Here is a 57,671-nt window from a genome sequence, read left to right on the forward strand (position 1 = left end):
GCCACGCATTTCGGATTTTTAATCTGAAGCCTATGTTTGACTCTTGAGGCCAAACTCGGAATCATGTCTGACTGAATTTTGCCGTGTTTTACATCTCCAAAATTATGCGCAAGTATGATATAGTCAATTGTTTCAGGGTCAATTTTTGCATCTTCTATGGCACGTTGTGATGCCAAAAAAGCGATGTCGGAAGCAAGCAATTCGTTGTCGACATAACGACGTTCTTCTATTCCGGTAATATCTTTAAATTTTCCAATAATGACTTCTGTAGAATGAGACAAAGGCGTTCCATCTTCACTTAGAAAAACATGCTTATCAAAATCTTGGTTTGTTATTTTGATTTCTGGAATGTAACTGCCAGAACCAATTATTTTTATATTCATCTTGAAAGTTTATAGATTATGCTAATGTATTAAAAATTAATGGGCCGACAACAAAAAATGCTATGCATGCATATAATTATGATATCGTCATTTTTTTGAAAGAATATTAATGATATGCTTTTATTTTATGCTGATTTGTGTAATTTAATCTGCATAACGGTCGAAATGGATAAAGCTTTGGTTTTAATCCGTTCCGAATTTTCTCCTGAAAAGTTTTCATCAACAGTCAAATTAAAGGTAGCAAGCCATGTTTTGAAGTGTTCAGGCGTTAAATTTGACTTTTTATTGAGGTCTAAGTGAAGTTGGAGTACGTTATTTTTATAATTGCCTTTGCCAAACAAGCTCAGGTTCCAGAAATCTGTAATAATAGGAAGATGTTCTTCAAGGTTTATTTTGGCGATGTCGGTAAATAAGTAGCTTATCGTGTCGTCTTTAAGTAGTTTGCTGTAGAATTTGGACATTAACATTACTAAATCCTCACGATTTTCAATATCTTTTATCATGTTTTTTCGGAAAAGTTTAAAATTAGGTTAATATCTTGAGGATTAAAAAATAAATTATGTTTTTTTTGTAAGTAAAAATGTTATATTTGGCGCCAAAATCAACAATTAACTTAGAAAAATGAAAAAAAGTATTTTATTACTGATGTTGTTAATGACCTCCTCATTAATTTTTGCACAAACTGACAAAATCTTCAAGCACAATGGGGAAACTGTTAATGGAAAAGTAATCCGTTTGGATGAATATGTTATCGTGTTTAAATATGATGGTGAAGATGCAGAAAATTCTATTGGTAAGTATGCCATTGAAAAAATCGTTTACGGAAAAAGCGGAAGAGTAGAAGAGGTTTCTGAAAAAATTATTGTGAACTCTGAAAAAGATTGGGAAAAAGTCGTAATCCTAGAAGAGAAATCGTATATCGCTGGATTGAAAAAAGGTGAAGAAGTTAGAGGAAAAACAGGTCTAATTAACTTCCAAACAGGAAATACAGGAGATAAAAAAGCAGAGAAAAAACTAAAAATGGAAGCGGCCAAACTTGGATGTCCTTTTATTTTATTAACTGCAGACAAGACTACTGTTGGAGCTAGCTCAAATTCATTAGGTGGCTCTCAAGCTATCAAAAAAGGAGTAGCTTACAAATACTAATATAAGTTTTCTTAATAAATCAAATGCCTCGAGAAATCGGGGCATTTTTTATGCTGTAATTTTTTATGTTCAGATATAAAAAAAACCGATAGCTTTTAAAACTATCGGTTTTTATCGATCTATTTTAAGGAATTAACTTTCCATATAAGCTTCTATCGGAGCACAAGAACAAACTAAGTTTCTGTCTCCATAAGCATCATCAACTCTACGAACTGATGGCCAGAATTTATTCTCAGCAATATATTCTAATGGGAAAGCTGCGTCTTCTCTTGTGTATGGGAAATCCCAAGTGTCCGCCGTTAGCATTGCCAATGTATGAGGAGAATTTTTCAAGACGTTATTTTTGTCGTCTGCAGAAGCGTTCTCGATTTCTTTTCTGATGGAAATCATCGCATCGCAGAAACGGTCTAATTCTTCTAAGTTTTCGCTTTCTGTTGGCTCGATCATCAAAGTTCCTGCTACTGGAAAAGAAACTGTCGGAGCATGGAAGCCATAATCCATCAAACGTTTTGCGATATCTGTTACTTCAATTCCTTTTTCTTTAAACGGACGGCATTCGATAATCATTTCGTGAGCCGCACGTCCCATTTCTCCAGAATATAAAGTCGCATAATGACCGTTTAATCTTTCTTTGATATAATTGGCATTCAAAATAGCATGATGTGTTGAACTTGTCAAGCCTTCAGCACCAAGCATTGTGATGTATCCGTAAGAAATCAAGCAAACCAAAGCAGAACCCCAAGGTGCTGCAGAAATTGCCGTGATTGCGTTGTCGCCTCCTGTTGCAATTACTGGATTTGTTGGCAAGAATTCTACCAAGTGTTTTGCAACACAGATCGGCCCAACTCCAGGTCCACCGCCGCCGTGAGGAATGGCAAACGTTTTATGTAGGTTCAAGTGGCAAACATCAGCACCAATAGTGGCTGGGTTTGTCAATCCAACTTGTGCATTCATGTTGGCACCGTCCATATAAACCTGACCTCCATTTTCGTGGATGATTTTTGTCACTTCAATAATAGAAGCTTCGTAAACCCCGTGAGTCGATGGATAGGTTACCATCAAACACGCCAAGTTATCTTTATATTGAATTGCTTTTGCTCTTAAATCTTCAACGTCAATGTTTCCGTTTTCAGATGTTTTTGTTACCACAACATGCATTCCTGCCATTGTTGCCGTTGCTGGGTTTGTTCCGTGAGCCGAAGCTGGAATCAAAGCGATATTTCTGTGTGATTCGCCTCTTGACTGGTGGTACGCACGAATAACCATCAAACCTGCATATTCGCCTTGAGCACCAGAATTAGGCTGTAAAGTTGTTCCGGCAAAACCAGTCACAACGTTTAACTGCTCTTCTAATTTTTTAAGCATGATTTGGTATCCTTCCGCTTGTTCTACTGGAGCAAATGGGTGAATGTTGTTCCAATTTGCCATGCTTAGCGGCAACATTTCTGCTGCAGCGTTCAATTTCATCGTACAAGATCCTAATGAAATCATCGAGTGGTTCAAAGCCAAATCCTTTCTTTCCAGCATTTTGATGTAACGCATCAAAGCTGTTTCCGAATGGTGTTTGTTGAAAACCTCGTGTGTCAAGAAAGTGCTTGTTCTGTTTAAGCTTTCTTGGTAGTTGATTTGTGTAGCCAATTCGGTTACTTTCACGGTTTCTTTTCCTGCAGCTTCAGCAAAAATAGCCACGATCGTGTTGATATCTGCCAAGCTGGTTGTTTCGTTAAATGAAATGGAAACCGTTTCGTTATCGATATAATAGAAATTGAATTCGTTTTTCTCGGCAATCGCTTTTACTTTTTGAGCATCTGCTTTCACGACAATCGTGTCGAAGAAAGAAGTGTTCGTTTGGGTAATTCCGATTTTATTCAAGGCTTCTGCTGTAGTTACTGCCGAAGCATGAACTTTGTCAGCGATATATTCCAATCCTTTCGGACCGTGGTATACTGCATACATTCCGGCCATAACAGCCAAAAGTACTTGAGCCGTACAAATATTTGAAGTTGCTTTTTCGCGTTTGATATGCTGTTCACGAGTCTGTAACGCCATACGAAGTGCACGGTTTCCGTTCGTGTCAACAGTCACGCCGATGATTCTTCCTGGCATGCTTCTTTTGTATTCTTCTTTTGTGGCGAAATAAGCTGCGTGTGGACCGCCATAACCCATCGGAATTCCGAAACGTTGCGTTGTTCCAACAACTACATCAGCTCCTAATTCACCAGGAGAAGTTAATTTTACCAAGCTTAAGATATCAGCAGCAACGGCTACTTTTATTTCGTTTGATTTTGCTTGAGAAATAAATCCAGCGTAATCATAGACTTGTCCAAATTTACCTGGGTATTGAAGAATAGCTCCAAAGAAATCATTTCCGAAAGTAAATTCTTCATGGTTTCCGATAACTAATTCTACGCCAATTGGAGTCGAACGAGTTTGTAGGACTGATAAAGTCTGAGGCAATATTTCTTCAGAAACGAAGAATTTGTTTGCATTGTTTTTCTTTTGGTCGCGCGTTCTTACGTCGAAAAGCAATGCCATGGCTTCTGCAGCGGCAGTTCCTTCGTCAAGTAAAGAAGCGTTGGCAATTTCCATGCCTGTCAATTCGATAACAGTCGTTTGGTAATTCAACAAAGCTTCCAAACGGCCTTGTGCGATTTCAGCTTGGTACGGCGTATATGCCGTGTACCATCCTGGATTTTCAAAAACATTTCTTTGGATAGCCGCAGGAACGATAGCTGGATGATAACCCAAACCAATATATGATTTGAATACTTTATTTTTATTTCCTAATTTCTGAATGTGATTCAAATATTCATATTCAGTCATTGCTGGTTCTAAATTCAATGGCGCTTTTAGACGGATGTCATCCGGAAGCGTTTCATAAATCAACTGGTCAATTGATTCAACACCAATAGTTTTCAGCATGTGCTGCAAATCGTTTTCTCTCGGACCGATATGTCTTAAAGCAAAAGCATCTGTTTTCATATAATATTGTAGTGGGTTGTTTTTTGTGGCACAAAAGTACTTATTAATCTCAAAAATAAATCCTTTTTTAACATGGTTTTTTTAGGAAATTTTCAACGAAAATACCGTGTTGTTAACAGTTTCGTTATTTTTGCAGTATGCAGGCTATCAGACGACTATTTGATTTTTATATAAACGGAAGCATCCATGTAGCTATTGCAGTTCTGTCCCTGGTTCTGATGACCAATCACATGTTTCAAAATAGCTTTGATTTACCGATGGCCGGCTTTGCGTTTTTTGGGACAATTTTCGGATATAATTTTATCAAATACGAAGATTTTTTTCGGAATAAAAAGCCATTGCGGTTTGAATTAAAAGCGATTGCAATAGTGAGCATTATTTCGCTTTTGGCATCTATTTTTTTCTTTTTTTGTTTGGGCAGTGTTACTCAGATAACTGCCATAATCTTCTTTGGACTGACATTTTTGTATACGGTTCCCGTTTTTTCAAAGAAAAAAAATATACGGAATTGGAGCGGTGTCAAGATTTATATCGTAGCTATTTGCTGGTCTGGCGTTACCACTTTGCTGCCTTTGATGAACGCAGGAACCGAAGTCTTTTCAGATGTAATTCTCAAATGCTGCCAGCGATTTTTATTAGTCATCAGCCTAATTCTGATATTTGAAATCATCGACTTGAAAACAGATGATCCTGCTCTGAAAACCGTACCTCAAAGAATAGGAGTGGCAAAAACCAAAATCTTAGGAATACTTATACTTATTCCGCTTTATTTCTTGGAGTTTTTGAAAAGCACAATCGATATTAACCAGCTTTTTGTCAATGCTATTTTGGTTATTACGACTGCTCTTTTTATGTTGTTTGCTAATGAGAATCGTTCGAAATATTATACTTCTTTTTGGGTGGAAAGTATTCCGATTTTTTGGTTAGGGATGATTTATTTGGTTTGATTTACTATGATATTTTTTAATATGTATTTCGTTAAAGGAAATTGTCTCGTATTTAGTCATAAATTATAATATCCGATCAAATTATAAATGAACAGCCAACTATTTACAACTGCAAATAACACGAAAAGTATGTTCATGCAGTAGCTTCCAATTTTGAAAATCAATTTCTGAGGAATTTGATACATGGGATAATAGGCGATTTGAGTTGCTACTTTTCCAACCCAATATAAAGCAATCAATCCCGTTAAAGCAACAGCCAGTGCAGTTTGTTCTTGCAATTCATTTGTAAAAACAATTGCATTTAATCCAAAGCTAAAGTTCAGCCCTTGTATATATCTTCCATAAGTTTTTGCGATTTCTTGATTCAATGGTTTTAGTTTTTTGACGTCATTGTACCAATCAAAAACTTGGTGTCTTATGTAAGGATAAATAAATGCGGTAAAAATCTGGCCGACACCACTAAGGATTATCAGCCAGTTTGGAATTTGAATGTTCATAATTTATGCTTTAAAAACAATTCTTTCTGTAGTTTGTGCTTCTTTGGCTTTTCTTTTTCCTCTGAAGAAAAAATACAGGTTGAAAAATAACATTATGCCAAGGTAAATAGAAAATCCTCCAATTTTATAACTTAATGCTTCAATCAGCCCTTGATAATTGTCTTTGTATAAATCTATTTTTAAAATCATTAAGGCAAAACCAATATTTAAGAGATAAAACCCAGTTTCAAAAAGGCGGTTAGTTGCATCTGCAATCTCTTCTCTTCCTTTGAAAATGTCAAGCATAAAAATCTTTCCGTTTTTGAATAAAGTTTTAGAAACAAAGTATGTAAGAAACAAGGCAATTGGTAAATAAATAGTGTAGCCGATTAAAATTTTTGTAGTTTCCATGATGTTTGATTTTAGATGTTATTTGATTAATTTTTGAATGTAATTTGTTAATAGAAATATATTTAAATAGTGCAGAAAGGCTAAAATTCCAATGATGATTGCAGTTTTGGATGAAATAATCTCTGCCAATTGTGTTGTGTTAGAAATTGTAGACCAGCTTACCAGAGTCATGGCACAATAGCCGATATTAACGAGGTAATAACCAATTAAAAGTATTTTGTTGATTTGTTGGCATAATTCTTCATGATCGGGAATTAGATTTAAAACAAAAATATTTCCGTTCCGATAGCATATTTTTCCAACTACAATAATGATATAAATCGTTATGATTAGAAAAATAATATAACCTAAGATATTGAGGTTCATAATTTTTATTTTAAATTTTAAACTTTCAGAAAAAAATGAAACTTTTAATGAAATTTTTTTACTTCATGATTTTCATAACCAAACGGCCAATCCAATTGTCTTTAAATTCGGTTACTTTGTCAATCATATTGTCGGCTTTTAAAACAAAATCGTATAGTTTGGAGGTCTGATCTACAAAATGCTTTGTTTCTTTGGTTTCGTTTCCTTTGATAGAAGATACGTCTTTTAAGACTCTTAAGGCTGGCTTGATTTCTCTTTTGCTTCTTTCTTGTGCAATTTTTACGGCCAATTCGTCCAAGTCTTTTTCGGCTGTAAAAAACTCTTTGCGCTCGCCCGATTTGTATTCTTTGTACACAATGCCCCAATCCATCAAGGCACGGAGGTTCATGCTGGCATTTCCTCTAGAAATCAATAATTCTTCCATGATGTCTTCCATAGAAAGCGGTTCTGGAGAAACCATCAGCAGTGCATGAATTTGGGCCATCGTTTTATTAATGCCCCATTGAGAGCCTAATGCTCCCCACGTCTGAATGAATTTATTTTTTGCTTCCTTGAATTCCATAGTCCAAAGGTAAGAATATATTTTTAAACTTTCAAAAATAATTGAAAGATATTTTATTTTCTATCATTTTCAAATTAAAAAGGCTGCCAGCAGCTACTGGCAACCTTTTATTTTGTGTCAAAAAGTTATCAATGTACTTCTCGATTCAGATAGACCCATCCGGTTTTTTCTTTTCCGCTTCGGAAAGAGATATAGTAGTAATAGGTTGCTGTTGGCAACAATTTCCCATCAGAACATTGACCATGCCATTGGTTTACGTAGTTGTTCATCTCATAGACTTCCATTCCGTAACGGTTAAAGATTTTTACCCTCAAGATGTCGAGTCCGGCCAAATTCCATGTGTCGTTATCATTATCGCCATTAGGAGAAACTCCTTTCGGAATCTTGCAATAGCTTTTTTCAACAGGAATGGATATGGTTTCAGAACATCCTTCCTCATTTGTGACTACCACGGTATAAGTTCCTGACTCTAATCCGGTAATGTCTGTAGATTGCGTCGTGGCATAAAAATTATTTGGGCCAGTCCATACATAGCTAGCAGTTGACTCGTTAAAAGAATTATCGATTGCATAGGCAGAAAGCATATAGTGGTCGTCTTCACATTTTGCCTCGGCTCCTACGGAGAAAGTATCTGTGTTTTCCTCAACTTCAATTGCTTTCGAAAATGTACAGCCGTCTACATCAACAAGTACGTTATATAATCCGGGTTCGTTTACTTCAACTTCTGCAAAATTTCCTCCGATGACTTCTCCGGCTTCATTGCTCCAGAGGTAAGAAGCTTGTAATTCGTTAAAATTATCAGGAACAACTTTTAGCGAAATTTCTTGTCCGGAACAGATTCTGTTGTTTTCGTTAGCGAAATGGAATTCCGGCAATGGCGTTACAACCAATTCAAATGTTACGGGCTGCGACGGACAATTCACTAGATTGGCCGTGACAGAATAAGTTCCCGACATGGCTACGGTCGCGTTAGGAAATATTGGAGCGATGCCCGTTGCCGTAAATCCGTTAGGTCCCGACCAAACATAATGGTAAAGAATATTCGGATTCTGGATTCTCAGACTTATGGGAGCCCCGACACAAACTGGTCCTATACTATTGATAATAGGGGTAGGCAAGATATTGAGGAAATGAATCGCTATTATAGCTTCATCCTCTACGCCGCAGAAACCATTTACAACATAGCTAAAATAATAAGTAGAACCCTGTTGGGCGCCTTCTGTACTCCATACGTTGGCAGAAAGAGTTCCGACTGGAGTGATTTGTTCCCAAGTACCGTTTCGGTCTGCATTGCCTAATAGATAATCAAATAAGTTGATAGAAGGGGGAATGTCGCATATATTAACCGTATTGTCTTCTCCTGCATTTGGCTGCGTTCCTGCATTGATTTCGTAGCTCAAAGTCTGGTTCAAGCATGAATCAGGTTCTGCAGGATAGGTGACAGCTACATGATAAATACCAGAATTAGTGCTGACATTTAAAGGATTAAAGTTGAGGCTGGCATTTGTGCTCAACGTAATGTTTTCAGCGCCTTGCTTATACCATCTGTATTGCAGGTAAGGGAAATTCGGAACAGAAAGACTGCTGTTCTGTCCATCGCATAATGTGGCTGCTATAGAAAAGACAAATGGCGTTGTCACGTCATGAGTATAAGTGCTTGTGTTTTGGCATTCGTCAACTATTTGAAAGACGTATACTGCAGACTCTAAATCTGTAAATAAAGGACTGTTGCCATTTGAAAAATCAAAAGGGACGTCATTTTTTTTAATGATGCTAAAAGCATAATTTCCTTCACCTTCTACATTTAATAATACATCAGAAAGCGTGCCTGAACATGAAAAATTTAAGGCTCCCTTTATTTCAGGAAGGCTTCCTGTCTCAAATTCTTTGATTACAAATAAGCAATTGCTGCTAACGCCCACACTACCATAAATAGATGATGCAGTTAGAACTCTGAAGCGCCCTCCGATAGCTAAATTCAGATTCCAAGCATTGTTGGCAATAGTAATTGAGTTATTACCATTTGGAGTAGTGTTTTCTGGATAAGCTACATTAGTGTTTGGATGTCCCCACTGGCCGGTTACCGGATTGAATTTCTGCAACCAATACCCAAGATTTGGAAAAGAGCCATTGTTGTTAGTATGGTTGATCTTGAAATTAAACGAAGAACATCCTTCAACAATTTCAAAAGTTGTATTTCCAATGTATTCCTTAATCTGTAGCGTCAGTATATACTCGGAATTACAGGAATCTTTGATCTTGATGCGATAAGTCCCGACAGGAAGCGAGCTCATCATAAAATAGGCTCCCCGGATATTGCTAGAGACATTCATAGGACCGCTATAAGTACTTGGTACTGTTATGAACTCTGCGTCTAACAACTGCACATCCTGCGCGCCTCCAATATAGACTGAACCGAAACCAGGAGCACATCCTCCTAGATAATTAACTCTCGGAACATTGGAACTGGCGGGAGGTACCGTTATGGGTTTTGTATAAGAATTTCCACAATCATCATAAAGAATGATAGTATATTGGCCAGGGACCAGTATGCCCGAGATAAAAATAGTTCCATCTGGCTGAATATAAGCATTGACGTTATAAGGCGTAGGAAAAGCAAAATCTGAAGGAGCAATTTGTATAGTGGCAGAAACAATATCGGAGCCCAAAATTTCTCCGCTAATAGTTCCTGAAGCACCGCAAGAGCCCGTTGCTGTCACTTCGGCTGTGGTTTCATGGACAATATTTACCTCAGCGGTATCTGTTCTTCCGCAGGCATCCGTTACCCTAACCAGATAACTGCCTTCGGGAAGTATATTTGTAGTATTTCCATACGTCGGATCGCTAAAAAAAGTAGGATGCGATGGGTTATAGAGATTCGGATTAAAACCAGCTGGAGCAGAAAGAAATTGCACCGTAATCGGGTAGACGAAATTTGATGCTTTGACAGAAAATGTTTTTATGCCACAGTTGTTGATTTGCGTTTGTATGGATGCTTCATACATTTCAGTGACTTGATTACTTTCTTTTTGGAATTGATTGCCGCAGGCATCTGTAATCAATAAATTATAGCTGTAAGGTTGATCGTAATAAGGCAAGTCGGCCTCAAAAACATAAGTATTTGGGTTAGATGTAAGGTCGAATGAAGTAAAATCTTCAATTCTGTTGATAGTAAAAGTTCTTATGATCGGTGCGCCGCCGCCCGGCGGATAAATAGTATATACAATGGTAAGTGGATAATTGATGATATAGTCTGGATCGACGCTTAATACATGTCTCACTCCAACCGAGCTGCATGCAGACAATTCTGAATCTGGAACTAAATGTTCCGAAATAGCAAGCGGATTTGATATACTTTCAGGCGTCACTAAAGTATACGATCTTGTTACCGCATTGCCACAAGAATCATATACTTTGATCAGGTAATTTCCGGCTACGAGATTGGTAAAAACATTAGATGGCTGTCGCGGCTTTATAACAGGTCCTGCTATAATTTCATATCCTGTGGGATTTCCTGAAGTAACAATAACATTGATGTTCCTATTAAGGCTGCAGGGAATATCACTGTATGTCATGTTGAATTGTAATGCAGTGACCGTGCTGTTGATGACGGCATCCTGCTGCTTGCTATTGCTTTCGGTTCCCAAGGTTTGGGTAGCAATGACCCTATACGTACCTCCAACAAGACCCGACAAGGTATTTGTGCTCACTGTTGCATACGGAGAGGTTGTATTCGGCAACTTGTAAATAGTATAGATAATGTTAGCATTGGGATGAGTCCCGCTTACTGTAAAGGAAAGCATTCCGTTTCTATTACAAGTCTCATCAGTTGATGTGACAGTAAGAGTGAAATCTGGTAGCTGCCCGTAGGAGCTGATTACATTCAAGGAAAAAATTAACGCAAAGATAAAGTTCTGGTAAAGTTTTTTCATAAAAAGAAGTTAAGAAAGGTATCAAATATATGAAAAACTGTAAGAAAAATTATGGATTTCCATAATTCCAAAAGTTAAAGTATAGAATAAAAAAAGGGATTGCCTTATTTTACTGGCAATCCCAAATATTTTAAAATCAAATAATTAAAAACTAAAGCAGTCCTGCTCTTTTGAGCAGTGCGTCAGGTTTTGGCTCATTGCCTCTAAATCTCTTGTATAAAATCATTGGATGCTCCGTTCCGCCTTTAGAAAGGACATTTTCTTTGAACTTAGTAGCCACTTCTGGACTAAATATTCCCTGTTCTTTAAAATACTCAAAAGCATCCGCATCCAATACCTCAGCCCATTTGTAACTGTAATATCCAGAGGAATAGCCGCCTTGGAAAATATGTGAAAAAGCAGTACTCATAGCATTTTCTTTTACATCCGGATACAGCTTCGTCGAGGCAAACTGCTCATTTTCGAATTCCTTTACATCTTTGATAAACGTAGGGTCCTGGCCATGCCATCCCATGTCAAGCAAGCCGAAGCTCAGCTGTCTCATAGTGGCTATGCCTTCTTGGAAACTAGCGCTTTCTTTTATTTTCTGGATGTATTCCGTAGGAATAACTTCTCCGGTTTGATAATGGCGCGCGAACAAAGCTAGCGCTTCCGGCTCATAACACCAGTTTTCGAAAATCTGGCTTGGCAGCTCCACAAAGTCCCAATACACGCTGGTACCCGATAAGCTCGGATAAACTGTATCTGCAAGCATCCCATGCAAAGCATGTCCAAACTCATGGAATAAGGTAGTCACTTCATTAAAAGTCAGCAAAGAAGGTTTGGTTTCTGTAGGCTTTGTAAAATTGCATACGATAGAAACATGCGGTCTTTCGTTGACACCGCCTAAAACATATTGCGATTTGAAAGACGTCATCCATGCACCATTTCTTTTCCCTTTTCTCGGAAAGAAATCCGCATAAAAAATAGAAACGAGATTGCCAGCAACGTCTTTTACTTCATACGTTCTTACATCAGGATGGTATTTCTCGATATCATTTATTTCTACAAACGTCAGCCCATATAATCGTTCAGCCACAGTAAAAGCACCCTCCAATACATTTTCTAGTTTGAAATAAGGCTTTAGCTTTTCATCGTCCAGATTGAACAACTGCTGTTTCAGCTTTTCAGAATAGTAGGCGCCGTCCCATTTTTCCAACTGCTCAATGCCGTCTAGTTCCTTAGCAAAATTTGTCAGCTGTTTGAATTCTTTTTCGGCCGCAGGTCGTGCTTTTGCGAGCAAGTCATTAAGGAAGGTAGTTACTTTTTCAGGACTTTCTGCCATTCTTTCTTCGAGCACGAAATGCGCATGCGAAGCATAACCTAAAAGCTTGGCTCTTTCATAGCGAAGCTTGGCAATCTGCAAAACAATTTCCTGATTGTCATATTCATTTTTCTGGAAGCCTTTAGAACCGAAGGCAACTGCCATCTTCTTGCGCAGTTCCCTGTTATCTGCATACGTTACAAAGGGCACGTAACTCGGATAATCCAGCGTAAAAACCCAGCCTTCTTTTTCTTGGCTTTGGGCCAGTTCTCTTGCGGCTTCTATCGTTCCTTCTGGTAATCCGGAAAGGTCTTTTTCATCGGTTATATGAAGCTGGAAGGCATGTGTTTCCGACAGTACATTTTCTCCGAACTCCAAGCTCAATCGCGAAAGTTCCTTATCGATTTCACGCAATTCGCTTTTTTTGTCTTCAGATAGATTGGCCCCGTTTCGCGAAAAGCTTTTGTACTGCTTGTCGAGCAAGGTATCCTGTTCTGCCGTGAGAGAGAGGTTATTTTTATTGTCATATACGGCCTTGACCTTTTTGAATAAGTCGGCATTAAGTCGGATGTCATTCCCAAATTCAGATAATAGGGGAGAAACTTCCTGTGCTATCTTTTGAAGCTCGTCGTTGGTTTCGGCCGAATGCAGGTTAAAGAAAATATTCGATATCCTGTCTAACGTAGCACCGCTAAAAGCCATGGCTTCTATAGTGTTTTCAAAAGTAGGCTCTTCTGGATTATTGACAATCTCGTCTATTTCTTTTTTGGCATCTGCAATAGCCTCTTGGAAGGCAGGAAGAAAATCATCATTCTTGATTTGGGAGAAAGGCGCTGTATCGTGTTTTGTCGTAAATTTTTTTGTAAGGACTGACATATAAGGTCTTTTTAATATTTTGAGAATAGAGAATATGTTTTTTTAGGCACGAAAATTATCTCTCGGCATGCTGTTTTCAAAAGTATAAAATTGATCGATAAATACCTATGCCGTTATGAAAACGTTACCGTTTAAAACAAAAAATCAGGCCCTTGCTTTATAGCTGGACCTGATTTTTTAATAGTGTCGTCTTACTGTTTCAGCCCTTCCGAAGCCTTGATGACTCCTTCTCTTAGGTTTTCTTTGTAAGCGATGATCTTGTCAAGTACAGATTTGTCGGAACTCCCGATAATCTGCGCGGCCAATATGCCTGCGTTTTTAGCGCCATTCAAGGCTACTGTTGCGACAGGAACGCCTCCTGGCATCTGAAGGATAGAAAGAATGCTGTCCCAGCCGTCGATAGAATTGCTTGATTTTACAGGAACTCCAATTACAGGAAGCGGCGACATTGATGCTACCATTCCCGGTAAATGTGCTGCTCCGCCGGCTCCAGCAATGATGACAGCAATGCCTCTATTATGGGCATTTTTGCTGAAGTCAAACAATTTCTCTGGCGTGCGGTGTGCCGAAACGATATCGACTTCCGTCTCGATTCCGAATTCTTTTAGTATGTCGATGGCTTCTTGCATGACTGGCATGTCTGAAACACTTCCCATTACGATTGCGATTTTCATTGTATACGATTTAATGGTTTAGATTCTTTATGAGTTGCTGATCACGCGTATCAGCTTTTTTACTTCCTCTGCAGTCTTTCTTGCTTCGGCTATATTTTCATTTACGATGGTCACATGGCCCATTTTTCTGAACGGTCTTGTTTCGCGTTTTCCATAAATATGCGGCGTCACGCCATCGATGGCTAATATCTTTTCAATGTTTTGGTATACGACTTGTCCGGAATGGCCTTCTTCGCCTACAAGGTTCACCATGATTCCTGCAACCTTGCTGTCGGTGTTGCCCAAAGGCAAATCTAAGATGGCCCTTAAGTGGTTTTCAAATTGCGACGTATAGCTGGCCTCAATGCTGTAGTGGCCTGAATTGTGCGGCCTCGGTGCTACTTCATTAATCAATATGGTATCGTCTTCTGTCTGGAACATTTCAACTGCAAGTAAGCCTACATGTCCAAAGGCTTCAGAAACCTGCAAGGCAATGGCTCTTGCTTTTGCAGCTACCTTTTCGTCAATGCGCGCCGGACAGATAACATATTCTACTTGATTGGCTTCTGGATGAAATTCCATCTCTACCACAGGATACGTCTTGATGTCGCCTTTTGGATTGCGGACTACGATTACAGCCAATTCATTCTTAAACGGCACCATGTCTTCGGCAATGCATTCCACGTCGGGAAGATTTGCCAAGTCCGTTATAGCCCTTGCGACTTTCACTCCGTTGCCATCATAACCGAATTCGGCACTTTTCCATACAAAGGGAAAGGAAACAGTAGTATTCTCTATAGCCGCTTTTAATGCTCCTAAAGTGTTGAATCTTTTGAATGAGGAAGTAGGCAGGCTGTTTGCTGTATAAAAATCTTTCTGCCTTCCTTTGTTCTGGATCTTGCGTAATGTTTTTGGAGAAGGATAGACTTTTAGCCCTTCGGATTCTAATTTCTCCAAAGCCTCCAGATTTACGAGCTCGATTTCAAAAGTCAAGACATCTACCTTTTTTCCGAATTCATAAACAGTATCAAAATCCATAAGGTCGCCCTGAAAGAATTTATTGCATCCCATTCGGCTGGGAGCCTCTGCACTTGGGTCTAAGACATACGTCTGTATATCAAATTTTCGGGTGTCGGCCAGCAGCATCTTGCCCAGCTGTCCGCCTCCTAGTATTCCGAGCTTGAAATCGGATGAGAAGTAATTCATTGCTGTGTTGTTGTTTGCCACAAAGATAATCATTCTTTAGAATGATGGAATATCATCGTTTAGATTTAAATGCTTTCAATGCTTCCGATGCGATATCTCGGGTGAGTTGGGTAGGCGAATTGCAGTCGCAGTTGCTGAATCCGATGACATAAATACCCTCGCTTGGGATATACATTCCCATCGACTTAAAGCCGAATATGCTCCCTCCATGCTCTCTCGTTGCGGTTCCGTCCAATTCCGTCAGATGCCAGCCATAGCCGTACTTAATGGGGTCGCCATTGTTCAAGCTTTTTTTAGTGAAAGCCTTTTTTGCCGTCTTTTTATCCAGCAACAGATTGTTATTTAGGGCATGCTGCCAATGCAGCATATCTACTGCGGTTGCCATCAGCGAGCCAGAAGAAAACGGAATCGTAAAGCTGATGCGCCCTTTGTTGACATACGCATTGTCTTTCTTGCGATAGCCGTAAGCCCTGTTTTTAATAATAGCGGTATCATCGGCATAACGTGAATCAGACATTCCGGCTTTTTCGAAAATGTGCTTCCGGATATAGGCCTCATAGGTTTCTCCAGAAACCAACTCGATGATATGGCCCAAAATCACATAACCCGAATTGTTGTATTCGAATTTTGTGCCTGGCAGAAAATCAACAGGCTCATTCTTGAAGAAATCGATTATTTCTTTTGGCGTTAGGTCTTTCTGGGCAATCTGCTGCAGGGACTTCATTTTGGTGAAATCTTTAATACCCGAAGTATGCGTCAGCAGATGGTGCAAGGTAATCTTGTCGCCCTCAGGATAGTCTGGAATGTATTTAGAAATGCTGCTGTTGAGGTCAACCTTGCCTTCTTGTTCGAGCATCAGTATGGCAACAGCCGTGAATTGTTTGGTAATCGAGCCTATCTGGAAGACTTGGTCTGTGGTCATATCGACATCCAATTCCAGATTTGCTTTGCCAAATGCTTTATGGTAAACGGGCTTTCCGTCTTTTGCTACTAAGAACACGGCACCCGGTCCTTTTCTGTCGGTAAAGACGTTCGAGATCAGGCTGTCGACCTTGCGTTCAAAATTTTGAGCAGGAGCAGCTGTAAAGGCAGCAATAAGCAGTAGGGAAGTCGCGAGCAGTTTCTTCATTTGTGAGAGGTTGATTTTAGCGCTTTGGACGACAAAAATCGGTGCCCAGTTACAACCTCAAGACAAGCATTGCTGCAGTATTATATAAAAGGCGGCGTAATCTGGTATTTAAACGAAAACAAAACCAGTCCCACCTTCGATTTGATGCCGAACCGTTCAAACAAAGCTGTCCGGTACGATTCTATAGATTTTACAGACAATCCCATGCTGTCGGCCATCTGGTCATAGGTCAGTTCTCTTTCGTCGCACACCAGCTTCAAGAATTCCAGCTCTCTATCGGACAATAAGATCTGGCTTTTGGCGTCTTTGCTCGGAGATTCGTCATAATTCCGCATCCGCTTTAGTATCTCAGAAACGTTGTTGTAGCCGATTTTTACGATGTTGTCGATGGCAAACTTCAAATCGTGTGCGGTACAGTTTTTATGCAAAAAACCTCTGGCTCCGTGATGGTAGGCCGCATCGATAATCTGCTCGTCAAAATGCTGCGTAAGCAGCAGTACTTTGTATTCGCCTTCTATTTCTTCTAGCGCCTTCAGTACTTCTATACCATTCATTCCGGGCATGGAATAGTCGAGTATAAACAAATCGGGCGGACTCTCTAAAGGAAGTGCCGCTAAAAAGTCGGCACCATTGTCAAATTCTGCCGTAATCGTATAATTGCTGATTTTTTCCAGCAGTTCTTTTAAACCCTGTCTGACGATCTTATGGTCGTCGATGATGCCTATGGTTGTCTTTTCCATATCTAGGAGATTTTGTTTTCTGATAGCCGAATCTTTGTGCCTTCGCCGATTACAGAATAAATGTTTACAGAATAATCAATAATAGCGGCACGGCTGATGATGTTTTGTAGTCCCATTGTAGTGGTAGTGTCCTTTATCTTTTCATAGTCGAATCCCTTGCCGTTGTCGGCAATGACCATTTCAAAACTTGGGCCAGTCCTTAAGCGAATTTCGATACGTCCGGCTTTCGAATGCTTGAAACAGTTGTTCATGATTTCCTGAAAGATTCTATAAATCACGATCTTTTCATTCGTCGAAAATGCCCTTTTCGCGCTTCCTTTCTGTACAAGCTCAATAGGAATAGGCCCTTTCTGCAGGCGCAGTATTTCCGATTCGATAGCTTTTGTCAAATCCTGCTGCAGCAGTACTTGGTTGTTCAGGGAATGGCTGATGCTGCGTATGGACTGCGAAAGTCCGCTGACCGACTGCGACAGCGGCTGCAAGGTCTGGTTCAGCTCTGGCGAATCGAGCTTGAGATTTTCGATCTGGAAATTGATATAGGTGAGCTGCTGTCCGGCATCGTCATGCAGGTCTTGCGATATGTTCTGCAATACCTGTTCCTGTGTTTCGATGATAGCCGCATTCATTGCCTTTTGGAAATCAATATCTTTTTGGTAGATGACCTTAGTGTAGTTTTTGATTTTGCGGATATACAGCTTTACCAGTACCACGCAAAAGAGGATGAGGAGACTGATAAATAGCAGTCCGATAACGATTCCAAAGGCTACATCATTCACCATTTTTCAACTTTTTTTCACGATAAATATAAATGTTTATCAAAGAATAATAGACGATATTCACGAAGTAAGTAATAAAGGTATAAAGTTTTATGTGGCCGAAAAGAAGGAATGAGGTAACATTTTTGCTGTTGAAACCAAACATAAAGCTCAGTCCGAAGAAAAACAGTACGGGCGCTGTAAGCAGGATATATGTGTTAGACAGAAAAAAATCGAAACTTTCTTTCCTGAGCCTATAAGAACTCTCATAAATAAAGATGATTATATACAGAAAGGCACCCACGACAAAAGTATAATAGTTGAATTTTTGTGTCCCGTCAATAAAAAGAAGGCTGGCAATGGCAAAGAGTAAAAAAGCATATAGCAACAAGAATGCAGTTTTTTGAAAAACCGCATTCCTGGCTAATAGCCACAGCCATAATCCATGATGCAGGATAGTGCCAATTGTGGATTCCAAGACTATAGACTTTGAATAGAATAGCAATATTGAATTTGTCAATTCCATAAAAAAGCACACCAACAGAATTAGGAGCAAAAACCGATGTGTGATGTTTTTCCATTTCAAGCTAGACAAAGCAAAAAGCAAAGTCAGCAGTACGAGAATCTTTAGGGGCTTTGAAAATTGATAAATAAACTCTACCATTTTTTAGTAAGATAATTAATTGTTGCTGTTTTAAAGCGGTGCTTTTTTGTATCCCGAAGCATCGATTCTAGGCTCATCAGAAAAGTCGAAAAAGGTTGCTGGGTTTTTGCCGTTCAAGACCCTGAAAATAATTGTCTCCTGCTTGCTGTTGCCGACTAGTGCCCACATAAATTCAAAACTAATGTCAAGGCCTTCGTTTTCTCTAGCAATACTCCTAAAAAGAGGAAGAGAATAGCAAACTTTTGTATCGCTAAATTTAGGCTCTATCTCAATGCCTGCGATTTCTTTAGACGCATCAAGCTTAAAGCCCACATATTTTTCATATGCTGAATAGGATTCTGTCAGCTTTTTCAAATCTTCCCATTTGATTGCAAAAGACTTGCCTGTACCGAGCTTAAACGGTGTGTGTTTTATCTCATGCGTTTCTATAGTACTCAAATAAAGCGTATCAATACATACAGCCTTCCCGTATTTTCTAAGCCAATCTGCCCTCAACGAATCTTTTTTTGGAGGCTCTAGCTTTAAATCATCAATTTTTCTATACTCTTCCAGTCCCAAGCATTCTTGTTGGTTTTTGGCAGCTGCCGCAGCCCTTGTGTCGTCTTGCGTTTCTTCTTTCTCCTTGCATCCTATCATTGCCAACGACAGGAATAAGAATAGTACTGTTTTTTTCATAATTTAAATATTGGAGGTTTATAATTAAGTTCATGACAAAGTTGGCTCATATCCATTTCTGACTCAATAGGGTTTTCCCTATTTCGTCTGGGTTATTTCCCCATCGCACCACAGCCTAGCTAAAATATCACTTTTTTCTTAATAATTTATGTATTTATTGCTATTTCAATGAGTTAGGGAAAAGCCTTTGGTGCAATAGGGTTTTCCCTATTGTTGCAGTCTAAGTGTCGCGGTAGCTTTGGCCTATACAACAGCAAACAGGCGCATCATGAAAACAACCTCTTATATCCGATTACAAAATGTTCAGCAAGGTGCTATCTTTTTATGCAGCTGTTTGCTCTTCATTTCCTGCACGATGAAAACAGATAAAATGGAAACAACCGAAGGACTGGCACTGCCCCAAGGAACCGGATATGCCTTGCTGGTAGGAGCAGCAAGAACTAGCCTTTCGGGCTATAGCAATGTGTTTACCGAAAGCGCACCCTATAATGTAGATGCCCTAGAAAGAATATTGATAAAAAATGACTTCCAAGAGCAGCATATTGCCAAACTGCACTCGCCAAAAGCAGATGTGCTGAAAGCAAATCTCCTGTCGCAGCTCCATAAGCTCACGGAAAACGATCTTTTTGTTTTTTACTTTTTCGGGCATGGCGACCAAGTTCCTGATACCGGAGTTTTAGACGAAACAGGGGACAATAAAGATGAGGTATTGATTACGGAAGACAGGAAGCTGGTTGATGATGAGATATATGAAATACTGACCAGTATCAAGACCAAGGCAAGAGTACTGTTTATTGTAGATGCCTGCAACTCCGGCACCATTTATAAATCGATGCTGAGTTTCAGAAACAAAGGCCGGGCTATTCCAGCTTTCGGGTATTTTGAAGCAAAGCAAGATAATGGTATGCAATTAGACTTCTTATACCTAGGAGCTACGCAAGACGGAAGCATCGCTACAGTATACGGTTCTACCAGCCCATTCACCTCATTGATAGAGTCTGTATTAAAAGATAAATCTTTTGAAGGAAATTATAAAGACTATTTCGGCATCCTAAGCAAAGCCATGTGGGAAGATAAAATTTTTCCAACTTTCGAGACAGGCTACGCTTCGCACCAATTTTTAGACCAACAACCTTTTAAAATCAATTAATTATGAAAAAAATCACCCCCCTTCTCGCAATTGTAGTATTGTGGAGCTGCTCCACGGTAAGGACATCGCAGCTGAATTCAGGAACAGCATCCAATGCAAACGGATTTTACTATGCCCTGCCGAAAACCATATTAACGGCCTCTTTTGAAATCGAAAAGAAGACTATCGAAGCAGGAAAATACAGCGAATATGCCCCATGCTTTGATATTGAAGTAGAAGAAACCGCTGGCACCTCCTATAAAATCAAGAATATGGAAATTACCTCTAGGTCTATACTAGATAAGACCAAAGTCTACCAAATGAATATGAGCCGAAATTTTTTGAACAAGAATGACTTCTCCCTTGAATATTCAAAAGATGGGGAACTTACTTCTTCGGATATAAAAAACGAAAGCCAGATAGTACCATTGATTAGCACCGTAGTCAATTATGCAACGCTAATTCCGGGGATAGCCGGATTAGGAAGCGAACCTGTAGCATCACTACATAGCCCATGCAATAACCAAGAAGAAAAGAAATACAAGCTGGCCAAGGAAAACTACGATAAGATATTGATTTACCAAAACATGCTGAAAAAAATTCTGGAGAATTCAGACGGCTCCAATAAAGAAGTCGTGGAGTTCAAGCTTCAAAAAGTCAATCAATTACGAGATGAACTGTTAAGCGATTTTACAGGAAAAATTACCACAAAAAGCGTAAAAATTCAATTTGAGATTGACCCAGAAGATATGGATGATATCGGAAATGGAGCAAGCACCTACAACAAGATCAAGCTCTTTTCTATCGACAAGACCAAAGGAATCAAGATGGCGCCCGAGTTCTCGAATTATGTCACTACCGGATTTGAAAAAGAAGAAATTACGCCAACAGAAACTATCTATATCCAGCTTCATAAAATAGAAAAGGGGATAGGAGAGGTAGTCGCCAGCCATAATAAAAAAGACGATAAAAAAGCATCTTTCTATTATAATATTCCAGCCGAAGCGCGCTTCCAGATACTTAAAGAAACAAAAGACAAAAACACGGTCGAAAAACAAGCAGACCTTATGGTGCCGCAATACGGAATCGTAGCAGCAGGCCCTTCAAACATGAAAAATATGGTTTTTAAATTGCACCCAGGTCTCGGCTCCATCTTGTCCATTTCTGGAACGACTGCTACGGTAGATTTAGAAAAGCTTAATGCCGCCCCTGAAAAAATTTCAGGAATTCTGGACAAGTTTAAAAAAGAAGAGCCTGAAGATCCTAAAGACAAGCTGATTAAGCAGCTGGAACAAGACGTCAAGATAAAAGAGCTAAAAGACAAGCTGAATGCTGTTTCTGAATAAATATACCTCTAATGTAAAAACATACCGCAATGAAAAACAGCTTCTCCTTTATCTTTTGCCTTATCGCAATGGCCTCCTATTCTCAGAATACGCTCAATGCAGGCGGATGGTCTACTTCCGGACCAGGATCCTATACGCGTATCACCGCGACCAACAACCTTGACCAAAAAGTATATTCTATACAAAATACCATCCATATGGATGATGCGATTTTGGAATTTGAGATTATAGTAGACGGCGTAACAATACCGACAAAAATATATGAAGGCGGCGTTGTTGCTGTTGAAGGCAAAAGCATCTTTATCCGCCAAACCAAGCCTGGCAAGCAGATCAAGGGCAACTGGAAGACTATTCAGCAGCCCGAAACAGCAGCCACAGTCATACCTTGGGTGGGCTATCCTTCGCTGAACAAAGAAATTCTTGTAGCCAGCCTCAAGACGGAGCAGGAATTTATTATCGAAATCCACGGCAGTCTTGACTGCAACGATGCGGCCTTTCAGGTATTTATTGATAATGTTCCCGTAAAAGACAGCAGCAACAATACGCTCACATTTTGGAACGGGAGCAGTCTTATAGGAAAAGGAAAATTAGTCGTAGTCAAGGTAAGCGGAAGCTGTACCGGCTCCAAGATCATAAGCGGCTATCTCAAGCTCAAGGCATAAAGACAATTCAGACCACTTTTAAAAAAGAAAACGATGAAAAAAATAATACAGGTACTGATACTGCTGGCTGTTTTTTCTGAAAGCGCTGTCGCGCAAGACCTGGCCCAACTGCAGGCAGACAGTACGGCCTTGTCTGCCGCTGCTACGGCTGAGTCATTAGACAATCTGGCATCCTGCTCGTTTGTGCTGCCTACGCTAGAATATAGGTTTGACGACCATCTAAAGCATGGCGTATTTTTAGGAATCAAAAAGGTAAACGCACAAAAGAATTGCGATTGTTCTTCTACTATGGGCTCGCTATGTTATGCTGCGGGAGCTACTTATAGGGCTGCTGCAGGCTATTATCCTCATACAAAAACTGGCGATATAAGCCTTCATTATGGCTACCGATATTTGTTTCTGTATGGAGAATTGGGAGCCGGATATTCATTCAGTGCGAAAGAAGCTATGCCGGGACAGTTTTTTCACTTCGGGCCTTCCATAGGCTTTGACCTTCTTGCTATCCAGGCCAATGCAGGCTATTCTTTTACCACTGAAAAAATTAATGGGAAATCGGGAGCCTTTATGCTATCCATCGTATTCTCTCCAATAAGTTTGGAGAGAAATAAAGAATACAAAAGATCCGTAAAGACAATCAACAAATCTACTGCTACAGACAGGAAAAGCTTTAGGATGGATAAGGGATAGTTGCACTTTTATTCTACATAACAACATATTGCCTTTATAGTATGTCTATAGTGACTCTATAAAAACTGTACTTTTTATAGAGTCACTATAGACTCATTATAGACTCACTATAGACTCACCTGCAATAAAACCCAAACAAAAGTACTATTATGACCAGCGTTTGTATGGCGCTAAACTATAGTAAGATCAGTATAAAATACCTTGTGTTAAAAAGAAAAAGCTAGAAAATATATAAGCCAGACTACAGTCTGGCTTATTTTTTTATGAATAAGAAAGAATATAATTTGCTATTTTTGATTGTCAATCATCAATCCAATCATCATGCGTTATGTTTTAGCTTTTTTTCTTCCTTGGCTCTCTTTGATATTGCAAGGGAAAGTTCTTTCAGGGATATTATGTCTTATTCTGCAGCTTACCATCATCGGATGGATTCCGGCTTTTATCTGGGCCGCTACCGCCTTGAACCGGATGTATGCCGACCGTAGGACAAATAGGGTCATACGTGCCATGAACGGCAACCGTTAAGGAAATTCTTCTCGATTTGCCAGAGCCCCCGTTGCTTAGTTTGCAAACAGCTAGTTCCCGAACCTCATCTCGAACAAGATATAGTGCTGTATCCCGAATTCTTTGCCCCAGGTTTCGATGTCCTTGCCGCTGCTTTCAACCGCGCACCAGAATTTGTTGCCCTCTTTGTCTTCATACGGCAGTATATACGCAAACGCATAGAACGGCTTGCCTGATACGATGGGGAAATGGGTGCCGAAATCCCTAAGGCTGTAATCGTCAGAACGCATGCTTTTGTATTCTTTTTGAATCTCGAAACGATCAAACAAAAACTTTATCTTCAAGGACTTGTCCGATGATTTTTTGGCAATTACCGTGAGATTCAGGCTGTCATTTTCAATTTTTCCGATGTAGGAGTTTGTGGCCGAACTGAAGATCGTATCGGTCTTTTTTACTTTGCCATCCCAAATTTCTTTGGCTACCATATAATATTCTGTGCCCTTTAAAGCAGCTCCCGTAAATTTCGTAGTATAATAATCCATATTGTCAAACCGCATGACATCCGTCAGTGCCTTGTTTTCGGAATAAGAATCGCTTTTCATTGTTATAGGGGGCAATGCATTTTCTTGCGCTGTTGCCGTAAAAAAAGGAAAAAAGAACCACAGTCCTGCCCAGCCTAAAGCAGCCGTTTTAATCGCATTTTTTTTCATCATTAAGTATTTAGAGGTTATGATGCAAAAGTAGGCTGGCAGTAAAGGCGCTGAGGTTAACCGCCCTGAATAAGGGTTAATTAGTGTTAATGAAAATGGCAAGGGCGCTTTTAAAATTTTATCTTTGGCTCGTATGAAACGAAAGATACTATTGGCGTTTGTCCTGATGTCCTTGTGCGTTGCGGGAATCGCGGCGCTGCAGCTCTATTATAACTATGCGACCTATACCGCCGAGCGCAGGCAGTTTGAAAGAGACTGCAACGAGGCGCTTGAAGAAGCAGTCGACAGTTCTTTTGCCAGGCACCGCCGTATCGTGGTCGGAGAGTTCAAGGGATGGCTTTACGATCCTTCTTTCATCAAGATTACGGCCCGATGGAATCCAGATGCCAAGCAGACGGTATTTACGATAAAAGAAACAGAACCCTCGGCCATAGGGCAGAGTCAGTTTAGCATGGGCATCGAAGATTTTAAAGAAAGGCTGGATAGCATTACTCCCAAAGGAAGGACAGTGCTCGTCAACCACATGGCAAGGCAGGTGGATACTGAACTTAAAAAGGGCTATATTTGGTTCTATACCCAAAAGTTGGGAGACAGCCTTAACAAGCTATCGTATGACATGCCTCTGGAATTGGGAATATTAAAGAAAGAATACCAAGCTTCGTTGCAGAAAAGAGGCATATCATTATCTTTTGACTTTAATAGAAAACCCGACGGCCAGACCTTTCAGACTAAAAAAGTAAATATTTCCTTGAGAAAGCCGCATAAGCAAAAGCTATTGCAGGCGACTATCGTCAACACCGACCTGTTCTTGCTCCGGCAGCTCAAATGGGTGTTGATAGGCTCGGTGCTGCTTATACTCATTACGCTTTCCTGCTTCTGGTACACCTTGAGGCTGCTGCTCACCCAGCACAAGATCAACACGATAAAAGACGATTTTATCAACAACATGACGCACGAAATCAATACACCCTTGACCTCGATTGCTATTACTGCCGAAGCGCTAAAAAAGTTCAACCACGATAAGGAAACACAGGAGAATTATATTGAAATCATACGCCACCAGAGCGGCAAGCTCATCTCGCTTACCGATGAGATACTGGCTGCCGCGCGACTGGAAAGTTCTGAAATGGAACTAAAAGATACCATAGCCATCAGCACGCTGCTGCAGGAAATTGTTGCAGGGGCAGAAGGCAGTGCACAAATCTCTATTTCTTCTGAAGAGGATAGTAAAGTAAAAGGCAATAAAAAGCACCTGAGCAGGGCAATTGCCAACCTGATCGATAATGCGATAAAATATGCAGGATCAGAAAAGCCAATTATCGAGATACAAAGTTTTGCAGAACATAAACAGCTGACGATCAGGGTTGCCGACAATGGGCCTGGGATTTCTGATGAGCATAAAGAAGCAGTTTTCAGTCCGTTTTATCGCATACCGTCGGGCAACGTACATGATGTCAAAGGCTATGGCTTGGGACTGAACTATGTGAGGAAAGTGATAGCCGCCCACAAAGGCAGTATCAGCCTGAAAGATAATGTCCCGAGCGGAAGCGTATTCACCATCAAATTGCCCTTGTCATGAAGTACACGATCCTTTTGGCAGAAGATGAGCCGTTCTTAGGAAAGGTCATCAAAGACAGTCTGGAAAAGGAGGGCTATACAGTCGAACTGGCTCCTGACGGAAAAAGGGCGTGGGAAATCTACAAGAGCCATGCGTTTTCTTTATGTATATTAGACGTGATGATGCCGTACAAAGACGGATTCTCGCTGGCTTTGCAGATACGGAATGATGATCCGAAAATACCTTTGATGTTCCTTACGGCCAAATCGGATATAAAAGACGTGATGGCAGGTTATGCCAGCGGAGGGAATGATTATCTCAAGAAGCCGTTCAGTCTGGACGAGCTTTTTCTCAGGGTAAAAGAACTGCTCCGAAGAGCAGAACCAGAAAACGAGAAAAGCGACGAGCATCGGATAGGGAGCTATGTCTTTTTGCCGAAAAGGCAAGAACTGAAACATAACGGCGAGACCGTAAAGCTTTCTCATAGAGAAGCACAATTGCTCGTCTTGCTTTTGCAGCAAAAGAATCAAGTGCTTGACAGGAAATCGGTCTTGCTGCTGCTTTGGGGCGACGATACTTTTTTTAATACCCGCACTATGGATGTCTATATAACGAAGCTTCGGAAAAAACTGGAAGGCGACCAAAGCATAGAAATCCTTAATATCAGGGGATTTGGCTACAAGCTGATTTGTTGATGCAAATACTCAGGAAACAGCATAAAATTTTTTGAAAAGAAGCTAACTTTGCAAAGCTAAAACCGCACGATATGGATACGAAAATGCCTGCCCGCATACCTGCTTCAAGCTTCGACTACCTCAAGATGCTCAAAGAGAATAACGATAGGGACTGGTTTAACGAGAACAAAGACCGCTACCTAAAAGAATACGACAGCCTAGAACATTTTGCCGATGCTCTGCTGCAGGAGCTCCGCAGTCATGATGTTATCGAGACTGCATCGGGCAAAAAAAGCCTGCACCGTATTTATAGGGATACGCGATTTTCTAAAGATAAGACGCCGTATAAGACCAATTGGAGCGGCGGCTATAAAAGAGCTACCGCACTCCGTAGGGGAGGCTATTATTTTCATATCGAGCCGGGCAACAGTTTTATTGCCGGAGGTTTTTGGGCTCCCAATACAGAAGACATAAAACGCATCCGCGAAGACATCAGTTCTGACCCCGATACGCTTCGGAAAATTATAGAGAGCAAGACCTTTAAAGCAACTTTTGGGTCATTGCAGGGCGAACAGCTCAAGACGACGCCCAAAGGTTTTGATGCTGCCGATAGCGCGATAGACTTATTACGTTACAAGCAGTTCCTACTCGTCAAGAGATTTACAGATGATGAGGTGCTGAGTCCTTCTTTTTTGAAAGAGGCCGACCAGACGTTCAAGAACATGCATCCGTTTTTTGATTACATGAGCGAAGTGCTGACAACCGATGCCAATGGCGAGCCGCTTTATAGTAGCTAACTTGCAATAAGATTTTATGATTTCTTTTTCTGTAACGCTAAAAAATAATTGGCTTTATACGCAAGACAGTATCCTGTGCATAAAGCCAATTATTTATTTAGGGTTTGCTTTTAAAGCGTTGCCATGTCGATAACAAAACGGTAGCGTACATCGCCTTTCAGCATCCTGTCATACGCATTCTGTATGTCTTTGATATCGATCATCTCGATTTCAGATACGATACCATGCTCGGCGCAATAGTCCAGCATTTCTTGAGTTTCGGCTATGCCTCCGATTCCAGATCCTGCCAAACTCTTTCTGCCTCCTAACAAGCTGAACGCTGCTACTGGAGAAGGTTTTGAAGGAACGCCTACGCAGATATGGGTACCGTCTGTCTTCAATAAAGAAAGATAGAGGTTGAGGTCATGTTCTGCCGAAACGGTATCGAGTATGAAATCAAAAGAGTTTCGGGCTGCTGCCAGCTGTGCTTCGTCGGTTGTCACGACAAAATTATGGGCACCTAATTTTCGAGCATCTTGTTCTTTGTTAGGCGAAGTGCTCAATACGGTCACTTCGGCACCAAACGATACTCCGAACTTCACCGCCATATGGCCTAGTCCGCCCAATCCTAATACAGCTAATTTGTGTCCTTTTCCTACTTTCCAATGTCTAAGAGGCGAGTAGGTAGTGATTCCGGCACACAATAGTGGAGCGACAGCCGCAAGGTTTAATTTGTCTGAAACATGAAGCACGAAGTCTTCGTTTACGACTATGGTATTGGAGTAGCCACCATACGTTGGGGTCTTTCCGTCTTGTTCCAAGCCATTATAGGTCTGCGAGTTACCTTTCAGGCAGTATTGCTCTAAATCTTTCTGGCAGTTTTCACATTCGCGGCAAGAGTCTACCATACATCCCGTTCCGGCTATATCGCCTACCTTGAATTTCTTGACATGTTCGCCTACTTTGACTACGCGTCCTACGATTTCATGTCCAGGAACCATCGGGAAGATTCCGGGAAACCAGTCGTCTTTGATCTGGTGCAAGTCGGAGTGGCATACACCGCAATATTGGATGTCGAACTGTACATCGTGAGGTCCTACTTCACGTCTTTCAAAGGTCCATGGCGCTAAAGGACTTTGATTGTCCTGTGCAGCGTATGATTTTGTTGCTATCATTTTTGTCGTGTTTTAAGGGATTAGAATTCGTAACTACTAAGGTAGGGAAAAAAGCAATTGATTTTGTTAAGCTATTTTTAGCTTTTCTGCAGGCGTAAAAAAAAACCGCCCATGCAAGATGCACAGGCGGTTTCGGGGAACTATATTCACTTTAACCTAACTAATTATTCTCTCATCAAGCGTTTTACTTGAGTTCCTTGAGCAGTTGTTATCTTAACCAGATAAACTCCAGAAGGGAATCTTTCCATGTTGAACTGACGGCTTGAATGTGCAGTCTTGTTCGTATCAGAAAGAATCAATTGTCCAGTGATAGAATATACTTCTATTTTTTCTGCTGTTACGTCTCTAGAGAATTCAACAGTCACGATTCCGTTTGTAGGGTTTGGATACAATCTCATTTTGATATCTCCAAATTCAGGAACAGAAAGACCGCAGAAATTGCTAGGGTCTGTAATAGTTACAGTAGCAGTACCTGTTGCGACATTACCGCTGTTGTCAGTTACTGTCAATGTTACGGTATTCGCCCCAACATTACTACAGTTGAAAGTGCTAGGTGAAACAGTCACGCTTGCTATGCCGCAATTGTCTGTACTTCCGTTGTTAACCTGAGCCGCAGTGATTGTAGCAGCTCCAGCCGTAAGCGGTACGGTAATATTGCTTGTAACAACAGTCGGTGGTGTTGTATCGGCAACCGTAGTAATTGTAAAGCTTTGCGTAGCCATACAAGAGTTAGCGTCGGTAACAGTTACTGTATAGGTTCCTGCTGCCAATCCTGTAGCTGTAGCTCCAGTGCCTCCCGAAGGTGCCCATGAGAACGTGTATGATCCTGTTCCTCCAGATACTCCTACTGATGCAGAACCATTAGAACCTCCAGTACAGCTTACGTTAGTCTGTGATGGAACGATAACAATTGCAGACGGAGCTGTAATAGTAACTGTTCTTGTAATCTGACATAAATTAGCGTCTTTTATGGTCACTGTGTATGTTCCAGCAGCCAATCCTGAAGCTGTAGCTCCAGTTCCTCCTGATGGAGCCCATACATAAGTGTAAGCACCTGTTCCTCCTGTTGCTGTAACAGAAGCCGATCCATTAGCACCGCCGTTGCAGCTTACGTTAGTCTGAGTCGTTGTAGCAGCAAGAGCAGCAGGCTCAGTCAAGGTAACCGTTCTTGTAATCTGACATGTATTAGCGTCAGTGATAGTCACAGTATAGGTTCCTGCGGACAGTCCAGAAGCCGTAGCTGCAGTACCTCCTGATGGAGCCCAAGCATAAGTATATGCACCTGTTCCTCCTGTTACTGTTACAGAAGCACTACCGTTAGCACCGCCATTACAGAGCAAGTTGATCTGTGATGTGGTAGCGGCAAGAGCAGCAGGCTCAGTCAAAGTAACCGTTCTTGTAATCTGACACAAATTAGCATCAGTAATAGTAACTGTGTATGTTCCAGCAGCCAATCCTGAAGCAGTCGCTGCAGTACCTCCCGAAGGAGCCCATGAATACGTATAAGCACCTGTTCCTCCTGTTGCCGTAACAGAAGCAGTTCCGTTAGTACCGCCATTGCAGCTTACGTTAGTCTGAGATGCTGTAGCGGTAAGGGCCGCAGGCTCAGTTACCGTAACTGTTCTTGTAATCTGGCAAGTATTAGCGTCAGTAATAGTTACTGTGTATGTTCCAGCAGATAGTCCAGAAGCCGTAGCTCCAGTACCTCCTGAAGGTGCCCATGAATACGTATAAGCGCCTGTACCTCCCGTTGCCGTAACAGAAGCCGATCCGTTAGTACCGCCATTGCAGCTTACGTTAGTCTGAGATGCTGTAGCGGTAAGGGCCGCAGGCTCAGTTACCGTAACGGTTCTTGTAATCTGGCAAGTATTAGCGTCAGTAATAGTTACTGTGTATGTTCCAGCAGATAGTCCAGAAGCCGTAGCTCCAGTACCTCCTGAAGGTGCCCATGAATACGTATAAGCGCCTGTTCCTCCCGTTGCTGTAACAGAAGCAGTTCCGTTAGCACCGCCGTTGCAGCTTACGTTAGTCTGAGATGCTGTAGCGGTAAGAGCCGCAGGCTGGTTGACTGTAACGGTTCTTGTAATCTGGCAACCATTGAAATCGGTTACAGTTACGGTATAGGTTCCAGAAGCCAATCCTGAAGCAGTAGCATTCGTTCCTCCAGATGGAGCCCATGAATAGCTATAAGGCGTTGTTCCTCCAGTAGCCGATACGGTTGCTGTTCCGTTAGCACCGCCATTGCAGCTTACGTCTGTTTTTGATATAGTACCTCCCAATGCAGCCGCTGGCTGGTTGACTGTAACGGTTCTTGTAATTTGGCAAGCATTAGCATCTGTTACCGTTACTGTATATGTTCCTGCTGCTAGTCCTGTAGCAGTAGCTGCAGTTCCTCCAGATGGAGCCCAAGAATAAGTATAAGAAGGGGTACCTCCAGTTACGGCTACAGTTGCCGTACCGTTATTTCCACCATTGCAGCTTACGTCAGTTTTTGAAGCCGTTCCTGCCAAAGCAGCCGCTGGTTGGTTGACTGTAACGGTTCTTGTGATCTGGCAAGCATTAGCGTCTGTTACCGTTACTGTATATGTTCCTGCAGCCAGTCCTGTAGCAGTAGCTGCAGTTCCTCCAGATAGAGCCCAAGAATAAGTATACGGAGGCGTACCTCCAGTTACGGCTACAGTTGCCGTACCGTTATTTCCACCATTGCAGCTTACGTCAGTTTTTGAAGCCGTTCCAGCCAAAGCAGTAGGCTGGTTGATGGTAAAGCTTCGAGTAGCCTGGCATGCATTATTATCGGTTACAGTCACCGTATAGGTTCCTGCTGCCAATCCTGTTGCCGTAGCATTGGTTCCTCCAGACGGAGCCCAAGAATAAGTATACGGAGGCGTACCGCCAGTTGGCGCTACTGTAGCTGTTCCGTTAGCACCGCCGTTGCAGCTTACGTCGGTTTTGCCACCGCCTGTTGCAGCTGATAAGGCTGTTGCTGGCTGGTTGACTGTTACCGTTCTTGTAATCTGACATCCGTTGAAATCCGTAACGGTCACAGTATAGGTTCCTGATGCCAGACCTGTTGCAGAGGCATTAGTTCCTCCTGAAGGCGACCATGAGTAAGAATATGGAGTTGTTCCTCCAGTCACGACTACAGTTGCTGTTCCGTTAGACCCGCCGTTGCAGCTTATGTCTGTTTTAGAAATCGTTCCACCAAGTGCAGCCGCTGGCTGGTTGACAGTCACAGTTCTTGTAATTTGGCATCCGTTGAAATCGGTTACCGTTACGGTATAGGTTCCTGCTGTAAGGCCAGTAGCCATAGCATTAGTTCCTCCAGAAGGCGACCATGAGTAAGAGTATGGGGTTGTTCCTCCAGTCACGGCTACAGATGCTGTTCCATTAGAACCGCCGTTGCAGCTTATGTCTGTTTTAGTAATTATTCCGCCAAGTGCAGCCGCTGGCTGGTTGACAGTCACAGTTCTTGTAATCTGGCAACCATTGAAATCAGTTACAGTTACGGTATAAGTTCCTGCTGCCAATCCTGTTGCGGTAGCATTAGTTCCTCCAGATGGAGCCCATGAGTAAGAATATGGAGTTGTTCCTCCGGTCACAGATACTGTTGCCGTTCCGTTAGAACCGCCGTTGCAGCTTACGTCTGTTTTAGTAGCCGTTCCGCCTAGTGCGGCCGCCGACACGTTACTTACCGTTGGAGAAACTGTACCAGTACAACCATTGGCATCCGTAATGGTTACCGTATAGGTTCCTGCTGCCAATCCGGTGCGGTCTTCGGTAGTAATACCGCCGCCCCAGTTAAAGGTATAAGGACCTACACCTCCAGTTGGTGTCAGGTTGATAGCTCCAGTAGAGTTACCAAAACAAGCAATATTGGTCACTACAGTAACTGCAGATACAGCTGCTGCTGGTTGGGTTACCACAATGCCAGAAACGGTACCTGTACAGCCGTTAGCATCAGTAATGGTTACCGAATAGGTTCCTGCTGTCAATGTAGTACGGTCTTCGGTAGTGACACCGCCGCCCCAGTTAAAAGTATAAGGGCCTACTCCGCCTGTTGGCGTAAGGTTGATAGCACCTGTATTGCCTCCAAAACAAGCTACGTTGGTTACTACTACAGTTCCAGATACGGCTGCTGCTGGCTGGCCTACTGTAATACCAGAAACGGTACCAGTACAGCCGTTGGCGTCAGTAATGGTTACTGAGTAGGTACCTGCCGTCAACAATACACGGTCTTCGGTAGTAGCACCGCCAACCCAGTTAAAGGTATAAGGGCCTACACCGCCTGTTGGCGTAAGGTTGATAGCGCCTGTATTGCCTCCAAAACAAGCAACGTTGGTTACTACTGTAGTTCCAGATACAACTGCTGTTGGCTGGCCTACTGTAATGTTGTTAATTGTACGCGTACAAGCATTAGCATCAGTAATAGTTACTGAATAAGTTCCTGCTGCTAGTCCTGTACGGTCTTCTGTAGTAGCACCACCAACCCAGCTAAATGTATAAGGTGGTGTACCGCCTGATGGTGTCAGGTTGATTGCACCAGTACTGTTGCCAAAGCAGGCAATATTCGTTACTACTGTACTTCCATTTAATGCAGATGGTTGTAAAACACTAAAGGTTCTTGTAGCCGTACATCCGATATTATCGGTTACAGTTACAGTATAAGCTCCTGCACTTAATCCTGTAGCTGTAGCATTCGTCCCTCCTGATGGAGACCATGAATACGTATATGGAGGTGTTCCTCCTGTTGGAGCTACAGTAGCCGTACCGTTAGTTCCACCATTACAGCTTGTATTTGTTACTCCTCCTCCGGTAGTTAATACAATAGCTGGATTTACAGTTATTGTTATCGTGGCACATGATCCTGGAGTCACACAGCCGCCTTCTCCACGAACATAGTAAGTGGTTGTTGCAGATGGAGTTACTGTGAAAGATCCTGTAGCGGTGCTGGTAACCAACGTTCCGCCGCATGATCCAGAGTAGATACGCCAAGTAGTAGCGCTGTTTAGCGCTCCTGTAATGTTGATTGTCTTGCTTGCTCCATTACAAATTGTAGTTGTTCCTGAAGCTACAGCCAATGTAGGTCCCGTAGGGTTCGTACAGTTGATGCATGTTACAGATCTCGCTGGATAATTTCCAGGTTGTATAGGATAACTTGTGGTATTTGTAGCATCATGAATCCAGTTTGCAGGATTGTTGATTGCAGCACGAAGTGCAATTGAAGTTCCTGTTAAAGTACCATTGTATTTTGCATTTGCATATTCAGGACCAGGTGCCGGAAATAATGAAATACAATTTGTCCCATTTGTTAGTCCAGTAGGCAAGGCAGAGTCTGAAGTAGCCCATGTCGTACTGTTCGGGGAAATAGGATTCCATGTTGTAATTGGATCATACTTTGAAGAATTATAATCTCCGTGAACACCAGAAATAAATATAGGCGAAGCTGGTGCTACGCCTGAAGTAGATTGGTAGGCAAGGATTTGGTCTCCAGCGGAGAGGTTAAAGCTGCTTCCTTGGGCGAAAGTCATGCTTCCGCCTCCAGTTACAGTTAGTACATCTGGTGCTGTTTCTACGAGAGTAATGACTGTTCCGCAAGTAATTCCTGCTGGAATGACATAGGCAAGATGCGGTTCGTTAAGTGTGTTCATCCACATATTTCCATCCCATCCCTGTTCTGTGAAATACAATGTTTGCCCCGCAGGGAGATCATTTAATGCAATAAATGCAAAGCCCTCCGGGGAGCTGGTATTATAGCCTATAAAGGCTATGTCGCCTGCTGCCATTGTCTGCGCTTCCGATTTTACTCCGCTCAGGAGGCAAATCATGAAAAACAGACAGGCTTTAAAAAAAGTAATTTTTGTTTTCATATGGTTAATTTAAGGTTTAATGACATAAATAAGCGTTATGCCAGCCGCCAGCCGCTACCGGCGTGCTGTCTGACATGATTTTTTGGATAAATTCTCCGTTGTTTTTCAAGACGGCTTCGACCTGTGTTTCGTCTTCTGTCATCTTGAAAATATAGTGGTCAAAACGGGTCCTGTTCGTATCTGGATGAAACTCCATTTTCCCTCTTGGGCCTTCAGGAGCGTCTTCCATTCTTTCTATCAGCCTATCCAAAGCAGGAATGCCATCGGCGTCTCTAAGCAGCGACTCGATTATGAGTCCTGATTCGTATCCGAGCATGCTAAAAACGCTTGGTTTTTCATGGAGTATGGCCTTGTATTTTTCTATGAACAGGGTGTTTTTCTTGTTTTTAAGATTTTCTGACCAAGGAGCTACAACCAAAATATCGCCTTCAAAAGCGTCTTTATATTCTTGCCTTATCTTGTCGCTTATCGAAAATGAGGTAAAATAGAAAGGGTAGCTTTGCGCCAGCTTGTTTTTTATAAGATAGGAAGCGTGTTCTTCAGCATAGATGCCGCTGTGAAACGCAAAAATGGCTTCTGGTTTTAAAGGAGCCAACGTTTCTTGCATGCAGTCTGCTTCATTTTCTCTTGGATTCAGGGGAGTGATGTAATGTCCTGAAAATTCTGAATTGTTTTGATACAGTCCGATCTCTACGGCTTGATTGATGCCATAACCAGAATCATAGTAAGAAGAAGAGGTTGCGATGTTCTTGTAGTTCTGGGCTAAGTACTGTCCCAAATAATAAGAAGACTCCGCTATACCAAATGAATTGATGTATATGCCTCGTTTCTTTTGTACGGGATATGGCAGATTAGAACCGATGTCCGTGGCTAACAGAAAAAGGTCATGGCTAGAGGCATATTCATATACGCTAGCAATGTTGCGATGGCCAAAGAAACCGACAAAAAAAATGATATCTTCTTGAAAAGAAAGTTTTTGCATCTTGTCAATAATCATCTTTTCGTCTGCTCCAATGCCTATGCTTTCAACATAAAATTTAACATTTAGGCCATTCAGCTTAATACCGCGCATAAAATCGCGGTCAAGGAAAGGGTATTGCTTTGATTGGGGCAGCAACATTCCGATTTTTAGTTCAGAAATCATAATTGTAAAATAAAGGGGGATCTGACTCCCCCATTAAAATTAGTTTCTTGAAGGGAAAATTCCTTCTAGAGCAATGCTCATGTATATTCCTAAGTAAGGATTACGTATTCCGATTGGAATGTTATTACCAATTAGGCTCGTAGTACCGCTAATCACAGAAGATACACCACCAACAACATTTGTTCCTGTTGGGGATTCTCTGTAGATTTCTGGCATGTTTCCAGAATCTCCAAATCCGTTAGAACCACCATCAGTAGTGTTACTGCCGTTTGCATTGTTAGTTGCCAATACTTTTGTAGCAACATTTGCTTGTCCGTTTACTAATGCGTGAGCATGAGCTGGTAAGTTTGAAATAAGGATAGATACGCTTTCAACACCAGCAACTTCACCTTGTGAGATGTTTGAAAGTCCTGGGCCAGATCCTGGGTGAACAATAGATCTTCCTCTCAAATCAGGAAGTGCAAATGTAGTTTGCCCATTTCCGCCATAGGTAGTACCTAAAAGGGAAAATAATGCTGTGTTTTGAGCAATTGACATGATCTGTCCATCGCAGAAAGCCCATCCTCTAGGAGGGAAGTTAAATCCATAAGCCTGAATTTGGCCAAGAAAAGGTTCGAACATAGTTTTAAAGGTTTTAAGTTAAAATGTTTATTGTTTGTTTAGTTTTAAATCAATTGTGAGGAGGGAATTTTTGCACTGAAAAGCAGATTTTTCTTTCATCTGCCAGTCTTCTTGCATTTCATGAGGGTGTTGAAACGCAGCTATGTCGCATTTTATCCTCTTTTTTGTGAAGGATAAGGAGCGAAAGAACATAAAAATGCTTCGTGCAATTGCTAGTGAGGGAGTTTCTTGGACAGCAAGAGTATACATAACAAAAGATTTAGCAGGTTAGTTTGGGACTTTCTCTTCGAATGCTTTGTTTTTCGACTTTCCAAAATTGCGATTTTTAGAAATCGCATACAATACCATAATTTTGGTATATTTTTGCCTCACCTAATTTAGTGAGGTGATTTTGAGTGGTTTTTTGTACTAATTTTAGTATAGAAACAGGCGAAGCAAGGCATTTGCCTATCGAATGATGGTCGTTATGTTCACATTTTGTGAAGTCAAAAAAGGCGTAAAGAAAAGGGCAGGAGATTTAAAAAGAAGCCTAATTTTTATAGAAGCTATTTTGTTTCGATTCTTTTTGCTATGTCTATCGATTTCGATATTCTGAAATCATAGAGGTGTAATTAAGAATGCTAATCCAATTGTATTTTATTGTTGGGAAAGAGAAAAATATTTCCTGTAGGAAGTAATAAATCCGAAAATCTTAGTAGGACTATCTCTTTTTGTGACAATCGGGATGATTCACAAAATTGTTTATTAGTTGTCGGAAGCGCTATCAGTGTTTTTGCCGAATTCTATTTTGGCATCGATTATCTTTTTTAAGAAATCTTTGTCGTTTCTTAAGTCTTCCACTTCGCGTTCCAATATCTCGATTGTCTGGTTTTTGGCATCCACAACGCTGCCTTTGTTGATAAGGAACTCGCTTTCAGGTTCTTTTAGCGTATGGTTGTCAGGCTGAAGGAAGTCATTCTCATAAATAGTGCCTTTTATAAAATAATAAACAGAAACATTTACCGCTTTCGAAATCTCAATCAAGAAATCTAAAGTGATTTCTTTCGATTTGAAACGGTTTTGCAAGTTTTGGGGAGAAATGTCTAATCTTTTTGCAACTTCATTTAGTTGTATGTCAAGTAATTGCAATTTTTTCTTTAAAATTTTCCCGTCCATATGAAAATAAATTTGTTTATTATAAATAAATATGTTTACTTTGTGACATATAATAGACATATCAGCTATTATTGTGATAAAACGCAAGAACCAATATAGAAAAATATGGCATACAATGGCATATTTAATAAACTTGCCATGGCTTTGCGTTTCTGCCAAAAACGTAAAGTTATTGTTTTTTTCGTATCTGCAATAGGCAAAAACTAAAAAAAATACCCCGATTTCTGTAGGCTATCAGACGGTGCGTTTTTTTAATAGCAGTGCGGACGCATTTTCTATGCAGTCGCTTATTTATTCTTGACTATAAATTTCTTACATTGCAGGAGCTATTAACCCCTAAATGAGTTCCTTATGAAGATAACTTTACTTTCTTCTGTTGTGTTTCTTTCGCTGGCCACGGCATCAAAAGCCCAAAATTTTACGTTAAAACCCACTCCTGATATAGTAGGACTCCAATATAGTTCTGTTGATTTTGCAGATATCGACGGCGATGGCGATCTTGATCTTTTTACTGGAGGTGCCGATCCGAGCTACATACTAACGTCAAGGATGTATAAAAATGATGGCAGTGGGAATTTTACGCTATCGGACGGAACTACTTTTATCAAGATCCGTGAAGGTGCTGCGGCTTTCGGAGACGTAAATGGCGATAATTTTCCAGATTTGGTTGTTGCTGGTAATACGCCAGGCCCGACAACCAAGCTGTATATCAACAATGGTTCTGGAAACTATAGCCTTTCAACGGTAGAATTTACGCAGAGCACCTATGGTGCTTTGGCTTTTGGCGATATCGATAATGACGGTGATAATGATTTGGTAGTTACAGGTTTTTCTACCAGCTTCTATGGCATTACGGAATTGTATAAAAATGATGGCAATGGCAATTTTACGCTACTTACTGCGGCCCAGAGCGGCTTTACTGCACCGGGTGTTTTTAGGAGTTCTGTAGTTCTAGAAGACTTTGACGGCGACGGCTTTCTTGATGTTTTTGTTACCGGAAATACCTCAAACAATATACTCGTGAACACTTTGTATAAGAATAACGGAAATGGCAGTTTTACGATACGTGCCACGCCGATAGCGCCTATCCAGACAGGTTCTGTTTCGGCAGGGGATTTTGATAATGATAGTGACAAAGACCTGCTTGTTGTAGGTGCTGATGCTGTAAGCGCGAAAGTGGCGCTTTTGTATAGCAATGACGGCAATGGCAACTTTACGCTGGTTCCTGACGTTCCTTTTATAGGCGCGCAGTACGGAAGAAGTGTTTTTGCCGATGTGAACAATGACGGCTATCCCGATGTTTTTATCTCAGGCTACAGGAATCCGAATAGGAGGGCCGATTTGTATATGAATAATGGCGCTTCGGGAGGATTTACTCCAGTGACAGTTCCTTTTCAAGGATTGAATAATGCCGATGTGGCATTTGCCGATGTGGATGGCGATACTGATTTGGACTTTTTGGTCACCGGACTGTCTGAAGCTGGAACGATATCGAAGCTTTTTCTTAACGAGCTTTTTCTGGGGACAGAAAATCCGGAAGCAAAAAATATCCGATTTTATCCAAATCCGGTTGCGGCATCGCTTTATTTGACGCTGCCTTCGGGAGTACAAGCGCTGAAGGCTGATGTGTATTCGCTTTTCGGACAGCTTGTACATTCAGAAAATTTTGCAGACGGTACTAATCCAATCGTACACTTTGATGCTCTTGCTGCGGGAGTCTACCTGATGAAGGTAACGACCGATTCGGGAACACAGGTACAGCGCATCGTGAAATCATGACAATGCCAGAAAAGAATAATAGTATCTTAATGATTTAGTCATCCTAAATTAATATTTTTATATCTATTTTGATACTATATGATTCTGGAAACCAAGAGCAAAGAAGCTGGCTTAAAGCCTAATTTTTTTGACAGAGATGTCAGCTGGCTGTCGTTTAACGAAAGAGTGCTTCATGAAGCGGCGGCTGCTGATGTGCCGCTTTTTGAAAGGATAAAATTTCTTTCTATCTACTCTTCTAATCTCGACGAATTTTATCGAGTGAGGATACCGTCACTGATGGCACTGAAGAAAATTTCTAAAAGCGAAGCCGAAAATGGTTTTGCCTACCAGCATATCTTGGACAAGATCCAGCATATCGTAGATGACCAGCAGCATGTTTTTGGAACTATAATATCAGAAAAAATACTTCCTGCCCTTAAGAAAGAAAAATTCCATCTACTCTATAACGAGCCTATTCCAGATACTATTCACGAAGAAATTACCCATTATTTTTTTACGGAAGTGCTGGCGTTTATACAAGTTGTCGACATGTCGGCTAAAGAAATAGATTTCTTTCCAGAAAATAATAAACTGTATAAGCTTGTCGCGATAGAAGAAGGAGCCGACTCGTACAAGCTGTTTATATTGAATATTCCTTCGGACGATTTGCCGCGCTTTTTTTCTGTAAAAAAAGGAACTAAAAACTACATTCTCTTTTTAGATGATATAATAAAATTCGGACTCTCGCTTATCTTTAAAGATCAAAAACTGCTGGCAGATTATAATTTCAAGATTACTCGCGATGCTGCCTTGGAACTTGATGACGAATATGATGAAGCCATGGCCGAAAAAATGGAGAAAAAGATTGCCAAGCGCGATTATAGCTTTGCGACCCGTTTTTTGTTTGATTACAGGATGCCGCCTCCATTTTTGCAATCGCTGATTGATGCCTTTAAGCTAAAAGATGCTACTGTTGTCTTGGGCGGATGTTATCACAATCTGAAAGATCTGGCTTCGTTGCCGTTGAAAAAAGAAAGCCTGTCGTATCCTAAAATAACGCCGATTTCTACAGCCGTGCCTTTAGGAAAAAATCTTTTTGAGGTTATTGCAGAAAAAGACATGCTGTTTCACGTGCCTTATCAGTCGTATGACGGCGTGTTGCGCTTTTTTAATGAAGCATCTATAAACCAAGATGTCGAAGAAGTATATGTAACGCTGTATCGCGTGGCCAGTGATTCGAAAATTGCCAATGCTTTGATCAGTGCGGCAAAAAATGGCAAGAAGGTTACGGTTGTGGTGGAATTAAAAGCAAGGTTTGATGAAGCCAACAATATAAAATGGTCTAAGCAGTTGAAAAAAGCAGGAGTGAAGATCGTCTATAGCATTCCGTCGCTAAAAGTACACGCCAAGATAGCGCTCGTGAAGTTCAAGAAACAGAGCAAACTAGCTCCAATAGGTTTGTTTGCGACTGGAAATCTGAATGAAAATACGGCACGGTTTTATACGGACCATATCTTGATGACCGCCCATAAAGAAATGCTGAAGGACTTGGAGAAAGCCTTCCATTTACTTACAACCATTAAGAAAAATCCCAAGAAATATAAGATTGATTTCAAGCATCTGCTGGTAGCCAAATTCAACTTGAGAGAGAAGTTTATTGCTTTAATTGATAACGAAATCCAGAATCATAAAAAAGGCTTGAGTTCCGGAATAACAATCAAACTGAATAATCTGGAAGAGAAGAGCCTGATTGAAAAATTATACGAAGCGTCTAAATCAGGCGTAAAAATCCAATTAATTGTCAGGGGAATATGCTGTCTTGTTGCAGGGATTCCGGGTATGAGCGAAACAATTTCCGTAAGGCGAATTGTGGACAGGAATCTGGAACATGGAAGGATTTTTGTATTTGATAATAATGGCGATCCGTTGATTTATATGGGTTCTGCGGATTGGATGAATCGAAATATCTACAATAGGATTGAAGTCTGCTTCCCGATTTATGATCCAAATTTAAAAAAGGAATTATTGGATATCTTGGACTTTCAGCTTGAAGATAACGTCAAAGCGGTATGGATCGGTTCAACGCTTCAAAATATTCCAGTTAGAAATGATAAGACACTAGTACGTTCGCAGGAAAAAATCTATGAATACCTGTCTGAAAAAGCTTGATGGGCTCCATCAAGTTTCAATGCAGAGAAAATTGTTATGGTTCTGCTTTTCTAAATGAATTTAAAAAAAATCCTATTTTAGTTTCGTCAGGATTTCTTTAGAAGCCAATTTATAAGCAGCCGAATGATTCGGATAGTCTTGTTGCAAAATAACTTTCAGCTCAGGATAGACCCAGTCTTTCACTTTTCCAAAAGAATAAAGCGCTCTCATGGCATAGGCTTTTGTTGCTACTTTTTGGTCGGTAATGAGCCAATCGAAGCAAGATTCGATCATGAGTTCAAGCTGATTGTCTGTCAGAAATACTTCTCCTGATTTTAGCTTTTTGAGATGGTGGCTCGCCGAAAAAAGACAAATTTTCGAAATAGAACGCAAAGCTCCATCATGTGAATAAGAGGAAAGCGTTTCGCAAAAACGATCCAGATAGGGAGAAAGCCAATCGATGTTTCTTTCATAGACTAATTCAGAAACCCAGCAGGCTTTATGGTGGCTCTTGTCTTTTATAGTAAAGAAAACGAACATCAAATCGTGCAATAATTCTGGATTTTCGCAAACTTCGTTCGACAAAGATTCCCGACTTGGGCGGTGCGCTGTGCTTTTTTCTAATTTTTGGATAAAATCAGAATTCATTTATGCTGTTATTTTGAGCTACTTGGCGTAAAAGTATTAAAATAATTATATTCTAAAAGCTATTTTTTAAAGGCTACTCTCCAAATGGTATTGCCGCTGTCGTCATTTACTAAAAGCGATCCGTCATTCATGACGGTTACGGCAACAGGACGCCCATAAACTTCTGCTTTTTTCTCATCGGCTATAAATCCGGTCAGGAAATCTATCGGTTTTCCAGAAGGTTTTCCATTTTTGAAAGGAACAAAAAGAACTTTATAGCCACTTAATATCGAACGATTCCAAGAACCGTGCTGTCCGACAAAAGCGCCGTTTCTATACTCGGCAGGAAATGCTTGTTTGTCGTAAAATGCTAACCCAAGCGATGCAGTGTGCGTACCTACAGGAACATCTGGAACAAGAGCTTTGGCTACAAGCTCTTTGCCTTGGCCTTTCATTCGAGGATCTTCAATCTGTCCGTAATACGAATAAGGCCAGCCATAAAATCCTCCTCTTTTAACGCTGGTGATATAATCAGGAACGAGTTCGTCGCCTAAGTCATCACGCTCGTTTACGGCTGTCCAAAGTTCATTGTTTGCTGGATTCCAGTCCATCCCGACAGGATTCCTCAATCCGCTGGCATAGATTTTTTCTCCCGTGCCATCTGGATTTATTTCAAGTATGTTGGCGCGCCTTTTTTCTACTTCCATGCCATGCTCGGCATTGTTGCGGGCCGATCCTACAGAAACATATATTTTTGATCCATCTGGACTAGCCAAAAGGTTTCTTGTCCAATGATTGTTGTAGCCTCCGGCAGGAAGCTCTAAAATCTTCTCTCCGCTTCCTTGGAGCTTCAGGTCGCCTTGTTTGTATAGAAAACGGTATAATCCATCGGTATTGGCGATATAAAAATAGTTGCCTAGGATGAGCATTCCGAAAGGCATATTCAGGCCTTCCTTAAAGATTTCTCTAGTTTCAAAAATACCATCATTGTCCTTGTCTCGAAAAACTGTAATCTGATTGGCGCTTTTAAAAGTGCTGCTTTCCACTACAAAAATGTCATTGTTTGGAGCAATATAGGTCCAACGCGGGTTCTTGAGACCGTCTGCAAATTTAGTGACTACAAAACCTTCGGGGGCTTTAGGTGTGACTCCGGCAGGCCATTCTTTCATCTGGCTTCTCTTGGTGACAGATTCAGAAGAATAGGGAGCAGGAAGCGTAAGGTCACCGATAGCAGTTTTTACGACAACATCGCCTTGTTTTGATACCTGTTTTTTTTCTTGTTTTGATACCTGGCCATTACAAGATAGGAAAGAAAAAGCGATGCTTGTTATTAGGAGTGAAATTCTCGTTTTCATAGGTGGAAAAGTTTTAGCGGTTCTTTTTTTGGAGCTTGAATTTACTGATTTTAAATTTTTTATCCTCTGGACCTGCAGAATATTAAATATTATTTAACAAAAATAAAATTGTAATAAAACTGAAATAAATTGTAAAATAGCTGGATTCTATTTTAGTATATTTGCAACTTATTATTTAACAATATAATTGTGATACAGCTTCACGACAAACATTTTGTTCCTTTCATCAGCGCAAAGGAAATTGATGCTGCCATAGCCAAGATGGCGCAGGAAGTGGCAGAAGACCTAGACGAAGAGATACCCCTGTTTGTGGGCGTTTTGAACGGCGCCTTTATGGTTGTTTCAGACTTCATGAAACACTATCCAAAAGCTTGCGAAGTGAGCTTTGTGAAATTAGCCTCCTATGAAGGCATTTCTACAACCAATGAAGTAAAAAAACTCATTGGACTTAATCAAGATTTATCGGGAAGAACCGTTGTCGTGATAGAAGATATTGTCGATACCGGAAATACTTTGGTCGAACTGAAAGCCATGTTTGAAGCGCAAAATGTAAAGCAACTCAAAATCGCTACTTTGTTTTTAAAGCCCGAAGCGTATAAAAAAGATATAAAAATTGATTATATTGGTATTGAAATTCCGAACAGATTCATCGTTGGGTTTGGTTTGGATTATGACGGACTGGGAAGAAACATTCCGGAAGTGTACCAATTGAAAGAATAATAAAATCTAAAGATTACAACATTTTGGATTGAAAAATCCTGGCATATAATAACTCACAACTAACACAATGATTAATATCGTATTATTTGGAAAGCCTGGGGCAGGAAAAGGAACACAGGCCGAATTCTTAAAAGGAAAATACAATCTGACCCATCTTTCAACGGGTGATATTTTTAGATTTAATATTAAAAATGAAACGGAACTTGGCAAATTGGCGAAGACCTATATGGACAAAGGTGATTTAGTTCCAGACGAAGTAACAATACAGATGCTTCAAAGCGAGGTTGATAAAAATCCAGAATCTAGAGGGTTTCTTTTTGACGGATTTCCAAGAACTTTGTCGCAAGCAGAAGCTTTAGATAAATTTTTGGAGTCTAAAGATGAAAAAATTACGGCAACGGTTGCTTTGGAAGCCAATGATGAGATATTGGTAAAAAGACTTTTAGAAAGAGGAAAAACATCAGGTAGACCTGATGACCAGGATGAAGAAAAAATCAGGAACCGTTATCAAGAATACAACGAAAAAACAGCTCCATTAATGGACTATTATAAAGCACAAAATAAATTTCATGCTGTGGACGGAATTGGTTCCATAGAAGAAATTACACATCGATTAAGTACTGTAATCGATAGCCTTTAACTTAATTTATAAATCTTGGAAATAGCTATAATTTTCTTTTTAATCCTTTTGAATGGTGTTTTTTCGATGTCGGAAATCGCATTGATATCAGCGCGAAAAAACAGATTGGAAACTTCTGCAAAAAAGGGGAATACGAGCGCTAAAACCGCACTGGATTTGGCCAATTCACCAAACAAATTTTTGTCGACTGTTCAAATCGGAATCACATTAATCGGAATCTTAACAGGTATTTATTCAGGTGATAAAGTCACTGATGATGTAAAGATTTTCTTAGACCAGTTTGAAGTCCTTCAACCGTATTCTGCCAATCTTTCTGTTGGAATTGTAGTTGTTGTGCTGACTTTCTTCTCATTGGTATTGGGCGAATTGCTTCCAAAAAGAATAGGATTGAATTATCCAGAGTCTATCGCAAAAACGGTAGCCTTGCCGATGAAAATAATCTCGGTTATCACGGCTCCGTTTATCTGGCTTTTGACCATTTCTACAGAATCGTTACTAAAATTATTCCGAATCAGGCCTACTGCCGATGGAAAAGTAACTGAGGAAGAAATCAAGGCCATTATCAAAGAAGGAACTGAGGTCGGCGAAGTACAAGAAATCGAACAAGATATCGTGGAACGTGTTTTCCACATTGGTGACAGAAAGGTAAACTCCTTGATGACCCACAGGAAATCGGTTGATTATCTTTCTTTAGAAGATGATTTTGCTACGTTAAAGCAAAAAGTTTTAGACGAAATCCACTCCGTTTATCCGGTATGTGAAGAAAGTTTAGATGAAGTAGTAGGGGTTGTATTGCTTAAGGATTTGTTCGCCAAATTTGAAAACGGCAACTTCAACCTAAGAGAAATAATGAAGGAGCCGGTCTATTTGATCGAACACACTTCGGCTTATAAAGCGTTGGATATTTTCAAGAAGACCAAAGTGCATTATGCTATCGTGACCGACGAGTACGGAATCACGCAAGGGATGATTACCTTAAATGATATCTTGGAAGCCCTAGTTGGCGATGCTTCTGATTTTTATCATGAAGAATTCCAGCTTGTGGCTAGAGAAGACGGGACTTGGTTAGTGGACGGACATTATTCGCTCCATGACTTTTTGACCTATTTTGATTTGGACGAGCTTATTAATGATTATGAAGTTACGACAGTGAGCGGCTTGATCATGACAGAGCTTTCCTATATTCCGAAACAAGGCGAAAAACTAATCTGGAACCTATTCGAACTAGAAGTTATAGATATGGACGGCGTTAAAATCGACAAGGTTTTGGTGCGTTCACTAAAAGAATAAATAAAAGAAACAGTATAGAGTTTAAGGTTTAGAGTCAGCAGAATACTGTTGCTTTAAACCTTAAAATTTACACTTTAAACAAAGAAAATGACAGAGGGAAATTTTGTAGATTACGTTAAGATTTATGTTTCTTCCGGAAAAGGAGGGAAAGGATCGACGCATTTGCATAGAGAGAAATTTATTGAAAAAGGCGGCCCGGATGGTGGTGACGGCGGACGCGGTGGACACGTATATTTAGTGGGAAACAAAGGGCTTTGGACATTGTTTCACTTAAAGTTTGCAAAACACGTTAAAGCGGGTCACGGCGGTGATGGTGGAAGTGCGAGAAGCACGGGTGCTGATGGAGAAGATAAATTTATCGAAGTTCCATTAGGAACTGTTGTCCGTGATAAAGAAACCAACGAGATTTTATTTGAGATTACCGAACACGGCGAGAAAAAAATTGTTGCAAAAGGAGGAAAAGGAGGTCTAGGAAACTGGCACTTTAGAAGTTCTACCAACCAGACGCCAAGATATTCCCAGCCTGGAATGCCAGCCAACGAAATTGACGTAATCTTAGAACTTAAAGTTCTGGCAGATGTCGGTTTGGTAGGTTTTCCAAACGCAGGAAAATCGACTTTGCTGTCGGTACTGACTTCGGCTAAGCCAAAAATTGCTGACTATCCGTTTACGACATTAAAGCCAAATTTAGGAATCGTAGCCTACAGGGATTTTCAATCGTTTGTAATGGCCGATATTCCGGGTATTATTGAAGGTGCCGCAGAAGGAAAAGGACTCGGGCATTATTTCTTGAGACATATCGAAAGAAATTCAGTCCTGTTGTTTTTGATTCCGGCAGATGCCGACGATATCAAAAAAGAATATGAAATCCTTTTGGATGAATTACGTCGCTACAATCCAGAGATTTTAGATAAGGAAAGATTTATCGTGATTTCAAAATCAGACATGCTCGATGAGGAGCTGAAAGCCGAAATGAAAGCACAGCTAGATAAAGATTTCAAAGGATTAAAATACCATTTCATCTCTTCGATAGCCAATCAAGGCTTGCTAGAATTGAAAGACAAGCTTTGGGAAATGCTGAATTCTGAAGAAAATCAGATTCAGGCTACTCCAGAAGCATAAAAAAAAGCGACTCATTGAGTCGCTTTTTTTATATTTTGTTTTCATCAATTCGTTTGATAAACTCATCTCTATAGATAGCGCCTATCGGCAGCAGCTGACTGTAATTTTCTAGAGATTATTAATCAAATGTAAATTATTCGTTATTTTTGCGTGAATATATTTGAGTCCCCCACCCGTTCTTCTGACACCGCAGAATCGATGCTGTATAAGCCTCTTCTTCAGAAGGACACAATGGTTAGATTTTATGAAAATCAACTGGAAAAATGATTTTACTGTCATGGCATTGCGGCTTTTGGTCGTGTATGTCGCTTTTATGCTCGGAAGATTACTCTTTTATTATTTTAATGATGACCTGATTGATCCGATCCGTGGAAAAGATATCATTTCGCTGCTCAGGGGAAGCCTGATGTTTGATACGGTTTCGATATTGTATCTGAACCTTCCGTTTATCTTTTTATCGTTAGTGCCTTTTCGATTTAGAGAAAAAGCAAATTACCAAAAGAAACTTTTTTGGGTTTATATGGGCTTGAATAGTCTTGGACTGCTAGTCAATTTTGCAGACGTATTTTACTATCCATACAAACAATCTAGACTGGTTTTAGGCGACTTGTTTCTGGTAAAAGAAGATAGTTTTTCGCTTCTTATAATCGATTTCATAGCCGATTATTGGTATGGCTTTATTTTCTATTTCATTATCCTCGGATTGCTCAGCGTGGGCTATAAGCTTATCGGAAACGGAAAATCGGTTCTTACGAATAATCGCGATTACTATCTTGTCAATTCGGCTTATCTGGGCGTAATGGTTTTCTTGACTGTGTTTTTTGTCAGGGGAGCAAGTCTTTCCAAAGCTTCGTTTCCGATTTCCATGAGCGACGCTTTTCTTTATACTGATAATGCTTCTCATACTTCCTTGATATTAAGCAATCCTTTTTGCCTTTTCCGTACTATCGGCAAATCTAAGAAAGTCCCGAAGCTTGAATATTTTGATAAACGAACTGCCGCGGCTTATTTGCCGACTACACACAAGCCCTCTTCTTCGAATATGTTTTCCATCGACAAGAAAACAAATGTCTTTATAATAATTTTGGAAAGTTTTGGTAAGGCGCACATCAAGAGTCTTTCGGACCAGTTCAAGCCGAAACAGCCGACGAATACTCCTTTTTTGGATTCGCTTTTTAATGAAGGCTATCTTTTTACGAATGCCTACCAGAACGGCTACCGTTCTATGGATGCGCTGCCTGCTATTTGGGCTTCCATCCCGACATTTAAGGAACCGTTTTTGTCATTGCCGAACTCGGTTGCAGATTATTATGCGCTTCCGGCTTGTATGAACGAAATGGGCTATCATACAGCATTCATGCATGGCGCTGTAAAGGAATCGATGGGTTTTGTTTCGTTTGGAAAAAATCTTGACATTAAAGAATTCCAATCGAGAGAAGAATATGAAGAGGAAAGAGGCAATGATGATTTTGATGGCAAATGGGGAATCTGGGATCATAAATTCTGGCCTTTCGTGCATGAAAAGGTCAATCAAATGCCGAAGCCTTTTTTTACGACTGTTTTTACTTTGTCGTCTCACCATCCGTTTAGCATTCCAAAAGGATTTGAAAACAAATTCTCCGAAGGAACGCTTCCGATACATCGTGCCATAAAGTATTCGGATTATGCTCTCAAGACCTTTTTTGAAAGTATCAGGAATGAGCCATGGTTCAAGAATACCTTGTTTATCATTACGGCCGATCATGCATCGGGAGCAGATTCGCCAAAGTTTTTGAAACCGCCGTATGATTATTCTATTCCGATTTTGTTTTATCATCCGGGCAAAAACTTCAGAGGAACAGATGACAAAATCATGCAGCATATTGACATCATGCCAACACTTTTAGGAATGCTTGATTACCATAAGCCTTATTTTGCTTTTGGAAAGAATCATTTTGATACCGAAGCTCAAAAGGATCATTTTGCTATCAATTTTTCAAATAGTGCTTTTAACTGTACGACAGATTCACATTATTATCAGTTTAATGAAAAGGACGTACTGGTCAAGGCAGATTATAGAAAAGATCCGCTCTGGAAAAACAACCTTATTAAAAAGAAGACGGCAGAAGACGAAAAAGACATCAAGTATTTTAAGGCGTTCATCCAACAATACTATTTCCACTTGGGCGAAAGGAATTTCCTGCCTGAAAAAGCCACCAAGAGAACCAAGGAGTTTGCGGATCTGTATAAGTAAGATCAGGAAGCAAATTTCTCTAGGGATAAGTCTAAAGTAAAAGTTAAAAATTGCGATAACGATTTAGTTTTCTCCTTGATTATAGGCCTAAAATTGTAAAATGAAGTATATTCGCATCGCGAAAATATATATGTTCTCGGTCAAAAATGTAACAAAAATGCATTTTTAAAGACTAGTAGCATATATCTATTAAACTTTAAATACTATTCAATGAAAAAAATTATTTTATCCTTAATTACGGCGATACTGCTTGTTCCGACAACGGTAAAGGCTGACGAAGGAATGTGGTTTTTGATGTTCATCGAGCGTTTGAATCACCGTGACATGCAAAAAATGGGATTGCAGCTGACATCAGAAGAAATCTACAGCATCAACCATTCAAGTATCAAAGACGCTATCGTCCAATTTAATGGTGGCTGTACGGCTGAAATTATTTCTAACCAAGGTTTGGTTTTGACAAACCACCACTGTGGTTACGATGCGATTGCAGAAGTTTCTACTCCAAAAGAAAATTATTTGAGAGATGGTTTTTGGGCAAAAGACAAAAAGTCTGAAATCAAGCCAAGCTCTCTTTATGTGCGTTTCTTTGTAAGAATGGACGATGTTTCTAAACGAATCCTTTCTAAAGTTACGGATAACATGAACGAAGCGGAGCGTGAGAAAGCGATCAACCAAGAAATTGCAAAAATCCAAAAAGAAAATGACGAAGGTGGAAAATATACAGTTTCTGTTCGTTCGTTTTTCCAAGGAAATGAATACTACTATTTCGTTTACCAAGATTATAAAGATGTTCGTTTAGTGGGAACTCCGCCAGAAAGCATCGGTAAATTCGGTGGCGATACAGACAACTGGGAATGGCCTCGTCATACGGGAGATTTCTCTATGTTCAGAGTATATGCTGATAAAGACGGAAATCCTGCTGAATATTCTGTAGACAACGTTCCGTTGAAACCAAAACACCACTTGCCAATCAGCTTGAAAGGTGTTCAAGAAAATGATTTCGCGATGATCTTAGGATATCCTGGAAGAACCAACCGTTGGATGCCAGCTGGAGGAATTGAGCAAAACGTGAAATTTGCATACCCTGCTTGGGTTGAAGGTTCTAAAACAGGAATGGACGCTATGAAATTCCACATGGATAAAAGCGACCAAGTTCGTTTGGACTATGCATCTAAATATGCTTCTGTAGCAAACTATTGGAAAAACCGTCAAGGAATGATTGATGCGTTGACTAAATTCAAAACGGCGGCTACTAAGCAAAAAGAAGAGGCTGAATTTAACAAATGGGCAAACAAGCCTGAAAACAAACAAAAGTATGGCGATGTTGTTGCTACCATTAATAAATATTATGCTGCAACAAACGAAAAGTCAAGACATGATAATTACTTGACTTCTATCTTGAGAAACAGCAGCCTGGCTGCAGGTCCGTCAAGCATAGGAAATGCTGCTACGGCTTATGCTAAAGAAAACGATGCTAAAAAGGCAGAAATGCTTCCAAGAATCCAAGCAATGGTTGATGGGATTTATGAAGGATTCTATCTTCCTGTGGAAAGAGACGTATTGATTGCTGAATTAAACTTATATGCTTCAAAAGCGGGTTATAAATTGGCTCCTTATGTTGAAGAATTGGCAAAAGTGAACAAAAACGACTTTACAAAATTTGTAGATGAGGCTTTGGCTGAGAGTGTTTTTGCTACGAAAGAAAAAGCAGAAGCATTCTTGAAAAATCCAAATCTTGAGGTTTTGAAAACCGACAAGTTGTACTTGCTTTCTTCTAGCATTTTGGCTACTTACAGAAACAAGCCTGAGGATCTTGCGAAATTGGAGAATGATTTCCAAAAATCATTCCGTCTACTTGTAGAAGGATTGCGTGAATCTAAATTGAACAAAATCCAATATCCAGATGCGAATTCGACTTTGCGTCTAACGTATGGAAAAGTTCGTGCTTTGCCTGCTGACAAGAGAAATGATGCAAAAATCAACAACTACACTACGCTTCAAGGAACAATCAAAAAGTACAAGCCAAACGATCAAGAGTTTGACTTGCCAAAAAGATTGATCGAATTGAACGAGAAAAAAGATTTCGGACAGTATGCTGACAAAAATGGGTACATGCCTGTTAACTTCTTGACAGATAATGATATTACGGGAGGTAACTCAGGTTCTCCGGTATTGAATGGAAAAGGAGAGCTTATCGGTGTTGCTTTTGACGGAAACATCGAGGCTATGGCGGGTGACGTAATCTTTGATTCGAAATTGCAAAGAACCATCAATGTGGATATTCGTTATGTATTGTTTATCATCGATAAATATGCGGGAGCGAAACATATTGTTGACGAAATGACAATCGCAAAATAATTTTTTAGATTAGTTATTAGTTCAAATAGTTTAAAAAGCCGTTTCAATTTTGAAACGGCTTTTTTTTATGATGTATTGAACTTGAGGGATGACGGGACTTCCGTAAGCGGCAAAAGAGCTTCCGTAGGCGACAAATTAATTTCGGAAGCGGGAAAATTAATTTCCTAAAGCGGAAAACAGGCTTCCGTAGGCGGAAAAAGGATTTTGGAAAGTGGCAAAGAAGTTTCCTATGGTGGCAAACGAATTTCCACAGTTGGAAAAGCAGTTTCCTACGGCGGAAATTAAGCTTCCGTAGCTGGAAAAGAAGTTTCGGAAGACGTAAAATGAATTTCGGAAAGCGGCAAATTAGCTTTCCAAGAGGTTATAAAAGTTTCCGTAGGTGACAAAAAGGCTTCGAAAGACGGAGAAGCAGCTTCCTATGGCAGCAAATGAATTTCGGAAGATGAAATATAGTGTTGTAATTGACTGTATTTGGTTTTCAATAATTTATATTTTAAAAAAAGTAGCTAGGAAAAGGAGGCGAAATGCCTCCTTTTTTATTGAAAAATATTTTTTCTGCAAAATTCTCTTACGAATGTGCGCTGAAAACCACCGCATATATCTTCTCTTAGTTACTTAAAAAAAAATAATTAAAAATTGAAATTATGTAAATGTTTTTAAAACAAGGATATTTAAGTTTGAGGAAACTTAACGCTTGACATTATGTATAAAACTACCAATCACCCCCAAAGGTATGCTTACAAAAAGGAATTGCGATTTACGGCCTCCGCTATTAACGTTTTGTTCTTCTTTTTTGCCCTGTTGATCATGGCTTACCTGGCCATAAGAATTAATAGAAATATAGAAGAGTCAAGATCCAGAGAAATAGAAAAAGTTGCTAAAGTAAAATATAGGCAGTAATTCGAATTTATGTATTTGGACCGTTTCGGGCCCTGAAACTTTACATTGCTACCTGTCGAGTCAATTCTCTAATAACGTTTTCTGAGAGTATGTCTCTGGAATTTGATATTTTTGAAAACTATTTTATGCTATACTTAACGTATAAAAAATGCCTAGGATAAGACTAGGCATTTTTTATTTTTACAATTGTGATTGTAGTTTATTCTTTTACTTTTACGCGGATTCCTTTACTGTGACTTGAAAATTCTGGCGCATACATGCTTTGGATTGTCGTGATTCCGTTTGAGAATTCGCCTATATTGTTTACTCGGACATCATATTCCAGAACGTATTTGCCCTTGCTGATGTTGTCAAAGAAAAAGTGTGTCGCTGCATCTTTAGTACTCATGTAATATCCTAAACCGTCTTGCCATTTGTATTGCGAAAGCACATCTACAGGTTCAAAAGCTTCATAAACCTTGCTCCAATGTTTATCTAAATTTTGGGCTGTTATTGAAAGGGAGAAAATAGAATCAGTAATTGTATAATTTTTTTCATAAAAGACGTTTTATACTATGGAGCATTATTTTTATAAAAAGGTTGTAAAGGCCAGAAATAAAAAAGCAGACATAAATTTGTCAACAATATACTGCTTTTATTTATTGTCCCAAATGGATAAAATCCAGCCTGCTATTCCAAATCATTTTCCTATTTTTGAAACGCTAAAACAAAATCTATTGAAACGCTTTTTTTTAATTTTACTCTTATTTCCAATGGTCGTCTTTTCGCAATCAGAATATGCGAAAGGGGAGCAGTTTTTTAAGAGGGGGGAGTACGAAAAGGCGAAGGAAATCTTTTTGGCTATTTATCAAAAGAAGCCTAAGGATGTTGGTGTTATTGAGTATTTAGGGGACATTGATGGGCATGCTAAAAAGTGGGATGGGGCTTTTGGGTACTATGAGAAGTTAGTAGAGCTTAAGCCTTCGGAGGCTAATTATCATTATAAATACGGCGGCGCTTTGGCGATGAAAGCTAAAGAGAGCAGCAAGTTCAAGGCTTTGGGAATGATTGATGATGTGGAAGATGCTTTTAAGAAAGCAATCGAGTTAAATCCGAAGCACATAGAAGCGCGTTGGGCTTTGGTCGAATTGTATCTGCAGTTGCCTGGAATTATTGGCGGAAGCGAAAGAAAAGCGCAGAAGTATGCGGATGAATTGATGGTGCTTTCTACTGTAGACGGTTATCTTTCTAAAGGGCATATCGCGGAATATTTTAAACGGTATAAAGAAGCGGAGAAGTATTATAAAAAAGCAGTGGAGACTGGCGGATCAAAAACGACTTATAAAAAGTTGGCTGATTTGTATAAGAATAAGATGAAACAGCCGGAAAAAGCGAAAGCGGTTCTGGACGAATATACTGAAAAGAGCAAAACATAATTTAGGAACCATTCTAGGATTGCATTCTATACGATTCTAATCTGGTTCCGTATCAGACATTTAAATGAGAACACATTTTATAGCAATTGGCGGAAGTGCCATGCACAATCTTGCCATAGCGCTGCATGAAAAAGGCTACCAAGTAACCGGAAGCGATGATGCTATTTTTGAGCCGTCAAAAACGCGTTTGGAAAAAAGAGGGCTGCTGCCAGAAGAATTGGGCTGGTTTCCGGAGAAAATAACATCGGATATCGAATCTGTAATTCTCGGGATGCATGCTAAAGCGGATAATCCGGAATTGTTGAAAGCGCAGGAATTGGGCTTGAAGATTTATTCGTATCCAGAATTTCTGTATGAGCAGTCAAAGAACAAGACGAGAGTAGTGATAGGCGGATCGCACGGAAAGACTACCATTACGTCAATGATTCTTCATGTGATGCATTATCATGGCATTAAAGTGGATTATATGGTTGGGGCTCAATTGGAGGGGTTTGATACGATGGTGCATTTGACAGAGGAAAATGATTTTATTGTTTTGGAAGGTGACGAGTATTTGTCTTCGCCAATGGACAGACGTCCGAAGTTTCATCTTTATCAGCCGAATATTGCCTTGATTTCGGGAATTGCTTGGGATCATATCAATGTTTTTCCGACCTATGAAAATTATGTGGAACAGTTTGAGATTTTTATCCAAAAAATAACGAACGGCGGTATCTTGGTTTATAATGAGGATGATGCTGAAGTGAAAAGAGTTGCCGAAGCCGCGACAAATCCTATTCGAAAGATTCCGTATTCTACGCCGAAATATACCGTAGAGAACGGAACAACTTTGCTTGAGACTCCAGAGGGCGCTATGCCTATCGAGGTTTTTGGCGCGCACAATTTAAACAATCTGGCCGGAGCTAAATGGATCTGCCAAAATATGGGCGTTGATGAGTCTGATTTTTATGAAGCGATTTCGAGTTTTAAAGGTGCTTCAAAGCGTCTGGAAAAAATTGGGGAGAGCAAGAAGAATGTGGCTTATAAAGATTTTGCGCATTCTCCAAGCAAAGTGGCCGCGACGACCAAAGCGGTTAAGGAGCAATATCCTGACAGAAAATTAATTGCTTGCCTAGAATTGCATACTTACAGCAGCCTTAATGCTGAGTTCTTGAAAGAATATGAAGGGGCTCTTGATTCGGCTGATGTTGCGGTAGTTTTTTATTCGCCTGATGCCGTAAAAATCAAGCAGCTTGAAGAGGTAACGTATGAACAGATTGCAAAATCGTTTAATCGTGAGGACTTGATAATTTATACCAATCCAGCGGCTTTTAAGGAGTATCTTTTCCATCTGAAATTTGATACCGAGGCTATTGCCTTATTGTTGATGAGTTCTGGAAATTATGGAGGCTTGAATTTTGATGAGGTTAAAACGTTACTGTAAAAAAATAGATTAGGGGGGTCAGATTTGGCTCGCTTATTTTTTGAATTGATAATGCCCGGTTATTTTATACTTGAAAAGACAGTCTTCTAAAACTTGTCCAGCTCCTACATTATGGACAATGAGGTTGCGTTTTCCATCGGATGTTTTTCTGTTTGTCACGATTCCGATATGAGGCATTCTTTCGCCAATCATCCACGTCACCAGATCGCCTGTTTTGTAATCGGCAGCTGCATCTGTCACTTTTAGGCTTTTGCCAAAACGAGTAAAAAAGACTTGAAGGTTTGGAACCCTGCGGTGGTCGATATTGGTATCTGTGTTTTTTAATCCCCAGTTTTTGGGATATTTTGAGAAGTTCTGCTTCATGTCTTCATGTACTTCTTTCTGCAGGTCGATTCCTAATTTTCTGTAGGCTCGTATGACAACATCAGTACATACGCCTTTGTCTTTTGGAACATCTCCGTTAGGGTATTTTATAGAAAAATAGCTTGAGTCGTAGGTAACTTTATCTTTTGTCAGCGTAATTGCTGCATCGGAAAGTCTTTCGGAAAAAGTCTTTTCAACAGTAATGGAACAGAATAGGAGGAGTGCCAGTGGATAAAAATACTTCATGAGTTAAGTTGTTTATAGCTATAACGTTAAAGAGGAGAAATATTTTGTGTTGGATGAGAATTATTGCGGAAGATATTTGTTCTTCTACTATATTTGTATCTTATACTTCTATTTTAATTTAAACGCCATGCAAAGCAATAGACCTCCTTCTATCAAGAATTGGGCTGATGATGACAAGCCTCGTGAAAAACTAAAAGACAAAGGCAAAGAAGCCTTGAGCAATGCAGAACTTATCGCCATTTTGATTGGTTCTGGAAATTTTACTGAAAGTGCCGTCGCCTTAAGCAAACGCATATTAGCAAGCGTTGAAAACCTAAATGCTTTAGGAAAGCTTTCTAGAGAACAATTGATAACTTTTAACGGAATTGGGGAAGCAAAGGCGATTACCATAATTGCCGCAATGGAATTGGGACGCCGTCGTCGTTCTGAAGATACGGGCAAGAATATCAAAATAACTTCTAGCAAGGTTGTTTTTGAAATAATGCAGCCCATAATAGGCGAGCTTCCGCACGAAGAATTTTGGATTATCTATTTGAATAATTCCAATGGAATACTTCACAAATACCAGTTAAGTAAAGGAGGAATAACAGGGACGGTCGTTGATGTCCGTCTTGTCTTTAAAGTGGCTATTGAACAGAATGCTACGGCAATAATCTTGGCGCACAATCATCCTTCTGGGGTGTTGTATCCAAGCGAAGCCGACAGGAAGATTACTAAGAAATTAAAGACTGCCGGCGAAAATTTGGATATCAGGGTTTTGGATCATGTTATAATTACCGAAAACTCGTATTATAGTTTTGGCGATGATGGTATTTTATAATAAATTTTTATTCTAAGCTAAAGGCAAACATAAAGTCATTGGAACCAAAAAAGTATTCTCCTGGAGCCAAATTTTTAGCTACTAGGTAATAATATCCGTCTTTTATTTTTTCTAGAGTGTAGCTAATCTTTTCGTAGGAGGTTGAGGTACTGGTAACTTTAGCTTTAGTGGTTACCAAAACTCTTTTGTCTTTTCGTACTTCAAATTTTACTAAGTCGAAAACAGAGGTTGGATCGGTTCCTGGATTTACCTTCACTATAAATTTTAGTGGGTTTTTATTTGCAATCTTGACGGAAGATTTGGTTCCGTTTAAATAGAAGCCTCCTTCTGCGCTAAATAATCCTTTGGCTTTGGCCATTGTATTGTACTGCGATTTTTCAAGCTCGATTAATTCGTTAGTGCTGGTGTTGAAATAGGCAGGCTTGTCATTAAATTCAGGTAATTTTGTCTGGGCCTTGCTGCTTATGAATGCTAGTAGTAGGAGTACTATGATACTGTATTTTTTCATTTTTTTAATGTTAGCGGCTCAAAAAGGGCCTTGTTATTATTTTACGTTTGCATCAAATTCTTGGATGATTTTATAGTTTTTATCCTTAAGGATGATTTTGTACATGCCTTTTTCTAAAATGAAATCGGCTTTAGTTTCCTTATTTGTGATTTCAATAATATCGGCCGGAACTCCATTCTGCTCAACTTCATTTTTTCTGTAGGCAAGAGCCAAAATAGGATATTGGGTAATTTTAGATTTTGGAATGGTATGTATTTTTCGTTGTCCGTCTATTGTCAACCAATCGGGACGGCCGTTTATATATTCGGTAATGGGATGAATTATCCTGCAATCTGTTTGGTCATTTGTTTCTCCGCCATTGAATAATTTTCCGTTGCCGTTAACTAGGACTACCGATTCTTTAGGATTGGCCATCAAGACATAAGGATTGGTAAACTTAGGGTTGCCTTTTTCGGTATACGTCACTTGGTCAATCGTAAAAGGATCGATATTTGCTTTTTCTTTTAATCGGCCAGCCATGGCTTTTTCCCA

47 protein-coding genes and 1 pseudogene (2 of these 48 cut by a window edge) are annotated in these 57,671 nt (G+C 40.2%); 21 read left to right on the forward strand and 27 right to left on the reverse strand.

What is annotated here, in order from left to right; translation table 11 throughout:
* Positions 1 to 383, reverse strand: partial view of a 3-oxoacyl-ACP synthase III family protein gene (locus tag OLM56_RS06490; protein WP_264528731.1) — the 5' portion only. Its footprint begins 676 nt before the window's first position; 383 of the gene's 1,059 nt are visible here — the first part of the coding sequence; the start codon lies at positions 381 to 383; its stop codon lies off the left edge, out of view.
* Between the two features lie 125 nt (positions 384 to 508).
* Positions 509 to 886 carry a group III truncated hemoglobin gene (locus tag OLM56_RS06495; protein WP_264528732.1) on the reverse strand — a complete coding sequence of 126 codons (378 nt, stop codon included), beginning with the start codon at positions 884 to 886 and terminating at the stop codon, positions 509 to 511.
* 118 nt (positions 887 to 1,004) lie between these two features.
* Here OLM56_RS06495 and OLM56_RS06500 point away from each other — a divergent pair, with 118 nt between their 5' ends.
* On the forward strand, positions 1,005 to 1,529 hold the full coding sequence (locus tag OLM56_RS06500) for a hypothetical protein (RefSeq protein WP_121376950.1): 525 nt from the start codon (positions 1,005 to 1,007) through the stop codon (positions 1,527 to 1,529).
* A 132-nt stretch (positions 1,530 to 1,661) separates the two neighbouring features.
* Here the strand turns inward: OLM56_RS06500 and gcvP are convergent, their stop codons facing one another.
* Positions 1,662 to 4,511, reverse strand: a complete 2,850-nt coding sequence (gcvP, locus tag OLM56_RS06505; RefSeq protein ID WP_264528733.1) for an aminomethyl-transferring glycine dehydrogenase — start codon at positions 4,509 to 4,511, stop codon at positions 1,662 to 1,664.
* Between the two features lie 137 nt (positions 4,512 to 4,648).
* Here gcvP and OLM56_RS06510 point away from each other — a divergent pair, with 137 nt between their 5' ends.
* A complete protein-coding gene (locus tag OLM56_RS06510) occupies positions 4,649 to 5,458 on the forward strand; it encodes a hypothetical protein (RefSeq protein WP_264528734.1) in 810 nt (269 codons plus the stop codon).
* Positions 5,459 to 5,514: 56 nt separating this feature from the next.
* On the opposite strand, the gene OLM56_RS06515 is transcribed toward OLM56_RS06510, so the two are convergent.
* The 12 genes from OLM56_RS06515 to OLM56_RS06570 form a co-directional block, all read right to left on the reverse strand.
* Positions 5,515 to 5,955 (reverse strand): hypothetical protein, encoded by a 441-nt coding sequence (locus tag OLM56_RS06515; protein WP_264528735.1) that lies wholly within the window; start codon positions 5,953 to 5,955, stop codon positions 5,515 to 5,517.
* Positions 5,956 to 5,958: 3 nt separating this feature from the next.
* Positions 5,959 to 6,345 (reverse strand): hypothetical protein, encoded by a 387-nt coding sequence (locus OLM56_RS06520; RefSeq protein WP_264528736.1) that lies wholly within the window; start codon positions 6,343 to 6,345, stop codon positions 5,959 to 5,961.
* Positions 6,346 to 6,769: 424 nt separating this feature from the next.
* Positions 6,770 to 7,273, reverse strand: a complete 504-nt coding sequence (locus OLM56_RS06525; RefSeq protein ID WP_121376886.1) for a GbsR/MarR family transcriptional regulator — start codon at positions 7,271 to 7,273, stop codon at positions 6,770 to 6,772.
* A gap of 128 nt (positions 7,274 to 7,401) precedes the next feature.
* Positions 7,402 to 11,205, reverse strand: coding sequence for a gliding motility-associated C-terminal domain-containing protein (locus tag OLM56_RS06530; protein WP_264528737.1), 3,804 nt, complete (start codon positions 11,203 to 11,205; stop codon positions 7,402 to 7,404).
* Positions 11,206 to 11,356: 151 nt separating this feature from the next.
* On the reverse strand, positions 11,357 to 13,384 hold the full coding sequence (locus OLM56_RS06535) for a M3 family metallopeptidase (RefSeq protein ID WP_264528738.1): 2,028 nt from the start codon (positions 13,382 to 13,384) through the stop codon (positions 11,357 to 11,359).
* Between the two features lie 191 nt (positions 13,385 to 13,575).
* Positions 13,576 to 14,058, reverse strand: coding sequence for a 5-(carboxyamino)imidazole ribonucleotide mutase (purE, locus tag OLM56_RS06540; RefSeq protein ID WP_264528739.1), 483 nt, complete (start codon positions 14,056 to 14,058; stop codon positions 13,576 to 13,578).
* Positions 14,059 to 14,085: 27 nt separating this feature from the next.
* A complete protein-coding gene (locus OLM56_RS06545) occupies positions 14,086 to 15,243 on the reverse strand; it encodes a 5-(carboxyamino)imidazole ribonucleotide synthase (protein WP_264528740.1) in 1,158 nt (385 codons plus the stop codon).
* 52 nt (positions 15,244 to 15,295) lie between these two features.
* A complete protein-coding gene (locus OLM56_RS06550; protein ID WP_264528741.1) occupies positions 15,296 to 16,372 on the reverse strand; it encodes a serine hydrolase domain-containing protein in 1,077 nt (358 codons plus the stop codon).
* Between the two features lie 80 nt (positions 16,373 to 16,452).
* On the reverse strand, positions 16,453 to 17,112 hold the full coding sequence (locus tag OLM56_RS06555) for a response regulator transcription factor (protein WP_182494227.1): 660 nt from the start codon (positions 17,110 to 17,112) through the stop codon (positions 16,453 to 16,455).
* A 2-nt stretch (positions 17,113 to 17,114) separates the two neighbouring features.
* A complete protein-coding gene (locus OLM56_RS06560) occupies positions 17,115 to 17,891 on the reverse strand; it encodes a sensor histidine kinase (RefSeq protein WP_264528742.1) in 777 nt (258 codons plus the stop codon).
* On the reverse strand, positions 17,881 to 18,531 hold the full coding sequence (locus OLM56_RS06565; protein ID WP_264528743.1) for a hypothetical protein: 651 nt from the start codon (positions 18,529 to 18,531) through the stop codon (positions 17,881 to 17,883). Before OLM56_RS06565 ends, OLM56_RS06560 begins: the two co-directional genes overlap by 11 nt.
* Positions 18,532 to 18,561: 30 nt before the next feature.
* A complete protein-coding gene (locus OLM56_RS06570) occupies positions 18,562 to 19,206 on the reverse strand; it encodes a hypothetical protein (protein WP_264528744.1) in 645 nt (214 codons plus the stop codon).
* 268 nt (positions 19,207 to 19,474) lie between these two features.
* On the opposite strand from OLM56_RS06570, the gene OLM56_RS06575 reads away from it, so the two are divergent.
* The 5 genes from OLM56_RS06575 (at position 19,475) to OLM56_RS06595 (ending at position 23,555) form a co-directional block, all read left to right on the forward strand.
* Positions 19,475 to 20,356, forward strand: coding sequence for a caspase family protein (locus OLM56_RS06575; protein WP_264528745.1), 882 nt, complete (start codon positions 19,475 to 19,477; stop codon positions 20,354 to 20,356).
* A 2-nt stretch (positions 20,357 to 20,358) separates the two neighbouring features.
* On the forward strand, positions 20,359 to 21,681 hold the full coding sequence (locus tag OLM56_RS06580) for a DUF4831 family protein (RefSeq protein WP_264528746.1): 1,323 nt from the start codon (positions 20,359 to 20,361) through the stop codon (positions 21,679 to 21,681).
* 29 nt (positions 21,682 to 21,710) lie between these two features.
* Positions 21,711 to 22,343: a hypothetical protein gene (locus OLM56_RS06585; protein ID WP_264528747.1), complete on the forward strand. Its 633-nt coding sequence runs from the start codon at positions 21,711 to 21,713 to the stop codon at positions 22,341 to 22,343.
* A 33-nt stretch (positions 22,344 to 22,376) separates the two neighbouring features.
* Positions 22,377 to 23,030, forward strand: a complete 654-nt coding sequence (locus OLM56_RS06590) for a hypothetical protein (RefSeq protein ID WP_264528748.1) — start codon at positions 22,377 to 22,379, stop codon at positions 23,028 to 23,030.
* A gap of 297 nt (positions 23,031 to 23,327) precedes the next feature.
* Entirely contained in the window at positions 23,328 to 23,555 is a 228-nt protein-coding gene (locus OLM56_RS06595; protein ID WP_317125119.1) for a YqaE/Pmp3 family membrane protein, read from the forward strand.
* A 50-nt stretch (positions 23,556 to 23,605) separates the two neighbouring features.
* Here OLM56_RS06595 and OLM56_RS06600 read toward each other — a convergent pair whose 3' ends face one another.
* Positions 23,606 to 24,247, reverse strand: coding sequence for a hypothetical protein (locus OLM56_RS06600; protein WP_264528749.1), 642 nt, complete (start codon positions 24,245 to 24,247; stop codon positions 23,606 to 23,608).
* Positions 24,248 to 24,377: 130 nt separating this feature from the next.
* Here OLM56_RS06600 and OLM56_RS06605 point away from each other — a divergent pair, with 130 nt between their 5' ends.
* The 3 genes from OLM56_RS06605 to OLM56_RS06615 all read left to right on the forward strand — a co-directional run bounded on the left by OLM56_RS06605 (position 24,378) and on the right by OLM56_RS06615 (position 27,273).
* Positions 24,378 to 25,823, forward strand: a complete 1,446-nt coding sequence (locus OLM56_RS06605; protein ID WP_264528750.1) for a sensor histidine kinase — start codon at positions 24,378 to 24,380, stop codon at positions 25,821 to 25,823.
* Positions 25,820 to 26,497 (forward strand): response regulator transcription factor, encoded by a 678-nt coding sequence (locus OLM56_RS06610; protein ID WP_264528751.1) that lies wholly within the window; start codon positions 25,820 to 25,822, stop codon positions 26,495 to 26,497. The genes OLM56_RS06605 and OLM56_RS06610 overlap by 4 nt, the downstream gene beginning before the upstream one ends.
* A gap of 71 nt (positions 26,498 to 26,568) precedes the next feature.
* Positions 26,569 to 27,273, forward strand: a complete 705-nt coding sequence (locus OLM56_RS06615; protein ID WP_264528752.1) for a DUF2461 domain-containing protein — start codon at positions 26,569 to 26,571, stop codon at positions 27,271 to 27,273.
* Between the two features lie 110 nt (positions 27,274 to 27,383).
* On the opposite strand, the gene OLM56_RS06620 is transcribed toward OLM56_RS06615, so the two are convergent.
* From OLM56_RS06620 to OLM56_RS06640, 5 genes are all read right to left on the reverse strand, one after another.
* Positions 27,384 to 28,427: an NAD(P)-dependent alcohol dehydrogenase gene (locus OLM56_RS06620; RefSeq protein ID WP_264528753.1), complete on the reverse strand. Its 1,044-nt coding sequence runs from the start codon at positions 28,425 to 28,427 to the stop codon at positions 27,384 to 27,386.
* A 164-nt stretch (positions 28,428 to 28,591) separates the two neighbouring features.
* Complete coding sequence (locus OLM56_RS06625; protein ID WP_264528754.1) at positions 28,592 to 34,294, reverse strand: T9SS type A sorting domain-containing protein; 5,703 nt, start codon at positions 34,292 to 34,294, stop codon at positions 28,592 to 28,594.
* A 16-nt stretch (positions 34,295 to 34,310) separates the two neighbouring features.
* Complete coding sequence (locus OLM56_RS06630) at positions 34,311 to 35,438, reverse strand: ABC transporter substrate-binding protein (protein ID WP_264528755.1); 1,128 nt, start codon at positions 35,436 to 35,438, stop codon at positions 34,311 to 34,313.
* 39 nt (positions 35,439 to 35,477) lie between these two features.
* The gene (locus OLM56_RS06635) at positions 35,478 to 36,059 is read right to left on the reverse strand and encodes a phage tail protein (RefSeq protein ID WP_182494214.1); all 582 of its coding nucleotides are present in this window, start codon (positions 36,057 to 36,059) and stop codon (positions 35,478 to 35,480) included.
* A 744-nt stretch (positions 36,060 to 36,803) separates the two neighbouring features.
* The gene (locus tag OLM56_RS06640; RefSeq protein ID WP_182494213.1) at positions 36,804 to 37,214 is read right to left on the reverse strand and encodes a helix-turn-helix domain-containing protein; all 411 of its coding nucleotides are present in this window, start codon (positions 37,212 to 37,214) and stop codon (positions 36,804 to 36,806) included.
* Between the two features lie 351 nt (positions 37,215 to 37,565).
* Here OLM56_RS06640 and OLM56_RS06645 point away from each other — a divergent pair, with 351 nt between their 5' ends.
* Together OLM56_RS06645 and ppk1 are read left to right on the forward strand one after the other, a co-directional pair.
* Positions 37,566 to 38,993: a T9SS type A sorting domain-containing protein gene (locus OLM56_RS06645; RefSeq protein WP_264528756.1), complete on the forward strand. Its 1,428-nt coding sequence runs from the start codon at positions 37,566 to 37,568 to the stop codon at positions 38,991 to 38,993.
* 78 nt (positions 38,994 to 39,071) lie between these two features.
* A complete protein-coding gene (gene ppk1 / locus OLM56_RS06650) occupies positions 39,072 to 41,141 on the forward strand; it encodes a polyphosphate kinase 1 (RefSeq protein WP_264528757.1) in 2,070 nt (689 codons plus the stop codon).
* Between the two features lie 72 nt (positions 41,142 to 41,213).
* On the opposite strand, the gene OLM56_RS06655 is transcribed toward ppk1, so the two are convergent.
* Entirely contained in the window at positions 41,214 to 41,768 is a 555-nt protein-coding gene (locus OLM56_RS06655) for a hypothetical protein (protein WP_264528758.1), read from the reverse strand.
* Between the two features lie 59 nt (positions 41,769 to 41,827).
* A complete protein-coding gene (locus OLM56_RS06660; protein WP_264528759.1) occupies positions 41,828 to 43,102 on the reverse strand; it encodes a PQQ-dependent sugar dehydrogenase in 1,275 nt (424 codons plus the stop codon).
* 189 nt (positions 43,103 to 43,291) lie between these two features.
* On the opposite strand from OLM56_RS06660, the gene OLM56_RS06665 reads away from it, so the two are divergent.
* The 6 genes from OLM56_RS06665 (at position 43,292) to OLM56_RS06690 (ending at position 51,465) form a co-directional block, all read left to right on the forward strand.
* Complete coding sequence (locus tag OLM56_RS06665; RefSeq protein ID WP_264528760.1) at positions 43,292 to 43,822, forward strand: phosphoribosyltransferase; 531 nt, start codon at positions 43,292 to 43,294, stop codon at positions 43,820 to 43,822.
* 67 nt (positions 43,823 to 43,889) lie between these two features.
* Positions 43,890 to 44,462, forward strand: coding sequence for an adenylate kinase (locus OLM56_RS06670; RefSeq protein ID WP_121376857.1), 573 nt, complete (start codon positions 43,890 to 43,892; stop codon positions 44,460 to 44,462).
* 15 nt (positions 44,463 to 44,477) lie between these two features.
* On the forward strand, positions 44,478 to 45,752 hold the full coding sequence (locus tag OLM56_RS06675) for a hemolysin family protein (RefSeq protein WP_121376856.1): 1,275 nt from the start codon (positions 44,478 to 44,480) through the stop codon (positions 45,750 to 45,752).
* 87 nt (positions 45,753 to 45,839) lie between these two features.
* On the forward strand, positions 45,840 to 46,874 hold the full coding sequence (gene obgE, locus OLM56_RS06680) for a GTPase ObgE (protein ID WP_121376855.1): 1,035 nt from the start codon (positions 45,840 to 45,842) through the stop codon (positions 46,872 to 46,874).
* A gap of 244 nt (positions 46,875 to 47,118) precedes the next feature.
* The gene (locus OLM56_RS06685; protein WP_264528761.1) at positions 47,119 to 49,107 is read left to right on the forward strand and encodes an LTA synthase family protein; all 1,989 of its coding nucleotides are present in this window, start codon (positions 47,119 to 47,121) and stop codon (positions 49,105 to 49,107) included.
* 210 nt (positions 49,108 to 49,317) lie between these two features.
* Entirely contained in the window at positions 49,318 to 51,465 is a 2,148-nt protein-coding gene (locus OLM56_RS06690) for a S46 family peptidase (protein WP_121376853.1), read from the forward strand.
* A gap of 1,099 nt (positions 51,466 to 52,564) precedes the next feature.
* Here OLM56_RS06690 and OLM56_RS06695 read toward each other — a convergent pair.
* Positions 52,565 to 52,807: pseudogene (locus tag OLM56_RS06695) on the reverse strand (hypothetical protein); the annotation flags it as partial.
* Positions 52,808 to 52,919: 112 nt separating this feature from the next.
* Between OLM56_RS06695 and OLM56_RS06700 the strand changes: the two are divergent.
* Together OLM56_RS06700 and OLM56_RS06705 are read left to right on the forward strand one after the other, a co-directional pair.
* Positions 52,920 to 53,780 (forward strand): hypothetical protein, encoded by an 861-nt coding sequence (locus OLM56_RS06700; protein ID WP_319800581.1) that lies wholly within the window; start codon positions 52,920 to 52,922, stop codon positions 53,778 to 53,780.
* Between the two features lie 64 nt (positions 53,781 to 53,844).
* Positions 53,845 to 55,203 (forward strand): UDP-N-acetylmuramate--L-alanine ligase, encoded by a 1,359-nt coding sequence (locus OLM56_RS06705; RefSeq protein ID WP_264528762.1) that lies wholly within the window; start codon positions 53,845 to 53,847, stop codon positions 55,201 to 55,203.
* A 33-nt stretch (positions 55,204 to 55,236) separates the two neighbouring features.
* On the opposite strand, the gene OLM56_RS06710 is transcribed toward OLM56_RS06705, so the two are convergent.
* On the reverse strand, positions 55,237 to 55,812 hold the full coding sequence (locus tag OLM56_RS06710) for a DUF1287 domain-containing protein (RefSeq protein ID WP_121376849.1): 576 nt from the start codon (positions 55,810 to 55,812) through the stop codon (positions 55,237 to 55,239).
* 127 nt (positions 55,813 to 55,939) lie between these two features.
* On the opposite strand from OLM56_RS06710, the gene radC reads away from it, so the two are divergent.
* Positions 55,940 to 56,632: a RadC family protein gene (gene radC, locus OLM56_RS06715; protein ID WP_121376848.1), complete on the forward strand. Its 693-nt coding sequence runs from the start codon at positions 55,940 to 55,942 to the stop codon at positions 56,630 to 56,632.
* 7 nt (positions 56,633 to 56,639) lie between these two features.
* Here the strand turns inward: radC and OLM56_RS06720 are convergent, their stop codons facing one another.
* Together OLM56_RS06720 and OLM56_RS06725 are read right to left on the reverse strand one after the other, a co-directional pair.
* Positions 56,640 to 57,140, reverse strand: coding sequence for a hypothetical protein (locus OLM56_RS06720; protein ID WP_264528763.1), 501 nt, complete (start codon positions 57,138 to 57,140; stop codon positions 56,640 to 56,642).
* A gap of 36 nt (positions 57,141 to 57,176) precedes the next feature.
* Positions 57,177 to 57,671: the final stretch of a hypothetical protein gene (locus OLM56_RS06725; RefSeq protein ID WP_264528764.1), read on the reverse strand. 690 nt of this gene lie beyond the right edge of the window; the window shows 495 of its 1,185 coding nt (coding positions 691–1,185); its start codon lies off the right edge, out of view; the stop codon is at positions 57,177 to 57,179.

The sequence above is a fragment of the Flavobacterium sp. N2550 genome (assembly GCF_025947265.1).
Taxonomy (GTDB): Bacteria; Bacteroidota; Bacteroidia; order Flavobacteriales; family Flavobacteriaceae; genus Flavobacterium; species Flavobacterium endophyticum.

Excerpts from the sequence above, each read along its gene's own strand:
- OLM56_RS06495 (WP_264528732.1), bottom strand. The coding sequence starts at position 886 with ATGATAAAAGATATTGAAAATCGTGAGGATTTAGTAATGTTAATGTCC.
- OLM56_RS06500 (WP_121376950.1), top strand. The coding sequence starts at position 1,005 with ATGAAAAAAAGTATTTTATTACTGATGTTGTTAATGACCTCCTCATTA.
- gcvP (WP_264528733.1), bottom strand. The coding sequence starts at position 4,511 with ATGAAAACAGATGCTTTTGCTTTAAGACATATCGGTCCGAGAGAAAAC.
- OLM56_RS06510 (WP_264528734.1), top strand. The coding sequence starts at position 4,649 with ATGCAGGCTATCAGACGACTATTTGATTTTTATATAAACGGAAGCATC.
- OLM56_RS06515 (WP_264528735.1), bottom strand. The coding sequence starts at position 5,955 with ATGAACATTCAAATTCCAAACTGGCTGATAATCCTTAGTGGTGTCGGC.
- OLM56_RS06520 (WP_264528736.1), bottom strand. The coding sequence starts at position 6,345 with ATGGAAACTACAAAAATTTTAATCGGCTACACTATTTATTTACCAATT.
- OLM56_RS06525 (WP_121376886.1), bottom strand. The coding sequence starts at position 7,273 with ATGGAATTCAAGGAAGCAAAAAATAAATTCATTCAGACGTGGGGAGCA.
- OLM56_RS06530 (WP_264528737.1), bottom strand. The coding sequence starts at position 11,205 with ATGAAAAAACTTTACCAGAACTTTATCTTTGCGTTAATTTTTTCCTTG.
- OLM56_RS06535 (WP_264528738.1), bottom strand. The coding sequence starts at position 13,384 with ATGTCAGTCCTTACAAAAAAATTTACGACAAAACACGATACAGCGCCT.
- purE (WP_264528739.1), bottom strand. The coding sequence starts at position 14,058 with ATGAAAATCGCAATCGTAATGGGAAGTGTTTCAGACATGCCAGTCATG.
- OLM56_RS06545 (WP_264528740.1), bottom strand. The coding sequence starts at position 15,243 with ATGAATTACTTCTCATCCGATTTCAAGCTCGGAATACTAGGAGGCGGA.
- OLM56_RS06550 (WP_264528741.1), bottom strand. The coding sequence starts at position 16,372 with ATGAAGAAACTGCTCGCGACTTCCCTACTGCTTATTGCTGCCTTTACA.
- OLM56_RS06555 (WP_182494227.1), bottom strand. The coding sequence starts at position 17,112 with ATGGAAAAGACAACCATAGGCATCATCGACGACCATAAGATCGTCAGA.
- OLM56_RS06560 (WP_264528742.1), bottom strand. The coding sequence starts at position 17,891 with ATGGTGAATGATGTAGCCTTTGGAATCGTTATCGGACTGCTATTTATC.
- OLM56_RS06565 (WP_264528743.1), bottom strand. The coding sequence starts at position 18,531 with ATGGTAGAGTTTATTTATCAATTTTCAAAGCCCCTAAAGATTCTCGTA.
- OLM56_RS06570 (WP_264528744.1), bottom strand. The coding sequence starts at position 19,206 with ATGAAAAAAACAGTACTATTCTTATTCCTGTCGTTGGCAATGATAGGA.
- OLM56_RS06575 (WP_264528745.1), top strand. The coding sequence starts at position 19,475 with ATGAAAACAACCTCTTATATCCGATTACAAAATGTTCAGCAAGGTGCT.
- OLM56_RS06580 (WP_264528746.1), top strand. The coding sequence starts at position 20,359 with ATGAAAAAAATCACCCCCCTTCTCGCAATTGTAGTATTGTGGAGCTGC.
- OLM56_RS06585 (WP_264528747.1), top strand. The coding sequence starts at position 21,711 with ATGAAAAACAGCTTCTCCTTTATCTTTTGCCTTATCGCAATGGCCTCC.
- OLM56_RS06590 (WP_264528748.1), top strand. The coding sequence starts at position 22,377 with ATGAAAAAAATAATACAGGTACTGATACTGCTGGCTGTTTTTTCTGAA.
- OLM56_RS06600 (WP_264528749.1), bottom strand. The coding sequence starts at position 24,247 with ATGATGAAAAAAAATGCGATTAAAACGGCTGCTTTAGGCTGGGCAGGA.
- OLM56_RS06605 (WP_264528750.1), top strand. The coding sequence starts at position 24,378 with ATGAAACGAAAGATACTATTGGCGTTTGTCCTGATGTCCTTGTGCGTT.
- OLM56_RS06610 (WP_264528751.1), top strand. The coding sequence starts at position 25,820 with ATGAAGTACACGATCCTTTTGGCAGAAGATGAGCCGTTCTTAGGAAAG.
- OLM56_RS06615 (WP_264528752.1), top strand. The coding sequence starts at position 26,569 with ATGGATACGAAAATGCCTGCCCGCATACCTGCTTCAAGCTTCGACTAC.
- OLM56_RS06620 (WP_264528753.1), bottom strand. The coding sequence starts at position 28,427 with ATGATAGCAACAAAATCATACGCTGCACAGGACAATCAAAGTCCTTTA.
- OLM56_RS06625 (WP_264528754.1), bottom strand. The coding sequence starts at position 34,294 with ATGAAAACAAAAATTACTTTTTTTAAAGCCTGTCTGTTTTTCATGATT.
- OLM56_RS06630 (WP_264528755.1), bottom strand. The coding sequence starts at position 35,438 with ATGATTTCTGAACTAAAAATCGGAATGTTGCTGCCCCAATCAAAGCAA.
- OLM56_RS06635 (WP_182494214.1), bottom strand. The coding sequence starts at position 36,059 with ATGTTCGAACCTTTTCTTGGCCAAATTCAGGCTTATGGATTTAACTTC.
- OLM56_RS06640 (WP_182494213.1), bottom strand. The coding sequence starts at position 37,214 with ATGGACGGGAAAATTTTAAAGAAAAAATTGCAATTACTTGACATACAA.
- OLM56_RS06645 (WP_264528756.1), top strand. The coding sequence starts at position 37,566 with ATGAAGATAACTTTACTTTCTTCTGTTGTGTTTCTTTCGCTGGCCACG.
- ppk1 (WP_264528757.1), top strand. The coding sequence starts at position 39,072 with ATGATTCTGGAAACCAAGAGCAAAGAAGCTGGCTTAAAGCCTAATTTT.
- OLM56_RS06655 (WP_264528758.1), bottom strand. The coding sequence starts at position 41,768 with ATGAATTCTGATTTTATCCAAAAATTAGAAAAAAGCACAGCGCACCGC.
- OLM56_RS06660 (WP_264528759.1), bottom strand. The coding sequence starts at position 43,102 with ATGAAAACGAGAATTTCACTCCTAATAACAAGCATCGCTTTTTCTTTC.
- OLM56_RS06670 (WP_121376857.1), top strand. The coding sequence starts at position 43,890 with ATGATTAATATCGTATTATTTGGAAAGCCTGGGGCAGGAAAAGGAACA.
- obgE (WP_121376855.1), top strand. The coding sequence starts at position 45,840 with ATGACAGAGGGAAATTTTGTAGATTACGTTAAGATTTATGTTTCTTCC.
- OLM56_RS06685 (WP_264528761.1), top strand. The coding sequence starts at position 47,119 with ATGAAAATCAACTGGAAAAATGATTTTACTGTCATGGCATTGCGGCTT.
- OLM56_RS06690 (WP_121376853.1), top strand. The coding sequence starts at position 49,318 with ATGAAAAAAATTATTTTATCCTTAATTACGGCGATACTGCTTGTTCCG.
- OLM56_RS06700 (WP_319800581.1), top strand. The coding sequence starts at position 52,920 with ATGGAGCATTATTTTTATAAAAAGGTTGTAAAGGCCAGAAATAAAAAA.
- OLM56_RS06705 (WP_264528762.1), top strand. The coding sequence starts at position 53,845 with ATGAGAACACATTTTATAGCAATTGGCGGAAGTGCCATGCACAATCTT.
- OLM56_RS06710 (WP_121376849.1), bottom strand. The coding sequence starts at position 55,812 with ATGAAGTATTTTTATCCACTGGCACTCCTCCTATTCTGTTCCATTACT.
- radC (WP_121376848.1), top strand. The coding sequence starts at position 55,940 with ATGCAAAGCAATAGACCTCCTTCTATCAAGAATTGGGCTGATGATGAC.
- OLM56_RS06720 (WP_264528763.1), bottom strand. The coding sequence starts at position 57,140 with ATGAAAAAATACAGTATCATAGTACTCCTACTACTAGCATTCATAAGC.